General features: G+C 41.5%; 40 protein-coding genes and 1 pseudogene (2 of these 41 running past the window's edge). 19 read left to right on the forward strand and 22 right to left on the reverse strand.

All coding sequences use genetic code 11. From position 1 onward, the window contains the following. Both ACHUGF_RS10630 and ACHUGF_RS10635 read right to left on the reverse strand, forming a co-directional pair. Positions 1–780, reverse strand: partial view of a DUF3413 domain-containing protein gene (locus tag ACHUGF_RS10630; RefSeq protein ID WP_394131036.1) — the start only. Its footprint begins 1,014 nt before the window's first position; 780 of the gene's 1,794 nt are visible here — the first part of the coding sequence; the start codon lies at positions 778–780; its stop codon lies beyond the left edge, outside the window. Positions 781–827: 47 nt separating this feature from the next. Beyond that, a complete protein-coding gene (locus tag ACHUGF_RS10635; RefSeq protein ID WP_394131038.1) occupies positions 828–1,043 on the reverse strand; it encodes a YejL family protein in 216 nt (71 codons plus the stop codon). A gap of 168 nt (positions 1,044–1,211) precedes the next feature. Here ACHUGF_RS10635 and yejK point away from each other — a divergent pair, with 168 nt between their 5' ends. Further along, positions 1,212–2,240 carry a nucleoid-associated protein YejK gene (yejK, locus tag ACHUGF_RS10640; RefSeq protein WP_394131039.1) on the forward strand — a complete coding sequence of 343 codons (1,029 nt, stop codon included), beginning with the start codon at positions 1,212–1,214 and terminating at the stop codon, positions 2,238–2,240. A gap of 201 nt (positions 2,241–2,441) precedes the next feature. Beyond that, the gene (gene corA / locus ACHUGF_RS10645) at positions 2,442–3,389 is read left to right on the forward strand and encodes a magnesium/cobalt transporter CorA (RefSeq protein ID WP_394131040.1); all 948 of its coding nucleotides are present in this window, start codon (positions 2,442–2,444) and stop codon (positions 3,387–3,389) included. A gap of 54 nt (positions 3,390–3,443) precedes the next feature. On the opposite strand, the gene ACHUGF_RS10650 is transcribed toward corA, so the two are convergent. Beyond that, entirely contained in the window at positions 3,444–4,688 is a 1,245-nt protein-coding gene (locus tag ACHUGF_RS10650) for an HD-GYP domain-containing protein (protein ID WP_394131041.1), read from the reverse strand. A 96-nt stretch (positions 4,689–4,784) separates the two neighbouring features. Between ACHUGF_RS10650 and ACHUGF_RS10655 the strand changes: the two genes are divergently transcribed. Beyond that, entirely contained in the window at positions 4,785–5,480 is a 696-nt protein-coding gene (locus ACHUGF_RS10655) for a 2OG-Fe(II) oxygenase (protein WP_394131042.1), read from the forward strand. Positions 5,481–5,561: 81 nt separating this feature from the next. Here the strand turns inward: ACHUGF_RS10655 and ACHUGF_RS10660 are convergent, their stop codons facing one another. The 4 genes from ACHUGF_RS10660 to ACHUGF_RS10675 all read right to left on the reverse strand — a co-directional run bounded on the left by ACHUGF_RS10660 (position 5,562) and on the right by ACHUGF_RS10675 (position 9,795). Further along, positions 5,562–6,896, reverse strand: a complete 1,335-nt coding sequence (locus ACHUGF_RS10660; protein WP_394131043.1) for an ATP-binding protein — start codon at positions 6,894–6,896, stop codon at positions 5,562–5,564. 6 nt (positions 6,897–6,902) lie between these two features. Next, complete coding sequence (locus ACHUGF_RS10665) at positions 6,903–7,577, reverse strand: response regulator (protein ID WP_394131044.1); 675 nt, start codon at positions 7,575–7,577, stop codon at positions 6,903–6,905. Between the two features lie 82 nt (positions 7,578–7,659). Beyond that, the gene (locus ACHUGF_RS10670; protein ID WP_394131045.1) at positions 7,660–8,361 is read right to left on the reverse strand and encodes a LysE family translocator; all 702 of its coding nucleotides are present in this window, start codon (positions 8,359–8,361) and stop codon (positions 7,660–7,662) included. Between the two features lie 108 nt (positions 8,362–8,469). Then, the gene (locus ACHUGF_RS10675) at positions 8,470–9,795 is read right to left on the reverse strand and encodes a dicarboxylate/amino acid:cation symporter (RefSeq protein WP_394131047.1); all 1,326 of its coding nucleotides are present in this window, start codon (positions 9,793–9,795) and stop codon (positions 8,470–8,472) included. A 227-nt stretch (positions 9,796–10,022) separates the two neighbouring features. Between ACHUGF_RS10675 and ACHUGF_RS10680 the strand changes: the two genes are divergently transcribed. Then, a complete protein-coding gene (locus ACHUGF_RS10680; protein WP_394131048.1) occupies positions 10,023–12,491 on the forward strand; it encodes a hypothetical protein in 2,469 nt (822 codons plus the stop codon). 539 nt (positions 12,492–13,030) lie between these two features. On the opposite strand, the gene astB is transcribed toward ACHUGF_RS10680, so the two are convergent. Next, the gene (gene astB / locus ACHUGF_RS10685) at positions 13,031–14,365 is read right to left on the reverse strand and encodes an N-succinylarginine dihydrolase (RefSeq protein ID WP_394131050.1); all 1,335 of its coding nucleotides are present in this window, start codon (positions 14,363–14,365) and stop codon (positions 13,031–13,033) included. 439 nt (positions 14,366–14,804) lie between these two features. Between astB and topA the strand changes: the two genes are divergently transcribed. Further along, on the forward strand, positions 14,805–17,459 hold the full coding sequence (topA, locus tag ACHUGF_RS10690; RefSeq protein ID WP_394131052.1) for a type I DNA topoisomerase: 2,655 nt from the start codon (positions 14,805–14,807) through the stop codon (positions 17,457–17,459). Between the two features lie 207 nt (positions 17,460–17,666). Here topA and ACHUGF_RS10695 read toward each other — a convergent pair whose 3' ends face one another. From ACHUGF_RS10695 to ACHUGF_RS10705, 3 genes are all read right to left on the reverse strand, one after another. Continuing rightward, positions 17,667–19,358 carry a M28 family metallopeptidase gene (locus tag ACHUGF_RS10695; RefSeq protein WP_394131053.1) on the reverse strand — a complete coding sequence of 564 codons (1,692 nt, stop codon included), beginning with the start codon at positions 19,356–19,358 and terminating at the stop codon, positions 17,667–17,669. Positions 19,359–19,668: 310 nt separating this feature from the next. Further along, the gene (locus ACHUGF_RS10700; RefSeq protein WP_394131054.1) at positions 19,669–20,088 is read right to left on the reverse strand and encodes a TetR/AcrR family transcriptional regulator; all 420 of its coding nucleotides are present in this window, start codon (positions 20,086–20,088) and stop codon (positions 19,669–19,671) included. A gap of 217 nt (positions 20,089–20,305) precedes the next feature. Next, entirely contained in the window at positions 20,306–21,682 is a 1,377-nt protein-coding gene (locus tag ACHUGF_RS10705) for an L-serine ammonia-lyase (protein WP_394131056.1), read from the reverse strand. A 222-nt stretch (positions 21,683–21,904) separates the two neighbouring features. Here ACHUGF_RS10705 and nagZ point away from each other — a divergent pair, with 222 nt between their 5' ends. Continuing rightward, positions 21,905–22,921: a beta-N-acetylhexosaminidase gene (gene nagZ, locus ACHUGF_RS10710; protein WP_394131058.1), complete on the forward strand. Its 1,017-nt coding sequence runs from the start codon at positions 21,905–21,907 to the stop codon at positions 22,919–22,921. 227 nt (positions 22,922–23,148) lie between these two features. Here nagZ and ACHUGF_RS10715 read toward each other — a convergent pair whose 3' ends face one another. From ACHUGF_RS10715 to ACHUGF_RS10725, 3 genes are all read right to left on the reverse strand, one after another. Beyond that, positions 23,149–24,234 carry a peptidoglycan binding protein CsiV gene (locus ACHUGF_RS10715; RefSeq protein ID WP_394131060.1) on the reverse strand — a complete coding sequence of 362 codons (1,086 nt, stop codon included), beginning with the start codon at positions 24,232–24,234 and terminating at the stop codon, positions 23,149–23,151. Next, positions 24,234–27,755, reverse strand: coding sequence for a transcription-repair coupling factor (mfd, locus tag ACHUGF_RS10720; RefSeq protein ID WP_394131061.1), 3,522 nt, complete (start codon positions 27,753–27,755; stop codon positions 24,234–24,236). Before mfd ends, ACHUGF_RS10715 begins: the two co-directional genes overlap by 1 nt. Positions 27,756–27,860: 105 nt before the next feature. Beyond that, positions 27,861–28,439: a hypothetical protein gene (locus ACHUGF_RS10725; protein WP_394131063.1), complete on the reverse strand. Its 579-nt coding sequence runs from the start codon at positions 28,437–28,439 to the stop codon at positions 27,861–27,863. A 177-nt stretch (positions 28,440–28,616) separates the two neighbouring features. Between ACHUGF_RS10725 and ACHUGF_RS10730 the strand changes: the two genes are divergently transcribed. Genes ACHUGF_RS10730 through lolE form a run of 3 tightly spaced genes read left to right on the forward strand, consistent with a single transcriptional unit; the run spans position 28,617 to position 31,812 of the window. Continuing rightward, positions 28,617–29,858 (forward strand): lipoprotein-releasing ABC transporter permease subunit, encoded by a 1,242-nt coding sequence (locus ACHUGF_RS10730; RefSeq protein ID WP_394131064.1) that lies wholly within the window; start codon positions 28,617–28,619, stop codon positions 29,856–29,858. Further along, on the forward strand, positions 29,858–30,574 hold the full coding sequence (gene lolD, locus ACHUGF_RS10735) for a lipoprotein-releasing ABC transporter ATP-binding protein LolD (RefSeq protein WP_394131066.1): 717 nt from the start codon (positions 29,858–29,860) through the stop codon (positions 30,572–30,574). The genes ACHUGF_RS10730 and lolD overlap by 1 nt, the downstream gene beginning before the upstream one ends. Continuing rightward, positions 30,571–31,812, forward strand: a complete 1,242-nt coding sequence (gene lolE / locus ACHUGF_RS10740; RefSeq protein ID WP_394131068.1) for a lipoprotein-releasing ABC transporter permease subunit LolE — start codon at positions 30,571–30,573, stop codon at positions 31,810–31,812. Before lolD ends, lolE begins: the two co-directional genes overlap by 4 nt. A gap of 282 nt (positions 31,813–32,094) precedes the next feature. Here lolE and ACHUGF_RS10745 read toward each other — a convergent pair whose 3' ends face one another. After that, positions 32,095–32,601, reverse strand: a complete 507-nt coding sequence (locus ACHUGF_RS10745) for a DUF2062 domain-containing protein (protein ID WP_394131070.1) — start codon at positions 32,599–32,601, stop codon at positions 32,095–32,097. A gap of 31 nt (positions 32,602–32,632) precedes the next feature. On the opposite strand from ACHUGF_RS10745, the gene ACHUGF_RS10750 reads away from it, so the two are divergent. From ACHUGF_RS10750 to ACHUGF_RS10770, 5 genes are all read left to right on the forward strand, one after another. Further along, entirely contained in the window at positions 32,633–35,203 is a 2,571-nt protein-coding gene (locus ACHUGF_RS10750) for a DNA internalization-related competence protein ComEC/Rec2 (RefSeq protein WP_394131071.1), read from the forward strand. A 36-nt stretch (positions 35,204–35,239) separates the two neighbouring features. Next, positions 35,240–37,042 (forward strand): lipid A export permease/ATP-binding protein MsbA, encoded by a 1,803-nt coding sequence (gene msbA, locus ACHUGF_RS10755; RefSeq protein WP_394131073.1) that lies wholly within the window; start codon positions 35,240–35,242, stop codon positions 37,040–37,042. Then, the gene (lpxK, locus tag ACHUGF_RS10760; RefSeq protein ID WP_394131074.1) at positions 37,042–38,052 is read left to right on the forward strand and encodes a tetraacyldisaccharide 4'-kinase; all 1,011 of its coding nucleotides are present in this window, start codon (positions 37,042–37,044) and stop codon (positions 38,050–38,052) included. The genes msbA and lpxK overlap by 1 nt, the downstream gene beginning before the upstream one ends. Further along, entirely contained in the window at positions 38,053–38,232 is a 180-nt protein-coding gene (locus ACHUGF_RS10765; protein WP_394131076.1) for a Trm112 family protein, read from the forward strand. It begins immediately after the preceding gene. Between the two features lie 616 nt (positions 38,233–38,848). Next, positions 38,849–39,577, forward strand: a complete 729-nt coding sequence (locus tag ACHUGF_RS10770) for a BUD32 family EKC/KEOPS complex subunit (protein ID WP_394131077.1) — start codon at positions 38,849–38,851, stop codon at positions 39,575–39,577. Positions 39,578–39,676: 99 nt separating this feature from the next. Here ACHUGF_RS10770 and ACHUGF_RS10775 read toward each other — a convergent pair whose 3' ends face one another. From ACHUGF_RS10775 to ACHUGF_RS10790, 4 genes are all read right to left on the reverse strand, one after another. Beyond that, positions 39,677–40,627 (reverse strand): MBL fold metallo-hydrolase, encoded by a 951-nt coding sequence (locus tag ACHUGF_RS10775; RefSeq protein ID WP_394131079.1) that lies wholly within the window; start codon positions 40,625–40,627, stop codon positions 39,677–39,679. Positions 40,628–40,840: 213 nt separating this feature from the next. Next, positions 40,841–43,918: an efflux RND transporter permease subunit gene (locus ACHUGF_RS10780; protein WP_394131081.1), complete on the reverse strand. Its 3,078-nt coding sequence runs from the start codon at positions 43,916–43,918 to the stop codon at positions 40,841–40,843. Continuing rightward, positions 43,915–47,172: an efflux RND transporter permease subunit gene (locus tag ACHUGF_RS10785; RefSeq protein ID WP_394131082.1), complete on the reverse strand. Its 3,258-nt coding sequence runs from the start codon at positions 47,170–47,172 to the stop codon at positions 43,915–43,917. The genes ACHUGF_RS10780 and ACHUGF_RS10785 overlap by 4 nt, the downstream gene beginning before the upstream one ends. Before the next feature lie 12 nt (positions 47,173–47,184). Beyond that, the gene (locus ACHUGF_RS10790) at positions 47,185–48,315 is read right to left on the reverse strand and encodes an efflux RND transporter periplasmic adaptor subunit (protein ID WP_394131083.1); all 1,131 of its coding nucleotides are present in this window, start codon (positions 48,313–48,315) and stop codon (positions 47,185–47,187) included. A 1,320-nt stretch (positions 48,316–49,635) separates the two neighbouring features. Here ACHUGF_RS10790 and ACHUGF_RS10795 point away from each other — a divergent pair. Beyond that, positions 49,636–52,149, forward strand: coding sequence for a TonB-dependent receptor plug domain-containing protein (locus ACHUGF_RS10795; protein WP_394131085.1), 2,514 nt, complete (start codon positions 49,636–49,638; stop codon positions 52,147–52,149). 84 nt (positions 52,150–52,233) lie between these two features. On the opposite strand, the gene gloA is transcribed toward ACHUGF_RS10795, so the two are convergent. From gloA to ACHUGF_RS10810, 3 genes and pseudogenes are all read right to left on the reverse strand, one after another. Beyond that, positions 52,234–52,644, reverse strand: a complete 411-nt coding sequence (gene gloA / locus ACHUGF_RS10800) for a lactoylglutathione lyase (RefSeq protein WP_394131087.1) — start codon at positions 52,642–52,644, stop codon at positions 52,234–52,236. 334 nt (positions 52,645–52,978) lie between these two features. Then, positions 52,979–53,452 (reverse strand): Fur family transcriptional regulator, encoded by a 474-nt coding sequence (locus tag ACHUGF_RS10805; protein WP_394131088.1) that lies wholly within the window; start codon positions 53,450–53,452, stop codon positions 52,979–52,981. Positions 53,453–53,772: 320 nt separating this feature from the next. Further along, positions 53,773–54,021, reverse strand: a pseudogene (locus tag ACHUGF_RS10810) (endonuclease III); the annotation flags it as partial. Between the two features lie 414 nt (positions 54,022–54,435). Here ACHUGF_RS10810 and ACHUGF_RS10815 point away from each other — a divergent pair. The 4 genes from ACHUGF_RS10815 to ACHUGF_RS10830 form a co-directional block, all read left to right on the forward strand. Continuing rightward, on the forward strand, positions 54,436–55,098 hold the full coding sequence (locus ACHUGF_RS10815) for a CDP-alcohol phosphatidyltransferase family protein (protein WP_394131090.1): 663 nt from the start codon (positions 54,436–54,438) through the stop codon (positions 55,096–55,098). Positions 55,099–55,372: 274 nt separating this feature from the next. Next, positions 55,373–55,831 (forward strand): adenylyltransferase/cytidyltransferase family protein, encoded by a 459-nt coding sequence (locus tag ACHUGF_RS10820; RefSeq protein ID WP_394131092.1) that lies wholly within the window; start codon positions 55,373–55,375, stop codon positions 55,829–55,831. Positions 55,832–56,107: 276 nt separating this feature from the next. Then, the gene (locus tag ACHUGF_RS10825; protein ID WP_394131094.1) at positions 56,108–57,289 is read left to right on the forward strand and encodes an NAD/NADP octopine/nopaline dehydrogenase family protein; all 1,182 of its coding nucleotides are present in this window, start codon (positions 56,108–56,110) and stop codon (positions 57,287–57,289) included. Positions 57,290–57,314: 25 nt separating this feature from the next. After that, on the forward strand, positions 57,315–57,671 hold the 5' portion of the coding sequence (locus ACHUGF_RS10830; protein WP_394131095.1) for a 2OG-Fe(II) oxygenase. 282 nt of this gene lie beyond the right edge of the window; only the first 357 of its 639 coding nucleotides appear in the window; it begins with the start codon at positions 57,315–57,317; its stop codon lies off the right edge, out of view.

Here is a 57,671-nt window from a genome sequence, read left to right on the forward strand (position 1 = left end):
CACCACTAAAACGTTTGATTGGAAATCATTACTGCATTGCATTGGGCTTATTGGATAGTTTAAATGGCGACTCTTTTGTTGTAGGTAGCTTGGTCTTGCCTCATCATTGAAGTTTTCAATACCGCGATTAGCTATAAATGAACGTGCAGTCGCTGGATATGATAATGGATAAGCATCATCAAATCGTGTGATTTCAGTGTACTGAGTTGCATCAGCCCAAATATGAATTAAGTGGCCACTGACAAAGCAAGCGCCTACAAATAACACCACTTTATTGCCAGCTTGCTTCTTCTGTATTTTATCAATTCTTTTCCAAATGAAGTTAGCGGCAGTGAGCTCAAGTAATAAAATACCGATTGGAACTGAAATGTAGGAAGTATTACGTAAAATTGAGCTTAAGTCTTGCCATGCAAGGTCAAAGGCAAATGGACTTAAGTGAATACCATAATCGTCAAAAATAAGCGTGTCATAAAGAATGGCATACAAGGCAATGGAATAAATGGTTGCGGTATAACCACGTAAAATTTTGGAGTAGGGCAGTAATAGTGTGACTGGGAAAATAAAGACCAAATAAACCAAAAAGGCTAAAAAGGTAAAATGGCCAATGGTTGATAGTCCGATATAGCCCCATGAAAATAAAGAGTCAGGATATCCGGCACTGCTAAGGTAGCGAGTGCCTGCCAGCATGGCCAAAAAGCCATTAAAGAAGGCAAACCAATGCCCCCAATTAACTAAACGTGAGACTTTGTCTCTATTCATCTGCTTTTTGCGTTCAGCCATGCTTTAAAATTTTCCTAACTCTTAAATATAGGTATGTCAGCGAATGTTTATTTAGCCACGGTTTGGGCTAATACTTTAGCAAATTGTTCTGCAACCACTTTACGAGATTCAGCAGGAACTTTATTTTCCAATAAATGAGTCACGCAGTTGCCCAAAGCCATTAGACTTAGGTCAGTTGGAGCTTGATGCTTGGTTAATACGGCTAATAATTCAGTAATCAGTGCTTCAACTTGCTCATTAGTGTATTTAGATTGAATGGCCATAATCAAAAAAGTTCAAAAAAGAATGAATTAGCTATATATGATAACGGATTTCCAAGCAAGTCGCCTCATGTTTTGTGGTTTCTATTTCAAGGCTATACGATTTAGTGTCTCTGTCTGATATTATCCTTCTCAATACTGTCTCCCTTTTGATTTGGAAACAACATCGTTATGAGCATCACAACTGAACACGCCATTATTCATGAAATTTCACAAGATAGTCAGGGGCAACTTCGCTGCCGCCTTCGCCCACAGCCTTTACTAAACAGTCAAGCCGTTGATGCCATGTTAGAGGAGTTACACCAAACCTATACCAGCAAAGGTGGTAAAGGTTTTGGTTATTTTGGCGTTCCTGAAGAAGACGGAGAAGCCAATGAAGCTTTTGCCAATGCGTTAAATCAGTATCGCAGTGGTGATTTAGGTTTCGTTGAGTTTACCAGCCAGGCAAGTCAATTATTGCAAGAAGAGCTAGCCAAGTATGACTTTAGTCAGGGCGGTTTTTTATTGTTATCTAACTATACCGCGATGGCTAGCGACTATTTATTTGTTGCACTGCTTAATGCTAAATCCTCCATGACAGTGCTCGACGACATGGAGTTGAGTGAAAATAATCACTTAGATTTAACCAATATTCAATTGGCTGCGCGAATTGATTTAACTGAGTGGCAAGCTGATAAAGCGTCTAAGAAGTATATTTCGTTTATCCGTGGCCGTGCAGGACGCAAAGTCGCTGATTTTTTCCTCGATTTTATGGGGTGTGTAGAAGGCGTTAATACCAAGGCTCAAAATAAGTCGCTAATGCATGCCGTAGAAGATTTTGTTGGCGCGAGTGAGTTAACTAAAGATGAGCGTCAACAGTGCCGAGACCGTGTATTCGATTATTGTACTGAACGCGCAGATACTGGCAGTGATATTGAAGTCAAAGATCTTGCTGACGAGTTAGCAGAGCAAGGCATGGAATCGTTTTATGACTTCGCTTGTGGTGGTAATTATGAGCTTGATGAAGAGTTTCCTGCAGATAAAGCGAGTTTACGCACATTGAAGAAGTTTTCAGGTACTGGCGGTGGTGTGACATTAAGCTTTGATGGTGGTCATCTAGGTGAGCGAGTGATATACGACCCTATATCTGACACCATTTTGATTAAAGGTGTTCCTGCTAATTTGAAGGATCAATTAGACCGTCGTTTGAAAGGTGAATAAAACATCAGTTTTCAATTTAAGTGCCTATATAGGCACTTTTTTTTGAATTTTAGTTATCAATTTGAGCTGTAAGCTGTAAATTTCGTTATATATTGTCATTTCTTCAAATATTGATTTCTATTTATGCATATTTTAGTACACTAGCCGCAAAATTTTACCCAACCAATTTAGTTGCACCTTGTAACTTGATCAGGAGGAAGCATGATCACAGCCTATGTTTATGAAAACCGTCAATTAACCGTTCACGAATTGAACGTTGAAGATACGTTACCAGCAAAAACATTATGGCTTGATATGTTTAAACCCAGTGAGGAAGAACGAAGTTGGCTGAGTAGGTTTTCCGCTGAAGAAGTTCCCGACGAAGAAGATATCAATGAGATTGAAGCCTCTGCGCGTTTTTATCAAAGCAAAGATGGTTTACACATTAACTCGCTATTCCCACAACGAGTAGCCAGTGAAGTGAGATCGGTTAACGTGTTTTTTAACCTACGTTCTGATTTTTTACTGACCATTCGAGAAGATGATGTTGGATTACTAAGACTGTTGCGCAATTATTTACGCTTAGGTCGCTTAGACATTACCACACCGCAAGGCTTACTGCTTGAGCTACTGACGTTAAAAGTGGATTACCTATCTGATCTTGTCGAAGATGTGTACGCTGTTTTAGATAATGTTAGCGCGCAAGTGTTTGAAAATGAGCAGCTTGATGAAGTGTTCAAATTAATCACTCTACAAGAAGATTCAAACGGAAAAATTCGCTTAAGTTTGCTCGATACCCAACGCTCTTTACGTTATATGCAGCGTTATTATCGTGATCATCTCTCAGATGAAAATATTAAAGACCTACGTGAAATGCTCTCGGATATTGAGTCGTTGATGCCCCATAGCCAATTCATTTTTGATAAGCTGAACTTTCTAATGGATGCAGCCATGGGCTTTACTGGCTTGCAACAAAGTAAGATTATTAAAATCTTCTCAGTTGCAGCTGTGGTATTCCTGCCACCGACAGTGATTGCCAGCAGCTACGGTATGAACTTTGTTAATATGCCAGAACTAGATTGGCGATTTGGTTACCCAATGGCGATTGCCATGATGTTTGCTAGTGCCGCAGGTACCTATTTCTTCTTTAAGCGTAAAGGTTGGCTGTAACCACTCTTTGACATATGTAAAACCATAAAACAGTCATTGCGAGCAATGGCTGTTTTAATTTTTACCAAAAGAAAAACTCACAACCTCACGTGGACTTAAGTAATTGAATACTTTCTCGGGTAGAGCTGCGGGAGGTAAGCTGCGCACAATACTGATGCTTTCTTTTTCCAAATCAATGATAGGCGCTTGATCTTTGGGAACTTTAGGATCATAGACAATGACATTTGGCAGTAATATTTTTTGTAAATTGACTGACATAACCAGTGCGAATTGGCCATTAGACAGTTCAACCACGCTGCCAGGTGGATATACGCCTAGTTTTTTGATGAACTTACTCAGAAACTCTTTATTCAACTTCTTTTGAAAATTCTTATAAAGTAGACCTAATGCGACGCTTGGTGGTTTGCCTTTTTTACGCACGTTGCCGTTACATAAATTATCGTACTCATTGACAACACTAATTAATTGAGCCATTTCATCTATTTGATCGCCTTTGAGGCCTTTAGGAAAACCAGAGCCATCTAAAAACTCATGGTGATTGGCAATTAGTGGTTTTGCTTCTTCAGGAAAAGTGTCGGCCAATTTTAAAAAGTTCAAACTCATTAATGGATGCTGTTTGAGTAAGTTGAGTTCAACGTCGGTATGGGCTTCTCTTTTTTGCAATATGTTGGTTGGAATTTTCAATTTACCAACATCGTGAAACAGTGCCCCCATACCGATTAATTCAATTTTCTTGCGCTCCCAGCCCAACTCTTTCGCCATAAGCATACATAACATCGACACGTTTAATGAGTGATGGTATATCACATCATCTGGCTTGGCATCTCTCATTAGATGCAGTGCTAAATCATTGGTTTCTAACAACATGTCAGTTAGGTTGTTAATGAGCTCTTTTGCTTCATTGACAGCATTCAGTGGCCTTGAACCAATTTTCGTCACCAATGAGCGCATCATAGACAAAGAGCGGTCAAACTGCTTTTCTGTGCGTTTTAAATTTCGCAGTAGCTTTTTCCGTTCTTCAATTTGCGCGTTTTTTTGCTCATCCATTTCTTCTTTTAATGAAGTGATATCGCTTTTATCTATTTTAGATTCTTGCTGCTCTTGTTGTTTGGATACTTCACTTTTATCAACGTCTATCTCAACTTGTTTTAAATTGAGTTGTTTAAGAAGTTCAATCTGTGCTTGGTCTTTTAATTTGAAGCTGTTAAATAAAAACGGGTGGTCCTTCCATGCTAAAGGAAGATGGATGAACATACCTACTCTAAGCTTCTCTACGTTAACTAACTGGTTTTTCTTCATGTAGTCTTCACAAGGTCCATTTAAGGATTTACTTTACATAAACTCAACATTCATGGCAGCATCATACCACTTTTATATGAGGTAATTTGTCACGATATGGATTTTATTGAAGTATATCCCAATGCAATAAATAATGAGCTGTGCGAACAATTGATTACCAGTTTTAATCAACATCCCGATGTTTATCAAGGAAAAACAGGTCATGGTGTCGATTTAGATAAAAAAATCAGCAAAGACTTAATGCTGGATGCCCACCCAGAGCTCGCTTCTTTGAAACAACAGCTGTTAAGTATCACTTTTAAGCATGTAGTGGAGTATTTTAAAAAGTACCCGTTAGCGTTAATGGGGGCGGTTGCTGTGAATGTAAAAGATGAACAAGGAAAAGCCTGTACGCTTACCCCAGATAATTTTGAACGCCTTGGTTTACCGCGTATTGAAGGTATTGTGAAATACTTATTTAGAAGTGGTGCGATTAATATTCAACATTATCAGCAAGGGATTGGTGGTTATCCTCATTGGCATTCAGAGCAGTTTCCCCAAGCACCTCATAATGAAGCCTTACATCGTGTCGTATTATTTATGTTTTATTTAAATGATGTGAGCGAAGGGGGCGAGACAGAATTTTATTATCAGCAGCGCAAAGTACAGCCGAAAAAGGGCACCATGGTCATTGCGCCAGCGGGTTTCACTCATAGTCACCGAGGAAATATACCCAAAAGTCATGACAAGTACATTGCCACGTCTTGGATTATGTTTAACCGTGCTGAGCAGTTGTATGCCCAGCATAGTTAATATTTTAGGCTTGTAGAGCGTTAGTGGATAATTAAATGTTACTGGATAAATGGTAGCGAGTAGCTGATTTAAAGAGAGTAGTTAATTGAATGCTAATGGCAACTTAATAATGAATTTAGCGCCAAGTAAGTCACTTGTTTCAATGAGTAATTGACCATGATAACTGTCGACTAATTCTTGGCAGACAGCTAAGCCAATACCTTGTCCGGGGGTTTGAGTGTCAGCTCTCACGCCGCGCTGTATAATTTTCTCCTTAATGGCATCTTCAACTCCTGGACCATCATCTTCTACAATTAGTTGATAATATCCTTGTTGCTTACTTGCACTAAGTTTGACCTCACTGATACATAGGCGGTAGGCATTTTCCAGTAGATTACCTACCAATTCCATCACATCACCTTTGCTTAGTGGAAAGCTTAGATTAGACTCAATATTGGTAGAGAATTGAACTTGTTTGGCTTGATAAATTTTATCCATCATTTGGGCTATGTCAGCCACTGTGGCAGCAATGGGGGTTGTTTGCATCATTAACCCTTGTTTACCAATCATCGCTCGCTTAAGTTGATATTTAACCAGTTGATCCATATCATTTATTTGCTGCAATGTACGTTGTTTTGTTTGTTCTTGGCTTAAGCTTTTGTCATCAATAATTGCAATACTGGCTGCAAGACGTGTTTTGAGACTATGTGCTAGGTCATTCATCGCATTTTGATAGCGCGTTTGTCTTTGCTGATTTTGTTGTAATAACTCATTTAGAGAACCCGTTATCTCTTGCAACTCAATTGGATAGTTTTTACTCAGCGTTTGCTGTTGACCATTTTTGAGGTTATCAAGTTCCGATTTCAAGTGCCTCAACGGCATTAGTCCCCAATATGCGGCGCTGGTTAGAAGTACATACGCAATAGCTAATACTGCAGCGAGGCGAAGTAGCATAATGCGGTCAAATTCATTTAGCTGTTGAATGAGCTGAGCGGCATCTTTTAATATGATGAGATGATAATCTTTCTCATCAATCACCACACTCAACACATAACTAAAGTAGGTATTTTGAGGGCCGTACTCTAAATAAGCTGGTCCATAATTGCCCTTTATCTGTTGGTAGTTTTCGCAAATGTTGTCTATGGCTTGCTCTTTTGCTGCAGTTGAATGCCAAAGGCTGTGATATTGATCTGTGCATGTTGCCATTAGATATGTCGCATCAATATTGTCATTATCACTGGCTTGGGTAATAGGGACTAGGTAATGCTCTCTAAATTCTGCTGCAATGACGGGCAGTTCAGCGATGAGCTTAGTGGTTGTTTCATTATAGAGTTGTTGACCATAAAGTACGGTGATCATCCAAGCTAAACCACACACCACTAGAGTGATGATAATATAGGATGTAACCAGCACACGGGTGAGAAGACGTTTCTGCATTTTTGCTTACTCGCAAATCTGGTTAAATTTATAACCTTGCCCGCGAATGGTTAAAATAGAGTCTGCAAAACCAGCTTGAGTGAGCTTTTTACGTAATCGGCTTACCATGACTTCAATTGTATTCGGATCACCTTCTTTATCAGCATAAACTACATCTAACAATCTTTGTTTAGCCACGACTTCTTGGTAATGACGCATTAAATATTCCAGTATTAAATATTCAAATGCGGTGACGGTAATTGCCTCACCAGCCAAAGATACTTGTTTTGCAGCGAGATCTAACTCTAATTGGCCACTACGAATGATGGGTTTTACAAAGCCTGCACTACGTCGCACTAAGGCATCTAGTCTAGCTACCAGTTCTTCTTTTTGAAAAGGTTTTACTAAGTAATCATCAGCACCGGCATTTAGACCTTCAACCTTGTCTTGCCAGTTCACTCTTGCCGTTAAAATTAAGATAGGGAATTTACTGCCAAACTCTCTTATTGATTTGATTAAGCTGATGCCATCTTGATCGGGTAAGCCTAAATCAACAATTGCAATATCGATTGGGTAATTAGTGGCTTGATAAAAGCCTTCTTTAGCGGTGTCCGCAACTTGTACTTGATTACCAAGCTCTGATAATTGTGTGGCGAGATGATGAGATAAAATGGGGTCATCTTCTATAACTAAGACTCGCATGCAAAATCCTCTGTAGTTTATATGCCAAGTTAACTCATATAGGTGCAGATAATATAGCCTATGTTAGCTTAACCAATACTGACTAATTAAAAACATCCAGTATAAGATTAATTAAAATAGTTATGGCAACACCCACAAAAATCACACCCACTAATATATCGATATAACAACTTGAGTTCATGAGTTTTCGTTGGATATGTGATTGTGATAATACGATGGAAAGAAAGCCAAACCATAGAAGTGATAAACCAAATAACATAATGGCAGAAGCTATTTTTGTCGCGTTATCCACTGAGGGGGTGACTAGTACAGTAAACAGGGTGATGAAAAACACCAATGCTTTTGGGTTGAGTAAGTTAGTGAGTAAACCTATTTTAAAGCCTTGTATAGGGCTAACCGTTGATGATGTAGCCTGGTGAGTGGCGTTTCCTGCTACTAATTGGGCTGACAAATCATTTGAGTGTGCCCCTGAACCTTGATGGTTGCTTCGGTATTGTTGAACCCCACCTCGAAATGCACCTATTCCCATCCAGCCAAGATAACTTATCCCAACAAATTGCACTATGGAATAGGCAATGGGCGATTGCTGGATCATCAAACTGATGCCAAGCAAAGATAAAAGAGTGTGCAGCAAAATAGCCAAGGCAATGCCTGCGGCACAATACAGCGCACAAGTACGGGTCTGTTGGGTAGCCATTTTGACAATAATGGCAAAGTCAGGGCCGGGGCTCATCAATGCGATCGTGTGGATCACGGCTAAACTAGCCAGTAAGGTATAGTCCATTAAAATTAGTGAAGAAGTGAGTTAATTGTGTTGATGATGACATAGAAAATAGCAACTTGGGAAATAAAAAAGGTGCCATTAAGGCACCTTTTTAGCGTCAATTACTGATTAAGCGTTTGGCACATTTGGGTGCTTGACTTGATCTTCAAAGCTCTCAGCCACTTTCCCCGCGTCTGCATCTGCGAAGGTTTCGTTATTGAATTCACCTTCAGATTTGGCGATAACCACAGTCGCAACAGTATCACCTGTCACGTTAACAGCCGTACGAACCATATCTAATAAACGATCAACACCAATAATCAATGCAATACCTTCAACAGGCAAGCCAACTTGGTTTAATACCATGGCAAGCATGATAAGACCTACCCCTGGAACACCTGCAGTACCCACTGACGCTAATGTAGCCGTGACAACAACCATGAGGTAGTCAGTGAAGGTTAAGTCGATACCAAAGACTTGAGCAATAAATACGGTTGCAACACCTTGCATAATAGCTGTGCCATCCATATTGATGGTCGCGCCTAAAGGCAGTGTAAATGAGGCAACTTTGTTATCTACGCCCATTCGGTGTTCGGCTGTTTCCATTGTTACAGGCAGTGTTGCATTCGAACTTGCTGTACTAAAGGCAAATAATTGAACATCGCGAATTTTGCGTAAGAACATAATAGGGCTTAAGCCCGAGAATATTTTTAATAGGCTAGGGTAAACAATTAGTGCATGAATAATTAACACTGCTAAAACAAGGAAGAAGTACTTTATTACGCTACCGAATGTTTCCATGCCTAGGGTTAAACTTAGTTTAGCCATTAGGGCGAAAACACCATATGGTGCGAGCTGCATGATTAAGGTTACAACACGCATGATGACTTCATTCAAGTCATTGAAAAGTGCTGCAACACGCTTACCACGCTCTCCAATATGTGAAATGGCAAAGCCAAAAATTACCGCAAATAAGATGATTTGCAGCATATTGCCTTCAGTCATAGCCTGAATAGGGTTGGTCGGTACTATGTTGATAATCACATCTGCTAAGCTAGGCGCTTCTTTAGCATTAAATTCCATTGCACTTGTTGCTAGGCTTGCATTGCCAGGTTGAACCAAAATGGCAAACGAAATAGCAACTGTCAGCGCAATCGCTGTCGTGAACAAGTAAAACGCAATGGTTTTACCGCCTAAACGGCCTAATTTTGAAGGGTCACTCAGTGAACATGTTCCGCACACCAACGAGATAAATACCAGAGGTACAACCAACATTTGTAAACTTGAAATGAAGATTGTGCCGATGACTTCAAAAAGCCCTTCGGTTAGATAGTCGTTGATGAAGGCATTTTCAGGGAATAGGTTGCGAAGAAGAAGGCCTAGTAAAATACCTCCTCCCATACCGATTAAGATTTTGCTCGTTAAACCGAGCTTTTTTGATTCACTCACAGTCATTTCTTCCATCAATTATTAGTTTTGTAATTTTATATATCACTTTTTAAGGACTAAAGGTTAGCAGGAAAACCGAAGTTGTGAAATGGTATGGAAGTTAAAGTTTGGCGGGAATTGTTCAATAAAAGGCGGTATAGTTATACAATGGTTGTGATAAAATTGTTTATTGTTTATCAATAAGTAACTATATTAAATAATAAGTTTGTTTACATGTAACAGGGAGTCTGGCAATGCAGTCAGCATATAAGTTTTTTTTGACGCTTTTATGTACATTTATGCTCGTCGCGTGTGGTGGTGGTGGAAGTATTTCGAGTGATGATGACGGTGGCGGTGGAACGGACCCAGATCCGGTCACTATTTCTATTGCTTTGGAGGTTTCAAACTCACAAATTTCAGTAGCAGAACCTGCCACGATAACTGCCACAGTGGTTGACTCTGACGGAGCGCCTGTGGATACCTTGGTGACGTTTGCACTTAACAACGCACTGTACGGTACTTTTACGCCTGGCACAGGTGAAGTTGCAACTGATGATTTTGGTGTCGCGACAGTGGTACTTAATACCGCTGAAATAAATACTGGTGCGTCAGTTACTGCAACCACGTCAACAGGTGAGACGAGTACTATTAATGTCACCATGGTGGGTGATGGTGGTGAAGCGGGGGGAGGAGCTCAAGTTTCATTAGTGCTAACTGATGCCGCTGGTACGCCTATCCAGTCGATTACGACATTATCACCAGGTAAATTAACAGCAACTGTTACCGGTATTACTAAGCCAACGATTGTTTCTTTTGATAGCACAATTGGTGATTTACCAATTAAAACGGCTGTGACAGATGGTGAAGGTAAAGCCACGGTGGATATCTATGCTGGCAGTTCTTTGGGGGCAGGTGAAGTCACAGCAACGTTACCCACAAACGAAGTTGGTCAAACGATAGTTGTCGTCGGTGCGACAGATGTTGTGATGGGCAGCGGTGACCCGTTTGTTGAAGGTGCTGCTGAAATCAGTACAACGGATTTATCCGCTGGCGGAACAGCGACTATCACAGTGCAAATCCAAGATGAAAATGGCTCGCCATTCACACAACCCGTTGATGTGAACTTTTCTTCTACTTGTGCGACTGCAGGCTCTGCCGAAATTAGTAGCCCAGTGTCTTCAAGTAACGGTATTGCGACAACAACATATTTAGCACAAGGTTGTGTGGGTGAAGATCAAATTAACGTTACTGCAAATGCTGGTGGCATTAGTTTGTCGGCAACTGGCACCATTAATGTGCTTCGAGCTGATGTAGGCAGTATCGTATTCGTATCTGCTGTACCTGAAAATATCAGTATATTAGGCACGGGTGGCGATGAGTCTTCAACGGTTAAATTCCGGGTGTTGGATCAAAATGGTAACAATGTCATTAACCAAGATGTCTCATTTGAGCTAAATACTAACATTGGCGGTGTGGGCCTAACGCCAGCGTTAGCGACCACTAATGGTGAAGGTATTGTACAAACTGTCGTGACATCAGGTACGGTTGCGACTTCTTTACGTGTCACTGCAACCGTTGAAAATGGTGCGGTTCCAGCCATTTCAAGTCAGTCTAAACAGTTAATCGTCTCTACTGGTATCCCAGATCAAGACAGTTTCTCTCTGTCTGCTGAAGTATTAAATGCTGAAGGTTGGGATGTTGATGGTACGGAAGTGGTAGTAACCGCGCGCATGGCTGATGCATTCAATAACCCAGTACCAGATGGTACAACGGTGTCTTTCACCACTGAAGGTGGTTCGATAGAAGATGCGTGTCAAACGATTAAAGGTGTTTGTTCGGTTACTTGGACTTCACAGTTACCACGTCCAGAAGGTAATACTTTATTGGCGGGTAATGGTGCTCAAGTTAACAATCCTGAGTCCGGTTTGACTTATGATGCAGCTCTTGATGTCTACGGTAACTTTTACGGTCAGAAATACGGTGGCCGTGCAACAATCACAGCCACTGCGATTGGTGAAGAAACATTCCCAGATCTCAATGGTAATGGTCGATTTGATGCCAGCGAAATGAATGAGTTCATTAATGGCACAGACGTCACCGGTCAAGCTTTTGATCTTGATGATGCATTTAATGATTACAACGAAGACACCGTGTTTAATCCACAACCTGCGAATCAGCCAACTGGGCAAGCCGGCGGTGAACTTGAAGAGTTGATTGACTTTAACGCTAACGGCGTCTTTGATCAGAAAGATGGACTATATAATGGTGTGCTTTGTTCAGATCCTGTGCACGCAGGCTGTGCAGATGGTGTGAATGATTCTAAGTCTATCTTCGTGCGTCGCAGTTTAGTGATGGTGATGTCAGGTAGTACTGCTTTTGCGACTGATATCGCAGATATCGTAATAGATGATGCACGCGGTGTTGGTAATCACCAAAGTATCCAAATTATAGGCAAAGGTGCAGCTTCAGCTTATTTCACTATTTCTGATTTACATAATCAGCAAATGCCAGCAGGTTCTATCGTTAGATTTACAACGAGTGCGGGGTCGGTTGTGAGCTCAAGTGAAATTGTATGGCCTAGCACTAACTATAATGGTGGCCGTGACTTTGGCGTTACGGTTAAAGGTGAAGATGAGCCAAACTCTGGTGTGTTATTGGTCGAAGTTGAAACGCCAAATGGTGTCAAAACTCAAGTTGTATCGATTGGTATTACTATTCTTTAATGTGTCTAAATACTCCAAGGTAGTCGTTTTCAATCGACGCAATGCGATAATTTAGTCATCCTAGTAAAAAAGGTGCTTCGGCACCTTTTTTAATGGTTAAAGAAAATGAATGATTTACGCTAGTTTCTTACTCGATTGCAGGCTGTTAAATTAACTTGAAATACTTTCAACCAGAGTTGATTTGATAACAATGTTTTTAAAGAGTGACAACGACAAAGAATAACTATTTTTAATTGGTGATTTAATCCTCTCAATAACTTTTTAGGGTGTTGACCACGAGAGTTGGATGTTTAGCTGGGGACATAGTTGCTTTGGAAAGGTGTTGTGCTTTATTAATGACTATAAAGGCATTGTTTAAGATAAAAAACTAAGCTTGTATCTCTTGATTGAAAACATAGCACATCACATAGTTGCAAATTATTGTTTGAATTTTAAGCAGTCTAATCAGCTAATAATCTATGTTGATTGAAGAGTTTCTATTAGGTAATAAAAAGCCACACTCATTGGTGTGGCTTCTCATTGTTTAAATTCAAAAGATATTATTTTTGAAATTGATAAACACTGCCAAGTTTTAATATTTGAGTCAGTTCATCTAGCGCTGTGCGTGATTCAATAATCAATTGCGGATCAGCTAAGTCCGCGGCTGATAATTGGTCGCGATAATGTTTGTCTACCCATGTATTTAATCGAGTAAACAGCTGTTCATTCATTAATGTGTGCTGGTTAACTGCTGCCACCTCTTGCTCATTCATCGCTACACGTAAACGTAAACAAGCAGGGCCGCCACCATTTTGCATACTTTGTTTTACATCAAAGTATTTTACTTGCTTAATAGGCGTGCCCAAAGTGACTAATTCTGTTAGATACTGATGCACCGCTGGGTTCTCTTGGCAATCGGTTGGCGCGATAATAGCCATTTCACCATTAGGCAGAGTAATCACTTGTGTGTTGAATAAATAGCTTCTGACAGCATCATCAATGGATACTTGTGAGGTCGCCACTTTAATAAAGTGTACTTCACTGTTCATTTTCTGGCGTATTTCAGCAAATTTGGCTTCAGTGTCTAAAAATGCTTGCTCGTGATAGAACAATACATTTTGATTGCCTACTGAAATGACATCATTGTGAAATACACCTTGGTCAATAACGTCTGGATTTTGCTGCATGAAAACACAGCTTTCATCATCAAGTTGATGCAGTCTCGCAACCGCTTGTGAAGCCTCTAGGGTTTGTCTAGCTGGAAACTTAGTCGGTTTAGGCATTTGTGGGTTAGTAGCCGATTGTCCATAAACAAACAACTCGATACCAGAGTGTCCATAGTCATTACACAAGCGAGTATGGTTCGCTGCGCCCTCATCACCAAATGAAGCATGTTCTGGTAAATGTTGATGATGGTGAAAGTGACGTTCATTGTTAAATGTCGCTTTTAAAATATTGCCAGTGGTAACAGGTTCAATACTACGATGTAATTTGTCGACTAAATTCGCGGGTGTGAAATGAACTCTGCCATCACGGGTGTCTGCTGACGGAGATACCGTTGCTGCATTTGCAGTCCACATGCTAGAAGCACTGCAACATGCATTGAGTAGCTGAGGCGCTTGCTGAGAAGCTTTATGAAGAACTTCAGTGTCTGACCCAGTAAAACCAATTCTACGCAATGTATATAGGTCTGGTCGCTCTTGAGGTGCTAATACTCCTTGCACCATACCTAAATCTGCAAGTGCTTTTGCTTTTTGAAGCCCTTGCTTCGCAGCGGCTTTTGGATTTGATGTCATTGCAGCGTTATTAAATGAGGCTACATTACCAAATGATAAGCCCGCATAATTATGGGTCGGGCCAACTAAGCCATCAAAATTTGCTTCGAAGTGCTTCATGTTTTTTCCTTGAAGTCAGAGTGCTTATAATTATTTTTAATCGGATTACTAAAAGCCGTGTTTTCTCTGTGAATGCATCGCTAACAACAAAACGGCGGTAGAAAACATCAAATCATAAGTTGAGTAAATACTCGAGTTAGTCCCAGTTATATGGGGGAAATTCACGCCAGTATACTGATGATAAATCGCTAAACAAGTCGTATTTTTTTTGAACAAAGCTGTAAAAGTGACTAAAAATGCATAATAGTTCTTGCTAGAAGACTAAATATGAAATATTACTTTTTATTAACGCAATAATATTTTTTACATTTTTTTATTTTGTTTAAAAAGTGACTCGCTGGACACATAAATTAGGGATTAACTTGAAACTATCGTCTCAACACTCTATATATGTAACCAATTTTCTATCCTTTTGAGACTATTTGGCGCTAAAAAATTTATGGGTAAATCGCTAGTTATTGTCGAATCACCGGCCAAAGCCAAGACTATTAATAAATATCTTGGAAAAGAGTTCATCGTTAAATCGAGTGTAGGTCACATCCGTGATTTGCCTACATCATCGTCTTCAGATGGCACTAAAAGTGGTAAAACTGCTGCTGAAGTTCGCAAAATGTCACCTGAGGAAAAAGCCAAATATAAAAAGGCTCGTGATGAAAAAGCTTTAATTACACGTATGGGGGTTAACCCTAAAAAAGGCTGGGCAGCAAAATATCAGGTATTACCTGGTAAAGAAAAAGTGGTCAAAGAATTAAAGACCCTTGCTGAGTCTGCAGACCAAATCTATCTCGCAACGGATTTGGACCGTGAAGGAGAAGCTATCGCATGGCACTTACAAGAGATCATCGGTGGTGATGCTTCACGGTATCAACGTGTTGTATTTAACGAAATCACAAAATCCGCTATTCAAGATGCATTTAGCCAACCGTCAGCATTAGATACCAATATGGTTAATGCACAGCAGGCTAGACGCTTCCTAGACCGCGTGGTTGGTTTTATGGTCTCACCATTGCTGTGGAAAAAAGTCGCGCGTGGTTTATCTGCTGGCCGTGTTCAATCTGTCGCCGTGCGTCTTGTGGTTGAGCGTGAAGGTGAGATTAAAGCATTTGTACCGGAAGAGTTTTGGGATATCCATGCTCAACTCAATACTAGCAAGGCTGATATCTTAAAAATGCAGGTCAGCAAGTATCAAGCTGCTGCATTTAATCCAATAAACGAAGCGCAAGCTCAAGTGGCTGTTGATGCCTTAAAAGGGGCTTCATTTAAGGTTACTGCACGTGATGATAAAGCGACATCCAGTCGCCCATCTGCACCTTATATCACCTCCACATTGCAACAAGCGGCGAGTACACGTCTAGGCTTCGGTGTAAAGAAGACCATGATGATGGCCCAAAGGCTTTATGAAGCTGGTCACATTACCTATATGCGTACAGACTCGACCAACTTAAGCCAAGAAGCATTAGATAATGTACGTGAGTTAATCGGCAATGAGTTTGGCAATAAATACCTGCCAGACAATCCTATTCGCTACGGTAGCAAAGAAGGTGCGCAAGAGGCTCATGAAGCCATTCGTCCATCGAATGTAAAAGTCCAGTCAGCGTCTTTGTCTGATATGGAGCGTGATGCACAGCGTTTATATGAGCTTATCTGGCGTCAATTTGTGTCATGTCAGATGACACCTGCAAAATATGATGCTACCCGCTTAACGGTTACAGCCGGAGAATATGAGCTTAAAGCGAGTGGTCGTACATTACGTTTTGATGGTTGGACTCGAGTTCAGCCACCAATGAGCAAGAAGAACGAAGAAGATAAGACATTACCTGTTGTTGAAGTGGGTGATAGTTTATCTTTGAGAGATTTATTACCTAAGCAGCATTTCACTAAGCCGCCTGCACGTTACAGTGAAGCATCTTTGGTTAAAGAACTTGAAAAACGCGGTATTGGTCGTCCATCAACTTATGCGACTATTATTTCAACCATTCAAGATCGCGGTTACGTAAAGGTTGATAACCGCCGCTTTTTTGCTGAAAAAATGGGTGAAATTGTTAGTGAGCGTCTAACGGAAAGCTTCAAAGAGCTGATGAGCTATGACTTTACCGCCAGTATGGAGCAAACCTTGGATGATGTTGCCCAAGGTAAACTTGACTGGAAAAAGGTACTCGATGGCTTCTACGGTGATTTCACTAAACAATTATTGCTTGCTGAATTAGACCCAACTGAAGGCGGTATGCGCCCGAACGAGATGGTGCTCACAGACATTAAGTGTCCAACATGTGAACGACCTATGGGTATTCGTACTGGCTCAACAGGTGTCTTCTTAGGTTGCTCTGGTTATTCATTGCCGCCAAAAGAACGTTGTAAGACGACTATGAACCTGACTCCAGGTGAAGAAGCCGTAAGCGATAATGAAGATGCCGAAACTGATGCACTGCGTGCCAAACACCGTTGTCAAATCTGTGGTACCGCCATGGATAGCTACTTGATTGATGAAGGGCGGAAACTACATGTATGTGGTAATAACCCAACATGTGAAGGCTACGAAGTTGAATCAGGCCAATTTAAAATTAAAGGTTATGAAGGGCCAATCATTGAGTGTGATAAATGCGGCAATGATATGGAACTGAAAAACGGTCGATTTGGTAAGTACTTCGGTTGTACCAGTGAAACCTGTAAAAATACTCGTAAGTTGTTGAAGAGCGGAGAAGCTGCGCCACCAAAAGAAGATCCTATTTTCTTGCCAGAACTAAAATGTACTAAGTCAGATGCACACTTTGTACTTCGAGACGGCGCGGCAGGTATTTTCTTAGCGGCTAGCACATTCCCTAAGTCTCGTGAAACACGCGCCCCATTAGTGGAAGAGTTGGTTAAATATCGAGATTTACTGTGGCCTAAGTATCAGTTCTTAGCCGACGCGCCAATTGAAGATGATGATGGTAACAAAGCCTTAGTCAAATTCAGTCGCAAAACCAAAGAACAATACGTTGCCAGTGAAAAAGATGGTAAAGCCACGGGATGGTCCGCTAAGTTTGTCGGTAGCAAATGGATAGCTGAGCAACCAAAGAAAAAAGCCACTAAAGCGAAAGCAAAGGCTAAATAACGTAATCAGGGTTGTTAACCTTGTTTGATAATAACGCTACCCTCGGGTAGCGTTATTTCTTTGCAGACTCAAAGCCACCTTCTTCAGAAGGTGGCTTGTTTACTTGCAGCAACGACTAATCTGATTGCACTTGGTTGATAGTCACTTTTCTCACATAAAAAATCCACCCGAGGGTGGATTCTAAGTGTTCACGAAAGTTGAAAGATATTACTTATCTTCTGTCTTGTACTCAGTAGAAGCCGGTCTTAGCGTGTGGAACTCACTGCCTGAGTAATATCCAGGCCAATCTTTACTGTTAGCTAATGCGCGAGAAGCATTAAAGTAAACTTGTAAGTCTTCTATGGCACCTGACAAGTCCCAATCTTCACGGTATTCGTCGCATACATTGTGGTAGCAACCTTTCATGATTTCACGCATCTTCGCTTTGTATTGGGCGACCGCATCATCAATAGGCTCACTGCCACCGCCTGCAAATACGGCAGGTACGCCTTTCTTTGCAAAGCTAAAGTGATCAGAGCGGAAAAATCCGCCTGATTCAGGGCGAGACTCTCTTCTTGCTTTACGTTGACTTGGTTCTAAGGCCGTTAATAGGTAGTTTTCTAGCTCTGACTGGCCTTTACCAACAATCGTGTAGTCTAAGGTTCTGCCATAGATATTGGTGCTGTCTACGTTAAATACTGCCACGGTCTTATCAAGCGGAAATAATGGATGTTCGGCATAAAAGCGTGAGCCTAACAAACCTTGTTCCTCTCCAGTAGTCGCGATAAATGTGACAGAGCGACTGACGCCTTGGTCAGATTTTGCATATTGGGCATACATGCGGGCAATTTCTAGAATACCTGCAGTACCTGATGCATTATCCAATGCGCCATTATAGATTTGATCGCCTGTTTTAGTTTCATCTTTGCCAATGTGGTCCCAATGTGCAGTAAATAAAATATGTTCGTCAGCGGCTTGAGTACCAGGTAGTGTCGCAACTACGTTATAGCTATTGGCATACTCAATTTTGTTGGTAAATGAGATAGAGGCGGTTTGGTTAAGAGGAATGTTGAGTGGGCCGCTGGCAGCGCGGTCAGAAACGTTCTCAAGTGAAAGTCCGGCTTGCTCAAACAGGGCTTTCGCTTTTTCTAAGGTTACCCAGCCTTCGACTTGCACCCGATTATTGGGCTGGTTTTCAAGTACCAAATCCTGTTGAGCTCCTGTCCAGCTATTTTCTACAACAGACCAAGGATATGAAGCTGGTTTGGTGTCATGAATAATAATTGCTCCAAGTGCACCTTGGCGGCTTGCTTCTTCATATTTGTAGCTCCAACGGCCGTAGTAAGTCATGGCACGGCCATTGAACTTACTGCCTTCTGGGTGTGCAAAACCTGGATCATTGACTAAGACAACTGCAATTTTGCCTGTCATGTCAATATCTTGGTAGTCATTCCATTGGTATTCTGGAGCATTGATACCGTAACCGACGAAGACAAGTGGGGCATCTTTTATGCTAATTGCTTCTTGGGCTGTGCGACTACCGAGTACTACATCCTTGCGGTGTTGTAGTGTGCTGTCGCCTAGACGGATTTGTTGTTCATCACTAGCAGTGTAAGAAATCATGGGAACGGCTTGTACATAGCTGCCATCGTTCGCCCCTTGAAGTCCCATTTCTGTGAAGGCATTAGTGAGGTATTCAATTGTTAGCTGTTCGCCCTTAGTGGTTGGAGCACGGCCTTCAAATTCATCTGATGCTAGGACTTTGATGTCCTGTCTAAAGCGTGTTTCATTAAATGCAACCTTAGCACTTGTATTCGCAGCAGTGACTTCATTTGCTACTGACTTGTCCGAAGTTGGAGCCTGCTCGCTGCCACATGCACTGAGAAGCGCGATGGCACAAATTGGAAACCAAGGTTTCATATTATTCCTTTATTATTATTGATTTTTAGCATGCAACATCATGGCGTAATAAACGGGTTAAAGACAAGTTGAAAACCGCCAAATAATGTTACCTAATGTAAACTCAGTGAATAATAGTTCACATATTTCGTTAATGATAATTCCAATGAAAAGTGTGATCAAGTTCAAGTGATGAGGAGCCGCCTGACAAGTCATAGGGATAAAGAGAAAAACTTATCTAGCCTTGTGTTTACTTTAAAAATTGCTTTTTTTATTCAACAAAAAACACCAACGATTGGCTGGTGTTTTTTGGGTATCAAATTATGCCAGATTAAACGATGTTCATTTTACCTTGGTTACGTTCATTTTTGAGCGTGTTAAAACCTTGCTTCATGAATGAGAAGTTCGGGTCATCAGGCAGTGCGTCTAGACAAGATAGAAATTCTTCAAATGCATGATCTATGGCGAGTTGGTCGCGATCTTTTAAATGATTATAAATAAGCGGCCTTAGCACCATCGAAAATACGCCTGAGACTTGGTGATACTGTTCGCTTTTCACGGCTTTAATGTTTGCCAATAATTCATTGGTACATAATGCGGCTAACACTTCATTTTTATCACGAAAGTGTTGATAACAAGATGCACGGGATAAACCACACGCTCTTGGTATATCAGCCATCGAAAAGTTAATTAACCCTTGGTTTTTAATCAGCGTTTGTGCAGCATCAAGTAGTTTTTCTTCAGTGGTCATGGTGTTTTCTTGTAGTGTAGACTTTCACTTTACTATACAGCTGTAGGGCGGTGAATCAAAGTGATGACAAATAGTTTTGGGAGTCGCTTAGCATTTTGATTTATTGTTTGCTGGTCAGGAGTTTATGTATTTAATATAAATGGCGCCTATTTGAGGCGCCATTTATCATTTGTGAAGGAGAGCTAAATCTCAGAAATGAGGATCGCAGAAACGTAAATTAACACTCAACAATGTTGACAGCTAAGCCACCTTTAGCCGTTTCTTTGTACTTGCTACGCATATCTTTACCAGTGTCCATCATGGTTTTAATGACTTTGTCTAAAGATACTTTATGGTTGCCATCGCCTCTTAACGCCATTCTCGAAGCATTAATGGCTTTTACCGCGCCCATAGCATTGCGTTCAATACAAGGAACTTGCACTAAGCCACCAACAGGATCGCAAGTTAACCCTAAATTATGCTCCATGCCTATTTCAGCGGCATTTTCAACATGTTCAACTGTGCCACCCATTATTTCAGTTAATGCGGCAGCAGCCATAGAGCAGGCTACACCCACTTCACCTTGACAACCCACTTCAGCACCTGAAATAGACGCATTTTTCTTATACAAAATTCCCACGGCCGCAGCAGTCAATAAGTAGCGTACACACACATCCATATCGACTTCTTGAACAAATCGGTCGTAGTAACATAATACCGCAGGAATAATCCCCGCGGCACCATTGGTTGGCGCAGTGACAACGCGATCGCCAGCAGCATTTTGCTCATTGACAGATAAGGCAAATAAATCCACCCAATCCATAGCCGTTAACGGGTCAACACTGTTGCGACCTTCAGCTTTCAAGCGGCGATATAACGCAGGTGCACGGCGACGTAGTTTTAAACCACCTGGCAGCATGCCTTCTTTTTGATAGCCGCGCTCAACACAATTCTTCATCGTTTGCCAAATTTGCCACAAACCTTGTTTAACAGCTTGCTCATCAGCAATGCTCAGTTCATTGGCCATCATGAGTGAAGAAATACTTAGACCATTTTCACAACACAGTTCCATTAACTCTGTCGCAGTCTCAAAGTTATAAGGCACTTGGTTAAATTGGGTCGCTGGTGAAGCATCTTGATTGGCAATCTCATCTTCATCAAGAATAAAGCCGCCGCCCACGGAGAAGTAGGTGCGTTGATAAATTCGTTCACCATTACTTAATGCGTATAACGTCATTGCATTAGCATGTTCAGGCAACGACTTGCGGCGATGATAAGTAATGCCATTTTCACGGGTAAATTTAACTTCACTGCCATTTGCCATGATGAGTGTTCGCTGTTCAGATACTTGAGTCAGAATGCCATCAATTTTATCTGTATCCACAGTTTCAGGATCTTCACCCATCAAGCCTAAAATTACCGCTTTGCCTGTGCCATGGCCTTTACCCGTTTGTCCTAACGAGCCAAATAACTCTGCTTGTAATTCATCAACTTGTGTGATTAATCCGTTATCAGCCACAGCCTGCATGAAGATTTTGCCTGCTTTCATCGGACCGACAGTATGCGAGCTTGACGGCCCAATGCCGATTTTGAACATGTCAAAAACACTAATCATGTTAATCACCTTTTAAGTCGTCTATTGTTCTATTTATTAGTAGTATAATCACCGAGAAAAAATCAGGTGAGAATACAAATTATTGTGGGAGTATCCCATACTTTTAACAAAAATATGCATTAGTTTTTCTTATATGTAATTTTCACATTAATGCACCTAATTAGCTGTTGCTGTTAACAACGCAGCTGTCAGCATTTAAATAATATAACGTAGGGATCTGATTTGAGCTATTTAATGATGGACTTGGCCGGTCAAACTGTTTCAGACCTAGAAGCCGCGCAATTACAGCATCCACAAGTGGGTGGTATTATTCTGTTTACCCGTAATTACTCATCTCGAGAGCAATTAATCGAGCTAATAAAACAAGTTAGAGCGGTGCGAAAAGATTTACTTATTGCGGTTGATCATGAAGGTGGTCGCGTTCAGCGTTTCAAACAAGGTTTTAGTACCATTCCAGCTATGGGTGACATTTTACCAGCCGCTGGACATGATATTGAAAAAGCAAAACGCTGGTCACATGCGTTAGGTTTTTTGATGGCAACTGAGCTACTTGCCTGTGACATTGATTTGAGCTTTGCGCCTGTATTGGATGTCAATGGCATCAGTGAGGTCATTGGTACAAGAAGTTTCAGTAGCCGCCCTGAAGAAGTGAGCCTGCTTGCCGAGCAGTTCATTGGTGGTATGCAAAGTGCGGGAATGGCTGCAGTCGGTAAGCATTTCCCTGGCCATGGCAGTGTACAGGCAGACTCACATATAGCGATGCCTGTTGATGATAGAGCAGAGCAGAAAATCTTTGAGCAAGATATGCAGCCTTTTCGTGATTTAATGGCGAAAGAGTGTCTTAATGGTATTATGCCCGCGCATGTGGTGTATTCTCAATTAGATCCTAACCCAGCCGGTTTTTCTTCTTTTTGGTTGCAAGATATCCTCAGAAAAAAACTCAACTTCAATGGTGTCATTTTCTCAGATGATTTAGGTATGAAAGGTGCAAGTTTTGCTGGTGACTACCTTGGGCGTGCTACTGCGGCGCTTGAAGCAGGCTGTAATATGATTTTAGTGTGCAATGACCCTGAAGGTGTCAAAACATTATTGACGGACTTTAACTGGCCTGAAGCAGCGCCTTTACATGATGCGCTCAGTTTGAAACCAGATTCAAGTCGAGTGCTATTAGCACTACAAGATGAAGCGCGCTGGCTAAAGGCGAGGGCGATTGCTGATGAGATTAATCACGCCAGTTAGATACTCATAGTGGCTATTTAACACCTATTTATTGCATGGGTTAGGTTGGTATAGCCGCAAACTGTGTTTAGTTTTAGTGTGCTTTGATATTTTCAGCGTAATAAAAAAGCCACTTGATGAAGTGGCTTTTTTATTCTTGTGGCTCGGCAGATCAGCGCTTGTTCACTTAGCCTGACAATAACGTCTACTAAATAAGACAACTAACTAAATCTACAAATTAGTCCTGATTAGTTTGTTGCTGCTGTATTATCTTGTAACTCAACTTGGCTTTTTGGCAACGCGTTTATATCTGCTTCATTTGGCGTTAAGTCGATAGGCCTTGCTGTTTCAGGTTGTTCCATGCGGCGTATTTGCATCACTATTCCCATATTGGGGTGGTCAAAGTAGTGTACCTGTCCACTGCGCACTCGACGGTTTTGTTTAAGCGGAATTGCTTGTAAAAAAGGTTCGCTAATAAGAGCTAACTGAGCCGTTGTTGTCGAACTTGTATCTGTTTGATAGCGGTTATAGCCGGCGATAGCGCTGACTGTCCCTTTATCGGTTGCAGTCACTTCTTTTTGAGTGACTTTACGTAAGAATAAGTCATGCTCAATAAATAAATAGTGATTTAAATAGATATTAATCATGCCATCAAGCTGCCAAACCGGGCTGACGGTTTCTGTACCAATCATAAAATCAAAGTTACTGAAGTCGTTTAGATACAAAGGTGTTTCAGGCTCCTGCGATTGAGTATCTGTTTGGCTGACCGGGCTACCTTGAAAATGAAACTGTTCTGAATAGTCTTTACCGGCATAAATGCGTACAGGTGTCGCTTGACGTCTTGGTTGCATGTCTTGCTGCCAAGTTAAATGCAGTAACGGTTTTACATTGCGCTCTTTACTGATGCTATCAATGATGTCGGTAAATTGGCTTTGACTTTGAGCTAATAGCACTGGAGCATCCCCTAGATAAGCTTGTTGCTCTGTTTCTGCGGCAATGGACATAGGCACTTGGCTAGGGTGGGTTTGTGCTTGTTGTTTTGCCAATGGGTCGCAGTTCGTTTGCTCATCTGAGTTAGATAACCAATCTGTAGAAATACAGCCAGATAAGCCTAAAGCCACACCGGTTATATCAGTAGTGATTATCGGCGAAATTAAATCAATGTGATTAGCTGATATCGCTTGTGGCGGTGTGTTTTGCCACTGTTCAGTGTTAGTTTGGCCTTCACGTTCAAACACAAATACTTCAACTTCAAACCAAGATTTGGCTTGTGCATAAAAGGGTTGGCAAAGGCAGGCTACTGCTGCCAGTGACATAGCAATTTTACGTTGCACTATTTGTCTCCACTTGTATGTTTAGCAAATTGTTCGAGTAAGGTTTCAACCAGCTTGAGGCGGTCTTTACTTGATTCTACTGGAATGTTGAACTTTAACTTATTTGGCCCATCCATTCGATATATTTGTGGTTGGTTTTGTAATAAACCAATAATAAATGTGGGATCTACCTTATTGGACTCGCCAAATTCAACGCTGCCACCCTTGGCGTGCATTTCAATTTTACTGATGCCAAGCTCAGTCGCTTGATGCTTAAAAATAGTTAAAGACATCAAGTTTTTAGTTGGTTCAGGTAATAAGCCAAATCGGTCAATAAATTCTACTTTTAGCTCATCAATCATGGCTTCGGTTTCGCAATTGGCAATCCGCTTATACAATGAAAGGCGCATATTGACATCACTGACATAATCTTCTGGTAAAAGCGCGGCTATACGCAGGTCAATATCACATTGTGATTTCAACATGTGTGCAAGGGACGGTTCTTTACCTTGTTTAAGTGATTTAACTGCTGACTCGAGCATCTCCATGTAAAGGCTAAAGCCAATTTTGGAAATATGACCGCTTTGTTCATCACCGAGTAACTCACCGGCTCCACGGATTTCAAGATCTTGTGTCGCCAGCATAAAGCCAGCACCAAGATCTTCTAATGCATCAATCGCTTCTAAACGCTTTCTTGCATCAGAGGTCATTCGTTTCGGGTGTGGTGTCATTAAATATGCATAGGCCTGATGATGTGAGCGACCCACACGGCCACGCAGTTGGTGCAATTGGGCTAAACCAAACTTGTCAGCACGATCAATAATGATGGTGTTGGCAGTAGGAACATCAATCCCAGTCTCAATAATAGTGGTACATACTAATACATTGAATCGTTGGTGATAAAAGTCAGACATGACTTTTTCTAAGTCACGCTCGCGCATCTGACCATGGGCGGTGACCACTCTCGCTTCGGGTAGCAATTCAATAATATCATTAGCCGTTTTCTCAATGGTTTCGACATTATTGTGTAAAAAGTAAACCTGACCCCCCCTGAGAATTTCACGTAATATGGCTTCACGAATAGTAGCAATATCATACTCTCTCACGAAGGTTTTTACTGCTAATCGCTTGGCGGGAGGCGTGGCGATAATCGATAAGTCGCGCATGCCTGACATAGCCATATTTAACGTACGCGGAATTGGTGTTGCAGTGAGTGTTAAGATATCAACATTGGCACGAAGGGCTTTAATTTTCTCCTTCTGGCGCACACCGAAACGGTGTTCTTCATCGATGATTAATAAGCCTAAGTTGTCGAAGTTAGCCTCTGCAGACAGTAACTTATGCGTGCCTATTACAATATCTACCTTACCTTCACTTAACTGTGAAATGACATTATTTTGCTCTTTTGTGGTTCTAAAGCGAGACATCACTTCTATCACGACAGGCCAATCGGCAAACCTGTCTTTGAAGTTTTCATAATGCTGCTGAGCAAGCAGTGTTGTAGGGACCAACACCACCACTTGTTTGCCTGCATTGACTGCCACAAAGGCAGCACGCATCGCCACTTCCGTTTTACCAAAGCCAACATCGCCACACACTAAACGGTCCATGGCCATTGGTGCTTGTAAATCATCCAAAACCGCCTCGATAGCAGTTTCTTGATCAACGGTTTCTTCAAACGGAAAGCCTTGGCTGAATAAAGCATATTCTTCTTCGTCTAACTTTAACGCATCACCAGGACGGGCTTGACGACGAGCATAGACATCCAATAATTCTGCAGCCACATCACGTATACGCTCAATGGCCTTTTTCTTAGCTTTTGCCCAAGTTTCATTACCCAGTTTATTGAGTTGTGTTGCCTCTTCATTGCCCACACTATAGCGGCTGATCAAGTGTAAAGATGACACTGGTACATACAGTTTGTCGCCGCCGGCATATTCAAGCTTCAAGTACTCAGCAACTAGACCGCCCGTGTCTAGGGTTTCTAGGCCTTGATAAAGCGCAACACCGTGCTCAAGGTGCACAATTGGCTGACCCACTTTTAGTTCTGCTAAATTCTTTACCAGTAAATCTGAGCTGACTTGTTTTTGTTTTTCACGGCGACGTTGCTGTGAAATCCTGTGGCCAAACAGTTCGGTCTCGCAAACGATGCTCACATCACCTTTTGGAGAGTCACTGATGATTCCACCGTGTGATAGAGGTGAAACGATTAAACCGATAGGCTCGTCAGCAGCAAAATAATCATCAAGATGCTTAAACAGTGTTGGCTTAATGTCGATTTTGGCAAACAGCTCGAACAATGCTTCTCGTCTGCCTTCTGATTCAGCACAAAAAAGCAGTTTCTGATTATTTTCGGCGTATTGTTGCAGCGCGATTAATGGTTGCTTGAGCTTGTGGTTAGCATTGATATCAGGCAGTAATGATGCACTTGCTAGCTGACAATGTTTAGGTAATTGCTCAATGAGGCTTTGGTTGTTTTCTCCGCCTTGGGCAATTTGATGGCTGAGCAGCATTTGGGTACGCTGATACTGTTTGAATGCTCCAAAGAGCTCATCAATCATTAAATACAAAACTTTGGGGGGCAATAATGGTCTTAATGGATCGATACGACGATCTTCATAGCGGCTGTGCACTTCTTCTAGATGATGACGACTGGCACTTTCAATATCGCCAACGGTGACTAATTGAGTTTCGCCGGGCAAATAGTCGAATAAGGTGGCTGTTTCATCAAAGAATAGCGGCAGGTAATTCTCAATCCCTGCTGGCATCAGATTGCGGCTGACTAATTGATAAATCGACTCAGGTTCTTTGGATATCACCTCAAAATGACGGCGATAACGTTGTCTAAAGCCTTCAATGGATTGGCTATCAGTGGCAAACTCTTTGGCTGGCAGCATTCTGATTGAATCTATCGCCATGCCTGAACGTTGGGTTTCCACATCAAAAAAGCGTAACGATTCTACCTCGTCATCAAATAGCTCAATACGCAGAGGTTGCTTTGCCCCTGTAGGGAATATATCAACAATTGAGCCTCGAATGGCAAACTCGCCGTGCTCATATACTTGGTCAACGAGATGGTACCCTGTGTCCGTTAGATGTTGTCTGACTTTGGTTAAACCATAGTTATCACCCTTTTTAAGCAATAATACGTTGCCACTTAAAAAAGCTTGATTAGGCAGACGCACCATTAATGTACTCACTGGGACAATAATGACTTGTGACTGACCTTGAGTGATTTGCGCTAAGGTTTCTAAACGCTGCGAAATCAAGTCTTGATGCGGTGAAAAACTGTCATAAGGCAGAGTTTCGCGATCTGGAAATAGGTAAACATCAACGGCTTTATTTTGCAGTAAATAGTTAAGCTCAACCTCTAAGCTTAATGCGGTGGGCGTGTCATGGGTGACCACCATCGTTGTGCCTGAGTGTTGCTGCGCCAGTTGGGCTAACACCAATGCTTGTGTGACACCACCATGAGTGGCTAGAATTTGTTGTTGCTGATTTTTGCTAACCCCTGGTGGGGTAAATACACTAAATTGCTTCATTGATTTCTTTAATCGATTTGCTGGTGTGCGCTTTGGCACTCACTTGCCATTTATCCCCGTATGCTTTTTTGCCATTAGCATTGAAACAGTTTGGGGGACTGGGCACTAATTTGATGTTTTCTGTTTTCGCTGTTTAAGTAGCTTTTGCTGGACATTTAGGCTCGCTTTAACCAGCTGTTCTACATCATCATCGAGGATCTGTACAAAATCGAGATCGCACTGCCACGAAGAGGGAGCAGACCCTATTGCTTGGCATTGTTTGATTTGTGCAATACACATCACCGCCACTAATTCACCGCGAATATAAATTTGTGTTTGATAATAATCACCGACATTCAGTGGCTGTGTGCTTATGACTTGTATACCACTACCACCAAATTGTAGGCCTTGTGCTTTATCGCCATTATGGGATTCGCTCTCGATGATATGTTGTAATACCAAGTCAATTTTACGAGACTGAAGTTTCAAAAAATCAACCACAGCTTTCGCTTCATTATCAATTTGGCGTAACTGCAGTAAACAACTGGCTTCCAGTCCTTTGACATCAGTGAGCAACTTTAGGCCAACAGACTGTAAATCGCGTAGCTGATCTTCAGAAGGTAATGGGAGGGATTTGTCCCAAGGACTAAGGTACACACTAAATTGATGAGGCACACTAAAATAGGAATTACTGTCAGTTAACAAGGCTTGCCTCTTTATTTATCAAACTATTCCCCCTATTATCGTGCCCAACATGTTAATTTAGCAAGTCATACACAGACCGAGTTTCATTTAAATACAGAAATTTAGTGCAAAATAACGTCAGCATTAGATGAATCCGGCACATTACGTCTTGATCAAGGTTTAGGATCAGCAAAACACATGAACTTAGGTTTCTCCTTTTACATAGGTTATCGCTATTGGCGTGCGCGCAAAGCAAATGCGTTTGCATCCTTCATTACCTTATTTTCTGTCTCAGGTATTTTTCTTGGTGTCGCCGCGCTCATTATTGTCAGTTCAGTGATGAACGGATTAGAAGCGCAGTTGAAAAATCGTATTTTAGGGGCCGTGCCGCAACTGACATTAGTCAGTGAATCCGGCTTTGAAGATTGGCAACAGGTTCAGCAAACTATTGCAAAACAGTCACCTTTCTCGCCACTGATTCATGGTGTGGTGCCTAGCGCTACAACCCAAGCCATGGTGCAATCAGTCAGCAATATTCAAGCCGTGCAAACGCTGGGTATTTACCCTGAATTAGAGTCAACTGTTTCTGATGTGATGGCGCATAGTTATTCAGGGGCTTTTTCTGAATTGGTAGTCGGTGAGTATAATGTCGTGCTTGGCCGAGAATTAGCGCGAAGCTTAGGTGTTGTTGCCGGAGACAAAGTCAGATTATTAAGTGGTGATGGCGTAGTTTATTCGCCTTTTGGTCCTGTGCCCAGTCAGCGTAAATTCACAGTGGCAGGCACATTTGAAATGGGCTCACAAGTTGATGCTTCTGTTGCGTATGTACATTATCAAGATTTACGCCGTTTAATGAGAAAAGACAGTCAGCAGGTGGATGAGCTGAGAGTATATTTGCAGGACCCTTTTGCAGCCCCGGAGTTAGCACCGCAAATCGCTGCCTACCTTTCTGATTCACAAACCATCTCCACACGTGATTGGCGTGAGGATTTTGGCCATTTATTTGCTGCCGTGAAAATGGAAAAAAACATGATGGCACTGATGCTCAGTTTAATTGTTGCAGTCGCGGCATTTAATATTGTGTCGGCGTTAGTCATGATGGTTGTTGATAAAACCACGGATGTGGCGGTGCTGAAAACCCAAGGGTTAACTACAGCAACTGTGATGGGTATATTTATTGTTCAGGGCTCGCTAAATGCATTGCTAGGCTTATTTTTAGGCACAACAGTTGGCGTGATTCTTACCCTGAATTTAAATACGATTTTAAGCACACTTGGCATTTCTATTTTAGGTGTAGGGCAAGTGTTGCCAGTTGCGTTTTCAACCACGCAACTGGTGGTAATTATCTGCTCCACTATGATCATAACCTTACTCGCGACACTTTATCCGGCACTTACCGCAGCAAGAGTGCAGCCTGCAACCGCATTGAGATACGAATAATGACGAAATCATCAACCCCTTTATTGCAAGTTTGCAATGTCAGTAAACACTATCTTGAAGGTGATATTGCCACTGAGGTATTAACCAATGTGGATCTAGTGGTCAATGCGAGTGAGCAACTTGCCATCGTCGGGACATCGGGTTCAGGTAAAAGCACCTTACTCCATTTAATGGGTACGCTTGATACGCCAAGTGCAGGCAAAATCTTACTTGATGGGGAAGATCTTCATCAACTCAGTGCAACAAGGCAAGCGCAGATCCGCAATCAAGATTTAGGCTTTATTTACCAGTTCCATCACTTGTTGCCAGAGTTTAGTGCTCTTGAAAATGTGTCTATGCCGGGACTTATCCAAGGGCTAGATAAAAAACAGGTGCATCAACAGGCGCGTGATTTATTAGAACGTGTTGGCTTAGGTCATCGTATCGAACATACGCCAGCGCAATTATCAGGTGGTGAACGTCAACGTGTTGCTATTGCACGGGCTTTGATTAACCAGCCTAAATTGGTGTTAGCCGATGAGCCTACAGGTAATTTAGACGCAAGCAGCGGTGATGCGGTTTATGGCTTAATTCGAGAGCTGTCACAGCAATTAGGCACGGCATTTGTTGTGGTGACCCATGACTATAAATTAGCAGCAAGAATGGATCGCCAATTAACCATGAAGGATGGCAAATTGCAGCAAGCCGAAGACAACGTGATGGAAATTGTGTCATGAGTAAACGTTTGCCACTGTTGATTGGCTGGCGTTTCTATCGTGCACGCCAAGCCAATGGCTTTATTAACTTTATTTCGTTTGCATCTACCGCGGGTATTGCCTTAGGTGTTGCAGTACTCATCATTGTGCTGTCGGCTATGAATGGCTTTGAACGCGAGCTACAGCAGCGTTTGTTGGGGGTCATTTCCCATGGTGAGTTAGTGGGCGTTAATGCACCCATACAAGATTGGCAGGCTATTACTGAGTCAGCGACCAATCATCCTGAAATTGCTGGTATTGCGCCTTTTACACGCTTGCAGGGCTTAGTGCAGCGTCAAGGAGGCTTTCAAGGTCTGGTGCTCAATGGCATTGATGTGGAGCTTGAACCTTCGGTGTCCAGTATTGCTCAATTTATGGATGAATCAACTTGGGCATCACTGGCCACGTCTGAAAATAATATCGTGTTAGGCCAAAGCCTGTTAGACAAACTAGGGCTTGAAGTGGGTGACAGTATAGCCATGTACACGCCAGAGCCTAACAGTACTCGATTAACTCAGGCGAAGAGTCATCGTTTTGTGGTTTCAGGTGTCTATCAGCTCGGTGGTGAGATTGAGTCCACTCAAGCCTATGTGTCGATGGCATATTTGAATCAGTTATTGAATATGAATGGCACAGTCACAGGGGTGCGCATTAAAGTTGATAATGTGTTTAATGCTCAAAGAGTCACACGAGATTTAGGCTATGCACAAAGTGAATATGTGTATATGAATGATTGGACTCGAACCCAAGGCCATTTATATCAAGATATTCAACTGGTGCGCATGGTGATGTATTTGGTGTTGGCGCTAGTGATTGCCGTAGCTTGTTTTAACATCGTGTCGACCTTAGTGATGGCGGTACGAGACAAGGCCTCTGAAGTCGCTATTTTGATGACCATGGGGCTAAAGCGCATGGCTGTGATGTCTATATTCATCATGCAAGGTGCGTTAAATGGTGTAATGGGCTGTACGTTAGGTGGCGTTATTGGCGTATTAGTCGCACAGAACTTGAGTGTTATAGCGGCTACTATTGAACAAACCCTGGGTATTCAGCTTCTGGCATCTGACATATATTTTATCGACTTTTTGCCTTCAGAGCTAAGACAGCAAGATGTGATGCTAGTGATAAGTATGGGGCTGGTTATGAGCCTGTTAGCCACCTTATATCCCGCATGGAAGGCAACTCAAATCGCGCCAGCCACAGCATTAGCAGGGCGTTAAGCAATCTATTTTCCAAGATAGTTAAAGTAGTAATTAAAAGGCTCACATGCATGTGAGCCTTTTTTAATAGTTACTTCCCCGTGAGGAATGTTTCTAGCGAGATAGTTTTGGGTAGTTCAAGGCGAAGCTGCGCGTCAATAGTGAGTCTATTGCAAGTAGCTTCAATGAATCTTTTAGCTAAGAGCTAGACAAAAATAGCCGTTAGAAACCCATTTATCACCCCAAGCTCAGGTTGTTTATTATTAGCTAGAATGCTTAATGAAACCTTCAAGCGTTAACGGATTATTTAACGCGCTTTTTCCATTTAAATAGCACTGAATATTTCCACAAATTGACTATCGTAAAGTAACCAATAATCGCACTTATTATCCCTAGAACACCGCAACCTAACAGGAATGGTGGGCCGATTGTCGTGAGCGAGGATTCAATCCATGCCCAGCTTGCTTCAAATTGGAAGTCTTGTGGTGGATTGCCAAGTAGCTTACTGCCAACCCAATAAGCGCCATAAAACATAAATGGCATAGTGACTGGGTTAGTCAACCATACCAAGGCTACTGAAATGGGCAGATTTACATTGAAAAAAATTGCCATCGCGGCAGCCAATATCATTTGAAATGGGATTGGCATCCAAGCCGAAAATAAGCCAATGGCGAATGCTCCCGGGGCAGATTTGCGATTTAATGTCCATAAATTGGGTTTATGTAAAAGCTCGCCAAAAATACGTAAGTGTTTATGCTTACGCAGCTTTTCAGGGTTTGGCATGTACTTTTCAATTATTTTTTTTGGCATCTTGCTCAATTACTGTCTTTACTGAACCACTATGAACCGATTTATTTACGGCTATTGTTTGTGCTGTTTATCCGCGCTGATCTGGCCAAACATACCTCATATTTCATGGGTAATACCTTGCTTAATCATCGCTGCATGCCTGTTAAAGCGTGCTGCGTTTATTAGTGGTTTGTTGATTGCAATGTGCTGGATAAGCACAGTGTTTTATGGTCTTTATCCTGCTCAAAAGAGCGACCATTTATCATTACAAGCTGCTGAAAAACCTCAGCAACTGGAATTTAGGGCAGAGATAGTATCACTAGTCAGTCAAAACCGCGACTATATCAGTATAGATGTTAAACCTTTGGTTCAAGCAAACGACAGCACGCTTAGTTATATTTTACCTCAATATTACCGCTTATCTTGGCGAAATCCTGAAGAAGTAAGGGTTGGAGAACAGTGGGTTTTCACGGCAAGGTTAAAAAGCATCAGTAACATAGGTAATGTCGGCGGGTTTAATCAGCAGAAGTATTTTATCAGTCAACATATCGTTGCGCGGGGCAATATTAAGCAGGGTAAACGATTAACACAATCACACACATTCAAAAGCACATTGTCGCACTTTTTAACGGTCAGGCTACACAATCTTGCTAATGGTGACATTTTGCAGGCAATTTTATTGGGTGATAAATATGCGATTTCAACTGAACGATGGCAGCAGTTAAGGCAAACAGGCAGTGGCCACTTGATAGCGATTTCAGGATTGCATTTATCTGTGGTGTTCGGTTTGTTTTACTTTATTTTCAACCTCATATTCAAACAAGTTTTTATCACCAAAGCTGCGAAAGGGTTGACTCAACACCGTCAAGTGATAGTGATGATGTTAGCGCTCAGCATTACGTTATTTTATGCGTATTTAGCTGGGTTTGCAGTTGCCACACAACGTGCTGCAGTGATGTTGTCTTTAGTGGTGCTATTAACTGCCTTTAGGCAGTACACCACGTCATGGGACCGTTTATTATACGCGTTGTTTGCTGTGTTATTGATAGACCCTTTTGCGGTTCTTAGTGCAGGTTTTTTCTTATCTTTTGGTGCACTGGCTGTGATTTTGTTTACTGTATCTAGTCAACATAACAAGCAAGAAATCCCTTGGGGTCAGGCTGATGCAATAAATAGTGATAATCGGCAAGTATTTGCTGATGACAAAGGTTCATATAGGCCCAAGCTATTTAGCTGGTTGTTATCATACTGGCAAACATTATGGGCGATACAGTGGCGTATTGCGTTAATGCTTGGCCTGTTACAAGCCATACTATTTGCCAGTGTTAGCCCACATAGTATTTGGCTTAATTTATTATTTGTTCCATGGTTTAGTGTGGTGGTTATACCGCTGGCCATATTATCAATGTTGCTGATGATTGCGGCTTGGTTGCTGTCACATGCTATTTTACTAGTGGGCTTCGATGTGTTTGATTCCCTCACTTGGCACACCTTAGATAACTTCACCTTTTATTTTGCTGATTTGTCCTTACACCCTTATTCAACGATTTTGGCACTGAGCGACCATTTACCTCAGGCTCAAATTGCCTTGTCACAGCAAGCGACGGCCATCATGCTTACCGCTGTGATAATGCTCGTCATGCTTTACTTGTATCCATGGTTGAATCAACGCTTTAAACTTTATTGGCAAGCATTAATAGGCTTTTTGGGCTTGCCGTTAGTGTGGTTTACCTTAACGAATCAAGAGTCTCCAGAGACCTTTTCTGAAGCAGTAACTGCGCAGTTTAATCGTGATTGGCAAATGCACACTTTAGATGTGGGGCAGGGAAGTGCGATTGTGTTTCAGCGTGGTAATCGCGCCTTACTCTATGACACGGGGGCACGCTATGGCAGCAGCTTTAGTTATGCTGAACGAGTTATTTTGCCGTTTTTGAATGCAAGAGGTATTACCCATATTGACTATATTATTGTCAGTCATGATGACAATGACCATGTCGGTGGCTTAACGCGTTTATTAGCACATGCACCCAATGCAATCATAATCGCTGATGCGAAGATTCAAGCTCAGTATTTGAGTCACGACCTTAGCAAAACTCACAGAATGAGTGCTCAAGCAGCAGATTGTTATCAACTAAAGCTAGAATGGCAAGGGATTAAGTTTACAGGGGTTAATCCTAATATTGGCTTCTTTACGACTGACAATAATCGCTCTTGTGTGGTGAATGTTAGTGATGGTAAACATCAAGTGTTATTAACTGGCGATATTGAACAGGCTCGTGAGCAGAATTTACTACAATTTGCTGTGCCATCGATAGATGCGGACATTATGTTCGTGCCGCATCATGGTTCTCGCAGCTCATCTTCTGCGGCGTTAATTGAAGCCATTAGTCCGCAAATTGCGATTGTGACAGCAGGTTTTGCTAATCAGTTTGGCTTCCCTAAAAATGATATTTTACAAGTATACTCTGAGCAACAAGTGCCGGTTTTACGAACAGGTGAGTTAGGGCAAATCAGTATTAATTTCACTCAGAGTGGCTATCAAGTAAGCAGTTACCGGCAAAATATGTCGCCTTTTTGGTATAACCGCTTGTTTAAATTTGGTGAAGGAGTCAAAGCAGAGTAGAATGCCGACTAATATTTGCAAGGAAATAAGCCATCAATGTCAGCGAATCAAAATAATGAAATGTGGGTCGTATTTAAACGGTTAATGACCTATGTGTTGCCGATGAAGTCGATGTTCATCTTTGCTGTGTTGGGGTTATTAACCTATGGCGCTGTGGATGCAACATTCATTGCCTTCATTAAACCTTTCATCGACCAAGGTTTTGCCCAGTCTGCGTCAAGTGTTGCCGGTGTCGATGTGCCCACACACACAGGGTTTAGCGCAAATAATGACATTATGGTAATCGCGCCATTCGTTGTGATTTTTATGTTTACCCTCCGAGGCATTGCCAATTTTGTGTCGACGTATTGTGTGTCGTATATGAGTGCCAAACTGATAATGGACATGCGTCAGCAGGTGTTTGAACATTACCTACGTTTACCCGTCAGTTACATTGACCGTGAAAATAGCGGTAATCTTATTTCTCGTGTGACTTTTGATACTGAGCAAATTGCCCGAGCGTCTGGTAGTGCGTTGATTTCAATTGTACGTGACAGTATTACCGTGGTCGGTATGTTAGCCATTATGTTCTATTACTCTTGGAAACTGTCACTGTGTATTATTGTAGTTGGCCCGTTAATGGGCATTGTTATCAGCGTAGTGAGTAAGCGTTTTCGAAAAGTGTCTAAGCAAATTCAGTCAGCGATGGGCGGCGTAACGGCCACCACTGAACAAATGATTAAAGGTCATAAAAACGTGCTGGCATTTGGTGGACAAGAAACAGAAGTGAAACGTTTTTTCCAAGTTAATGATAAGAATCGCTATCAAAATATGAAGCTGGCCGTGGCACAAGCTATCAGCCAACCACTAATCATGGTGATAGGCTCTTTCGCCCTTGCGTTTGTATTGTATGCCGCTAGCTGGGAAAGCATGAGTTCCGAGTTGACTGCGGGTACTTTTGCGGCCATTTTAGGTGCAATGTTGGCTATGTTGCAGCCTATTAAAAACTTAACCCGCGTTAATGCTGAGTTCCAACGTGGTATCGCTGCATGTACCACGGTATTTGAATTGTTAGACACCGAGCCAGAAGAAGATACAGGCAAGCACAGTATTGAAAGAGTTAACGGGCACTTGGCTTTTAATAATGTAACATTCGCTTATCCAGAACAAGAAGGCACTGCGCTTAATGGTATCAACTTCTCTGTTGAACCGGGCAAAACTGTTGCATTAGTTGGTCGTTCAGGCTCGGGTAAATCTACTATAGCGAGCTTAGTCACACGCTTTTATGGTGGCTTGAGTGAAGGCGATATTACCATTGATGGCACCAGTATCTACGATTATCAATTGAAATCGCTGCGTAACCAAGTGGCATTAGTATCTCAGCAAGTCACGCTATTTAACGACACCATTGCCAACAATATTGCTTATGCCTACCCGGGTGAAGTTACCCGTGAGCAAATTGAAAAGGCCGCTACTTTAGCTCATGCCATGGAGTTCATTGAAACCTTACCTGAAGGTTTAGATACCCAAGTTGGTGAGAATGGCGTGTTGTTATCAGGTGGTCAACGTCAACGTATTGCCATCGCACGAGCCATGCTACGTGATGCGCCTATCCTTATTTTAGATGAAGCCACATCAGCGTTGGATACCGAGTCTGAAAAGGCGATTCAACAGGGGTTAGATAACTTAAGGCACAACCGAACTTCCATCGTTATTGCCCACAGATTATCTACCATTGAAAGTGCTGATGAAATCTTAGTCATAAACCAAGGTGAAATTACCGAACGTGGTAATCATACTCAGTTGCTTGAGCAAAATGGCACTTACGCAAACTTATACCAAATGCAGTTTGGTGAATAATGCAAAGCTGGGTTAATCGAATTTGGTATCAAGGTCACTGGCTTAAGTGGCTATTACTCCCTTTATCAGGTTTGTTTTGGCTGATTAGCACTATTCGTCGTGGATTATTTAATTTCGGTGTAAAACAGCAAACACAGTTACCAGTACCTGTCATCATAGTGGGTAATATTACCGCTGGTGGCAGCGGTAAAACCCCAACCGTCATCTATTTAATTGAACTGTTAAGAGCGCATGGTTATCAACCTGGTGTGGTGAGCCGCGGTTATGGTGGCAATATTAATGGTACTGCGGTAGTACACACATCCAGTTTAGCCAGCGAGGTCGGTGATGAGCCTAGCCTTATTGTTAATCGAACGCAGGTGCCTATGGTTGTGGGGGCAAAACGTGTTGATGCAGCAAACAGGCTATTATCTGAGTTCGATGTTAACGTTATTATCAGTGATGACGGTTTGCAGCACTATGCTCTTGGGCGTGATATTGAAATTGCACTTGTCGACGGTGAACGCCGCTATGGCAATCAGTGTTTAATACCAGCAGGACCATTACGTGAAAGTATTTCACGTTTGCAAACCATCGATTTTGTCATTAATAACGGCGCAAAAGCACAAGGTGATGAAGTGCCAATGATACTTGAGCCTTGTCCGCCATTGCCTGTATCACCGTCAGTGTCCCGTGAAGATATCCCTGCAGATTTTGACAATAATCAGCCACTGGTGGCAATGGCTGGCATTGGTAATCCGCAGCGATTTTTTGATAGCCTGACGTCTCAAGGCTTTAACCTTGCATCTACTCAGGCCTTTGAAGACCATCAGGCCTATAGTGAAGCCAGTTTGATTGCGGTAGCTGGTGGTCATGGTTTAATCATGACTGAAAAAGATGCGGTTAAATGTCGCGGTTTTGCTCACAAAAACTGGTGGTATTTACCAGTAAATGCAAAACTTACACAAGAATTTGATCAAACACTGTTGCGCCGCTTAGCGCAGGTGGCGCAATTTAAAAAGGAAACATAAATGGCTTTTGATAGAAAACTGTTAGAAATCGTAGCTTGCCCAGTATGCAAAGGTAAGCTGGAATATGATAAGCAAGCAGATCGATTGATTTGTAAAGCAGATAAATTAGCCTATCCCATCACAGAAGGGATCCCAGTGTTATTAGAAAATCGTGCTGAAACGGTTGAGGCTGAAGCGTAATATTGTTGGCAATTGGGGCTTAACGTTGGTGATATTTAACGTTTAGTATGCCTAACATTTGATCCGCTCTATCGCTCTAAAAACGAATGGAGGCTTATGCCTCCATTACTGTTTCTGAATCATATTTGCTGATATTGTCTTTCAGCTAATATCACTCGTAACCGTTATTCCCTTGGAAGCTTTACCATCTACATCGACTGATCTCAGCGAAACCTTCGGCTCAAAATCTTCTCCAAAGTTACCATCTACGTGATATAGCCGCTCAAAACCTAGCTCTAACCCAATGTCGCTATGGTTAAGGCTCCTATAATGAATAACATAGCGGCTAATTTGATAAAAACTGATGGTTAGTTACTGAACAACTTTGCTTGCTATTTCCCCTCAAACTATGTGATTGAGATGCCCATTCAATATTGTGTTTAGCATCTACAGGCTGCGAGAATGGCTTCGTGTCAAGCTTAAGCTAATCAAGTTAACCAAATTGAAATAAATGTAAATGGATTTTAAATTGGTGTAACAAGCTATAGGTCTAGTAAATTGGAATAACTGTTATTCCTATTCTTTGATTTGTTCAACTGGATAATTGTTGGTTCGATTCAGTTAGGCAGACGTGATTATGTACTCGTATCCAACAGGCTTAGAACCTCTTAGTTTTCAACAGTTAGTGCAACATACTTTGATGTTGAATCAGAATAATCGTATTTGTAGTTTTGAGTTCAATGGTCAACGCTATTGGATAAAGCAAGCTGAGCGATTAACGGGTGCAATGCGTTTGCTTAAACAAAACTCTAGTGCAGCATTGGTGAAAGAAACCAATGTACTGCTCAAATTAAATGAACTTGGCGCACCTGTCCCTAAAGTTGCACAAGTGGGCGATAACTATTTAGTGATTGAAGATGCAGGCTGCACTATTAATCAATTACAGCATCAAGTTGAACCTGAACATTTTCAGCAAATAATTAATGATGCCAGTATGGCACTGGCGAAGCTTCACGACATGGATTTAGCCCATGGCAGACCTGCATTGCGGGATATTAGCTGGCAACAGGGACAAGTGAGGTTTTTCGATTTTGAAGCTCATCAACAAGGTGAGCAACTGACTCAACACAAGATCCGAGATTTACTGGTGTTTATTCATAGCTTATATCGTTATATGGGTCCACAATGCCAGATGATTGATAGTGCCATTAAACAATATCGTCATGCCGGTGGTGAACATATCTGGCAAATGACCAAGCAATATATCACTCGCTGGCAGTGGCTAAGTTACCCATTAGCGCCTTTGATGCCCATTGCAGGCAAGGATTTAAAACCTGTTTACTGGGTGTTGAAGCACTTTAAATAGGGCTCGGAAAACGCCCCCAAATAGGAATAAAAAAAGATGAGTAACAGGTTATTCATCTTTTGGTATTACTTACCTTTATAGCCTTAAGCGTTAAAAAAGTTACTTCGCTTGGCTCAGGTCTTGATAGAGTGTGTCTATCCACTTCTTTTCCGTAATAAATCGCCAGCCCCAGTCTTTGTATTTTTCAGGCATGCCAGCTGCTTGGATGGTTTCAATACTCTTCTCTTCACGAATGTGCTCGTTCATCCAATTGATACTGTCATCAAGCATGTGCTTGAATTTTCTTAGGTCAGATTTTGTGGCCAAGTCCCCGTGACCCGGAATAATTTGAATATCATCTGGCAGCACTCTTAATACTTCCGCAATATTATCGCGATAGCCAATAACTGAACCACCGCCTTTTAAATCCACATAAGGGAAACGGTCTTTAAAGTATAAATCTCCCATATGAATAACATTGCTGTTTTGCCAGTGAACCACACTGTCACCGTCAGTATGCCCTGGGCCTAGGTGAATAACTTTTAGCGTGTCGTTGTTGAAGTGAATGTGGATCCCTTCATCATAAGTGACCACTGGTAAAGCTGATTTTGACAATTTGTCATTACTGCTTAAGCGCTTCAACACGTTATGATGTGCCAAAATGGTGCCGCGTTGGCCAAAATGTGCATTACCACCAGTGTGGTCACCGTGATAGTGAGTATTAACAATGTATTTGGGCTGACTACTGGAAGGGTGTTTATGTATTGAAGCAAGCTGGGCTGATATTTTATCTGCCAGCGGGGCAAATTGGTCATCAATAATCAATACGCCATCTTCACCCGATGACACGCCAATATTACCGCCTGAGCCTGTAAATAGATAAACAGTCTCTGTGAGTTTAGTTGAGCTGATTTTCACATCTTTAAATCTATCATCATCCGCTTGGACAGGGCAGTTCATTGCACACAATAGCAGGCCAGTTAGCGCTAACGCCTTAGCCGGTATGCGTTGTAATTTACTTGGCAGGTAAGTTGTTAGGTGTTTAGGAACTGATGAAGTGGTAAAAATCATTGTTACTCCTGTAATCAAGGTTCAACTTGTTATGTGTATTGATATATAAGCTCAAGGTTGTGAGCTTGCCTAATTACGGCTGCTGTTAACCTTAACGTAACAGATTAGTTGTTACGCGACCAATTGCAAATGCGATCACTGTTGCCAGTGATCGCATTTGAATGTATTGCTATAGGTACTGTTTCTATCGATACTTTTACGACACAGAACTGATTAGTTAACCCAAGGCAATAACCTTTTTGCCACGCTATCAGCGACACCAAGCTTAATCGCACTTTTGTGGCGCATGACATACAAACCTTGATAGCACAGCGGCACTAAATACAAGCTGGTTACTGTTGAAAAGGTTAAGCCACCAATAATCGCTATCGCCATTGGGCTATATGGCGGTCCACCACCACCGATTTGAGTGTCACCCATTGCCAGCGGCACAAGCCCTAATACTGTTGTCGCTACCGTCATCAATACTGGACGTAAACGGGTTTGGCATACCTGATTAATCGTGTCGCTTATGTCGGCTAAATCCGGTGTCATCTGATTAATTTGATCAACCAGTACAATACCATTGTTAACCACGATACCCATGAGGATTAAAATACCTATCATTGCCATAACAGACATCGGTGTCATGGTGATCCACAGTGCCCAGAATACTCCAGTAATTGAAAACAATATTGACGTAATAATGGCTGTAGGCAGCACCAAAGATTCAAATAGCGCCGCCATAACAATGTAAATCATGGCTAAGGCCAGCAGCATGTTCACCGCCATAATCGCTTGGTCTTCGTCTTGGCGTTGGAAACCACCGCGCAGTGAGTAATCATAGCCGTAAGGGAAGTTCACCGTATCCATTACTTTAGTGATCTGCTTTTGCGCTTCTTCAGTGGTCATATCATCAAGATTGGCACCTATAGATAGAGCCGTCTGGCGATTATAGTGTCTAATATTATTAAACCTTGGCACTATGTTGATGCTGGCTAAGCTATCTAAGGTGTATACACGGTCATTTTGTTTGATGATGGGCAATTGCTTGAGTTTCTCAAGCGAGCGTTGCCATGATTTATCAAAACTTAGTTCAATACGTAATTCACCGCTTGGGTCATGCCTAAATGAACGTAAAGGTGTACCACGCAGTGCCACAGAGATGCTTGATGCTATCTCTGTCAATGACACATCCAAACGGGCGGCCATGTCTCTATCAATCACGACTATCACTTCTTGTTGAGCACTGTTCACTTCTGAACGCACGTCAACTAAGCCATCAATGCTGCTCAGTAATGGTAATACTTGTTCGCTGATCTTGATTAGCTCAGAGGTAGAGCGGCCTGTTAAGGTTACGCGCACGCCATTATTGTCGCCGCCCCATCCAAACTGGGGTTTAGCGATAGAGTATTTAGGGAAACCCTCACGGATACGTTTTTTTAAATCCTTCATGTCAAACTCAATATCTTTTTGGAGCAAGATAGTGGTTTGCACATCATAGGGAGAATAAAAGCTATATACAGAGTCGATGTAAAAGGCTTCTTTATTGGCGTAGAGGTAATCTTCCATCAGATTAATGATAGATTCAGTTACCTTCATGTTGTGACGACCTTCAAGCTGATAATTGATAAACAATCTATCGCCGTTTTCACCGTCACTTTGATCTTGCTGCACCATAGACAGTGGTAAAGCCGTTGAGGCTAGAATAGCGACGGCGGCCACACCAGAGCGGATAGGTCGAGCTAATATCCAAGCAAGCGAGCGTTGATAAAAGCGTGCCAGTTTGCCATCTTTTTCTGCTGGCTTGATATCAAACTCGAACACATTCAACATCAACGGAATAAGGGTTTTCGCCACTAATAAAGAGGCCGCCAATGAAATACAAATGGCAATAGCCACATGTTCTAAAAAGATAGTTAACTCAACTTTGACACCAAAAATGTTAGGTAAAAACACAATCGCAGTGGTTAATGTACCCGCTAATACTGCCAGAGATACTTTATCAACACCTAAAAGCAGTGCGTTTCTAGCTGCTTTACTGGGTGTCTCATTAGTCGGAGTTGGTGAGTTTGCTTGGCGCTGCTTTTCTTGCAGGACACTTTCAGTCACCACAACAGCATTATCAATTAACATACCCACAGCAAGTAGTAAGCCCATCATAGATAGAATATTTAGCGAGTAACCAAGAAAGTACATTCCGGCCAACGTCATCGACAGTGAAATCGGTACCGAAGATACAACTACTAAGGTCATTTTTAGGTTACGCAGGAATAGATACAGCACCCCAAATGACAGCAGCGCACCTAATAAACCTGATAACAGCAAATCTTTAAGCGATGATTTAACCCCGTAAGCTTGATCTTCCATGACATAAAGCTTGATGCCATTGAACTGTTTATCTTGCTTAACTTGTTCAATGACTTTTGAGACGCGGTTAGACACGTTAACTAAATTTGCCCCGGACTCTTTAAATACATCTAATCCAACCGCATAATTTTGATCTAAATGACGGCCTTCTTGCTTCTCTGGTAGTGCAAATTGCACATTAGCCACATCTTCAAGGCGCACGCCAGGCTTTAATATGAGCAGTTTAATGTCATCAAGGCTGGTAAATTCACCTTTGGGTGATACTTGAAAAACACTGTTATTAACGCGCATATTGCCTGCGCTTAAGACAAAGTTTTCACCCATTAACCTTTGTTGCAACTGGCTGCTATTAATACCTGATGCTGCCAATCTGTCTGCATCAATTCGGATTTCAATTTGCTTTTGTTCCACACCATACAAGGTCACTTTAGATACGCCGTCAACACGTTCTAGTGGTTTCCTTAATTGCTTTTCTAACAAATCATATGCGTTAGATAATTCGCGCTCGCTTGAGATACGGATCGTGAGAATGGGCATATCTGATGTGGAGAATTGTTGAATAAGCACACGCTCAACATCTCTTGGCAATAGGTGACGTACGGAATCAATTTTTTCACGCGCCTCTAAGCTCTTGGTAGCGACTTCTTCACCCCACTTCATATTCAAGCGAATAAATGCACCGTCTTGTGTCGAATCACTGCGCATTTCTTCAATGCCACTCATGGTCGCTAAGGCTTCTTCGAGTACCGTGGTAATTTCCCGTTCAACTTCAGCAGGAGAAGAGCCCTTATATGGCACCTGTACCATTATTTGCGGAATATCGATACCCGGGAACATTTCCAGTGGTAATAAACGACTGGCTGCCATGCCAAATAACACAATGGCTAAAAAGAACATGCTGGTGGTAACAGGGCGTTTTAATGCCAGTTTGGTGATACTCATGCGTTGCCCTCCACAAGCTGTGGCGTGTCATTTTGTTGCTGAACTTCATAAGACTTACGATCAAATAAGCCGTAAAGTGCAGGAATAACCAACAAGGTCAACATGGTGGAAAAGGCCAAACCAAATATCACGGTAATTGCCATTGGCGCACGTACTTCACTGCCATCACCCACACCAATAGCCATTGGCAGTAAGCCTAATGTTGTGGTCATGGTGGTCATTAATATTGGACGTAAACGCGACTGAGCAGCTTGCGAAATCGCCTCGAGCTTTTGTATGCCTTGGCGGCGCAATTGATTAATACGGTCAACGAGTACAATTGCATTATTGACCACAATCCCTGCCAACATAATTAACCCGATAAATACCACCACACTGATATGTGTGCCGGTGATAAATAAGCCGACAATACTGCCGCCAACCGCCATAGGCACAGCAATTAAGATAAGTAGCGGGTGTAGCAACGACTCGAATTGACTCGCCATAACCAGGTAAACCAGAAACACAGCTAACACTAAGGCAATTTTTAATGAGTTAAATGAATCGTTCATTTCTTCATTTTGCCCACCAAAGTTAACTTGCACTGAGCTAGGTAATTGCATTTTGTCCAAGATTGACTGCGCTTCCAGTACGGCTTGAGACAAATCACCATAAGCAATATTTGATGACACAATGGCAACGCGTTGTTGACTGATCCGGTTTATCGCAGAAGGGCCCGTTTGCAGAGACACAGTAGCGACCGCATCTAATGGAATAGCTTGAGCACTATTAGGGTTAATGATCATCGATGCGATATCACTGATTTGGTTACGCTCTTCGAGTTCACTGCGCACCAAAATATCCACTTTACGGTCTCTAACCGTATATTGACTGGCAACCGTTCCACCTACACGTTGTGCAACTCGATTCGCCACCGTTGGCGCATCCATCCCTAGTGCAGCAAGACGTTGGTGATCAAACTTGATGCTGATTTCCGGCTGGCCATCTCGTAAGCTGGTATTGATGTCAATATAACGATTCGAAGTTGCCAGCGCTTTGACCAGCGCATCAGCGGTCATTTTAAGTTGGCCTAAATCATAACCTGCCAATTCAATTTCAAGCGGTGTTTTAAAGCTAAATAGCTCTGGGTGATCTATTTTAGCTTCTAGTTCAGGCATCCTTAATGCCGTTTTACGAAGCTGTGCTTTTACTACGGCATAAGCGTTGGCATCATTGAGCACCACTTGCAAACGCCCCCAGTTTTCACCGCCTCTTGCGGTATCAGAGGTCATTAAGCCGCCACTGCCTGCTTGACTGTATGCATGTTTTACCTGTGGCATATCTTTAATTGACCAAGCTAATTGTTGCAATGCATTGTCAGTCTGGGTCACTGCCGTGCCGGGAGGTAATAACACTTCTACATAAAACTCACCTTGATTCATCGGCGGGATAAGCTCCATACCGAGTCGAGGTAATAGGCTTGAAGCACCTGCTGTCATTAGCAGTGCAAAAATAACAGTCAGTAACTGGTGTGAAAGCGCTTGTTTTAATAACTTGTGGTATAGCTTTTCTATCAGGCCATATAGCCAATTAAACCCAGCAACAATTGGCTTGAAAACCATACCAAGTGCCCAACTGATTAAGCGGGATAACACTAAACTGGCCGTGAGTAATCCAGACGGTAGGTAGCTAAATAGCAGCTTAAATGGAAAACCAATGACTTTGATAAAATAGAATTTAAATTTCTGCCATTTACCTTCCAGCACAACAGTATCTGCTTGCTGAACAGGCAGTGGCAGTGTGTTAAAGCCTTTGCGCGATGCCAGCATTGGAATGGCTGTTAATGCAACAAACAGTGAAGCAAGTAGGGCAAAGGTCACCGTCATGGCTTGGTCTGAGAATAATGCTCCTGCAATACCATCAACAAACACCAATGGAATAAATACTGCTAAGGTTGTCAACGTTGAAGCAATAATTGCCCCTGATACTTCACTACAGCCTTTTACCGCAGCATCTAACTTACTCATCCCTTGCGTTTTGTAACGGTCAATATTTTCCAGCACCACAATGGCATTATCAACCAGCAAGCCAATGGCTAAGGCAATACCGCCTAACGACATGATATTGAGACTAATGTCTGCAAAGTACATCATGTTAAAGGTGGCAATAACTGAGAAGGGGATTGAAATAGAGATGATTAGTGTTGCAATAATATCTTTTAAAAATAGATAGATGACAAACATCGCCAGTAAGCTACCTAGCATTGCAGCGGCGGTCACTTCGTTTACAGCACTTTCAATAAATTCTGATTGGTCATAAATCACGTTAAGCTGATTGTCACTATCAAGCTGGTTGATTGCATTGAGTTCGTTATGTAGCTTTTTAGCAACCGCAACTGTGTTTGCATCACCTTCTTTATAAATGGCGAGTTCAATGGATTCATGCTCACCAATGCGGGTGATATCACTGCGTTCTTTATAAGCATCTTCAATGGTGGCCACTTCTGATAAGCGCACCAGCCTTTGACCATCACGAAATACAATGACTTGTCCAAGTTCGTCTAACGAGTGAAATTGATTCAATGTTCTCACCAGATACTCTTTATCTGATTGAATCACTTTACCGGCTGATAAGTTGATATTTTCTTGATTGATGCGTTGTTTAATATCATCAGCATTTAAATTCAGCTGTGACAGTTTTTGCTGGTTAAGCAAGATATGGACTTCTTGCTCCAAACCACCTGACAATCGCACTGCAGCCACGCCTGAAAGGGCTTCTAAACGGCGTTTCAACTCTTCTTCAGCAAAGGTACGTTGCTGTTTGAGCTGCTCAGGGCTTGCATTGGGCAATGAGAATGCCAAGCGCATAATCGGATCTAGATTAGGATTAAAGCGAAGCAATAACGGTTTGTTGATATCCAGTGGCAGCTCGATAGTGTCGAGTTTTTCACGCACCTCAAGACTAGCCATATCCATATTGATGCCCCATTCAAACTCAAGCACAACATCACTCATGCCAGAGCGCGAAATAGAGCTGATTTTACGTAACCCTTTTACAACGCCCACTGCTTCTTCAATAGGTTTAGAAATTAACTGTTCGACTTCGACAGGGGCAGCGCCATCATAAGCTGTGCGTATGGTGACGCTTGGATAACTTAAATCAGGCAATAGTTTTACCGCTAATCGCGTGAAGCCAACTAACCCAAATAACATGATGGCTAGCATGAACATCCACACGGTAACTGGACGCTTTACCGAGGTTTTGATGATTGACATAACTCGCTCCCGTTATTTAGCTGCAATTTGAGTGTCAGTGGCTTCAGCATTGGCTTGAGCTGTTTGACTTTGCTGCTCGTTCAGTTTGACGATTTCTGTTAACGGGGTGACGATTTCAACCAGTGACTGATCTTTCAAATTCTGTTGGCCGCGAATAACAATGTGCTCGTTCAGTTCAACACCTGAGGTAATTTCAACGGTATTGTTTTCACGGTAACCTAAAGTTACTTCGCGTCTTTCAGCAATGGTATCTTTAATGACATAGACCGCCTGCACGTTGTCTTGATTGATTAGTGCGTTATACGGCACGGTTAACACATCCTGATGTGTGTCATATTCCAGCTCCACACGAGTAAACATACCGGCTTTTAACTTAGCGTCTTGATTAGGGATAGACAATGTCACTTTAAAAGTGCCACTTTGCGCATCAACAATCGGGCTGATACGTAACACTTTTGCTGGTGTTGCCATATCGGAGTGCTTATTGGCATAAATACTGGCTTGTTGACCCAGTTGTAAACTCGATAATTGTTGCTCTGGTAGATGCACAATGCCATGCAGCTCATCTTGATTGACAATATAGAACAACTCTTGGAACTCTTTTGCCATGTTGCCTACTTTGACATGGCGCATTGCAATCACACCATCAATAGGGGAGGTAATATAGCTTTCTTTGACCTTCAATTTAGCAAGGTCGCGTTGGGCAATGGCTGCTTGTAGATTGAACTCGAGTTTTGCCATCGTATCCTGGCTGATGAACTCTTTGTTCTTCATTTGCTTTAATCGATTTAACTCTTGTTCAATGATTTTAACTTCAGCTTGAGAGCGGTTGTAATCGTATTCTTGACGCTTTGCATCAACCACAGCTAGCACTTGACCTTTAGTAACACGATCGCCTTCTTCGACATTGATGGATTCAATGAGTCCTGCCAATCTGCTCATCACGTGTGCTTCGAGAGGGGCTTCCAACGTTGCAGTTGTACTGTAAAAAGAAGAGACATCAGCATGCACTACTGTTGTCGTCTCTACTGGAATTGCATACTGTTCTTCTTCATTAGTTTCAGCAGGTGCTTGCTCGCAGCCACTCAGTGCCATTAGACCAACCAAAGGAAGAACTAGAGATAATTGTTTGAACCTTTCCATAGGAATACCCGCCCCAAAACATAGTCAATTTTATTAATAATGAGCAAGATTAGGAGATCTTGCTGTAATGCTTTGGGTATAGCACTTATCATGCCAGATTGTTAACTTATTTAATATCAATACGTTATGTGTATTAGTTTGATTTTGTACGAGATACTAATAATTAATAAACACACAATGTGGTGAAAATGTTAATCAATTGGCGAGAATGATTATGCGTATGTGATGTTAAATCAGCAATGGTGTAAAAGTTGTTCGTTAACTAAACTTGGTTGTATACAGGTATATAGTGGTGAGTGTGCCTTGCTATCAATTGGTGGTGGGTAACTACAGCTTGAACAATGCCATTCATTACATGGTAGGCGAAAGGCACCCTGACAAGTTTACTGAGGTATATGATGAATCGCTAACAGCACATTTCTTTACTACAGCAGTGTTTGTTTCACTTGCATAGTTTAACTTTCAAAAATTAGGCTTAACTTCCTTTAGTCGTCAACATGCTGTGCTAAGTCAGTACGCATTAACAAATTAGTATTCTCTCAGCGCGTGTTGATGTAACACGTAGCATCGCTACATATTGTCACAAGCAAAATTCACAACTGCTGCATATTCATTCACTTTTGATGTTAATGAAATTTTAACATTTCTATTAGGTCATAGATTAAGTGTGATGCAAGTTTAATTGTTTAATTTGTGTGCATAAGTTACAGCTTTGATAGCTATTTGGTTAATTTGTGAATGGCTTATTGTGTGGGCTAATAAGATACCGCTTATTCGTACCAATTTCTCATTGCTTTACACCGCGAGCTAACAAGGCTGTCTCAAGTAGTTATGAATATTAAACGTGCATAAAATAATCAATCTAACAATGTTTTGCCGTAAGTTACTAAAAATAAATAGTAAAAACTCTATCTTGTTTATTTAGTTCTGCGGTCGCCTGTAATGCCGTTAATTTATGTTATCTATAATAAGTTCAGAAATATAATGTGATCTGTGTCACGTTTTTCTTAATTCTGCTGTTTTCATTGTGTTAACTTGCCCTTGGTTTATTTAACTGCTTTTTTGGGTGAATGCGGGCTTTTCAACTAGCGATGCGTTGTGGTTCTGGTTTTCTATAAGAGGCTTGTCAAAACTGTTAACTTCAGCTTGCATAAATATTTAACAAAAGTGCGTGGGGTTGTTAATGGTTTGGGGTTTGACGAAACAACTCTGGTTCTACAGTATCGGCTGCAACGTCGAGTCAAATAATTATTTAGATGACGTCAATAGCGGCAGTAAAACGCTGAAAAAAAATAGTAAAGCTAGGGAGCTGAGTCTGTTATGAACCAAAAGTCTATATTAGCAACGAGCATCAAGAGCGCATTAGTCGCCTCGATCGCTGCTACATCAACAATTTCAATCAACGCAATTGCAGCCGAAGAGTCTGCTAACGTAGAACGTATTCAAGTCACGGGCTCACGTATTCAACGTCAAGATATGGAAACAGCATCACCTGTTACTGTAATTGACGCATCTTCAATCCGTGCTGAAGGTTATAACTCGGTTGATGAAATTTTACAGGCACAACCAGCAATGGCTGGTATGGCTATGGGCTCAACTACCAACAATGGTGCACGGGGTGTTGCACAAGTTGATTTACGTGGTATGGGTGCAAACAGAACATTAGTGTTATTGAATGGCCGTCGTATGGTTAATTCAGGTTCAGGTGCAGACAGTGCAGTTGACTTAAACACAATCCCTGTTGCCATGATTGCTCGTGTTGAAATCCTAAAAGATGGTGCTTCTGCCGTATATGGTTCTGATGCCATTGCAGGTGTTGTTAACATCATCACCAAAAAAGATTTTGAAGGCTTCCAGTTAGATGTAACCGGTGGCGCTACGTCAGAAAGTGACGGTGAGAACATTGAGCTAAGTGGTCTATATGGCTTCAACACTGACAGAGGTAACTATACATTTGGTATGGCTTACTCTGAGCGTAAAGGTGTGATGCAAGGCGACCGTAGCTGGGTTGAGCAAGGTGCAAGTTCTTTCATTCCTGAAGGCACATTAGGTGGTAAGCAGTTTGATCCTGAAACAGGTGAGTGGGGCGACCGTGAATATGGTTACGACTACACGCAAGATAGCTGGTTAGAAACACCAAACAAGCGCTATAGCTTCTTTGCTAACGCTGTACATGAGTTTTCAAATGATGTCACATTTACTGGTGACTTCTTATACACCAAGCGTAAGTCTGAGCAAATGATGGCTGCACAGCCAGCAAACCTAGACTTAAAAGTGTGTGAAAACAACATCAAACAAGATGATTGTATTACCCTAGATGATGCGATGATTGCGGGTGGAGTTCAGGCTGATGAAGACGGCATGATTAACTACCGTAAGCGTATGGGTGACGTGGGGAACCGTGTTTATGAGCAAGATACTGATACGTTCCGTATCTCTGCTGGTTTAGCGGGTTACATTGATGTAAGCAACGGTCTAGATTGGGATGTCGCTTATACTTACGGTAAGAACAAAGCGAAAACTTGGGTTCACAACTCAATTCACCAAGGCAACATGGAAAAGTCAATCTATGCTAACCAAGATGCTTGGTTTGGTGGTGACCCAATGACTCAAGAGATGATTGATGCCGTTAGCTATACCGAAGCAACAACGGGTGGTAACGAGCAGCATATCATTTCTGGTGTGATCAGTGGTGAAGCTTTCGATTTAGAAGCGGGTGCAGTTGCGTTTGCAATCGGTGCTGAATACCGTCATGAAAGTGGCTACTTTAATCCAGACCCAGTGATTGTTGCTGGTGAAGGTACAGCCGCTCAGCAAGACCCAACAGATGGTAGCTTTGATGTATTCTCTGTATACCAAGAAGTGAGTGTACCATTCACTGAAAAGCTAACAGGTGAATTTGCATTACGTTTCGATGATTACTCTACATTTGGTAATGCAGCGACTTGGAAAGTGGGTTTAACCTATGAAGCCACAAGTGACTTAATGCTTCGTACCGTAGCGGCTACAGGTTTCCGTGCACCTTCAGTTAGTGAGCTATACGGCGGTAACTCTGGTTCATATGATTACCTAGATGACCCATGGGAAAATGAACTTGACCCACAAATCTTGGTTAACTATACCTCTGATGAAAACCTAGATGCTGAAAAGTCAGAGTCTTTCACTGCTGGTTTAGTTTACTCACCTAGTTATATTGACGGATTATCTCTGACTTTAGACTGGTGGAGATTTAAGATTGAAGACGCAATTTCGCGTTTAGATGTTCAAGCTGGTCTAAATGCTTGTCATGCTGGTGATACGAGTGCGTGTGAAACCTTCAACATCACGCCAGATGGTGACTTGTCTAACTTAAGCAACCCATTAACTAACGTGGGTTACCAAGACACAAGCGGTATCGACTTTAACTTAGCTTATACGTTTGAAGCGTTAGGTTTAGATTGGAAATTGAACAACGATCTAACACACCTACTTAACTTTGAGCAAGATGGTATTGATTACACAGGTACTATCGGTGGCATGTATGGTGGATATGCTGAATACAAAAATAACTTCAACATCTCTGCTAGCCAAGGTGACTGGAGTGTAATGTACTCAAACCGTTATATCGGTGAAATGAATGACGTAAACACTGGTGAGAAAGTGTCATCAGTGCTATATCACAACATTTCAGGTCTGTACCACTTTACTGACAACTTATCAGCTAACTTCGGTGTGAAGAACTTAACTGATGAAGAGCCAGTAATGGTTACAAGCGGCAATGAAGCCGGTACTGTACCAGAGGTTTATGACACCATCGGTCGTCAATTCTATGCAGGTGTTTCAATGAAGTTCTAATCGAACTGAAACCCATAAAAAAGCCAGCGTAAGCTGGCTTTTTTGTTGGCTAAAACATACTTCTAAAAGCGACTGATACACGGTTTAACCTAGGGCTGCAGTAGCTGATTTTTTCTGAATAAGTTCAATTTTATAACCGTCTGGATCTTCTACAAAAGCGATTTCTGTTGTGCCACCTGCAACAGGCCCTGGAGCTCGAGTCACTTTACCGCCAGCTTTAGTAATTGCTTCGCAGCGGGCATATATATCTTCTTCACCGATAGCAATATGACCAAAGGCATTACCTAAGTCATACTCTTCAACGCCCCAATTATAAGTTAATTCAATTACTGCTTGGCCTGAGGTTTCTTCACCAAAGCCAACAAAGGCAAGGGTATATTTGTACTCAGCGTTCTCAGACTGACGTAATAACTTCATGCCCATTATTTGGGTGTAAAACTCAATGCTTTTTTCTAGGTTACCAACGCGTAACATGGTGTGGAGTAGTTGCGACATAGTTGATTTCTGCTTGTGAATAGAGATGACAGAATATCAATGTTAATCAGTAGATAAAAGCTAAAAAATTAACATGTATGACTTCACAATTATCAGTATTAGCAGTGGGAATATTCGCTAATCACGTTATTATTTACACATAATAACTCGGAGGCAAAAGATGAGCACAGAACTTAGAATGGCCCTAGGAACAACGGTTGTAATTGCAATTTGCTTTAGTGCATTTTTCGTAGCAATGTTCTAATTATTCGCAATAGCGAACAAAAAAAGCCGCATTAAGCTGATGACTTAAAATGCGGCTTTTTTGTGTCTACCTTTTTAAAACAAAGGCTATTTATTTCTTTGCCACATTCTGAGCACAATCCTTACATAAGCACTGCAGTTCAATTTGAGAATTGATTAACTGGAAGTCTGCTTGCTCTATGCTGTCTTTTAAGGCGGTAATAACATTTGACTGAATCCCGCGCTCTGCTACTTTCCCGCAGCACTTACAGATGAGAAATTGCGGTGTTTCATGCGCGTGATCACATGTGATGTGAGAGCAAACTAAATACTTATTTTCTGAAGAAAGTTTATGCACCAAGGGCAGAGAACATAGTGTGTCGAGCATGCGGTATACAGACATCGGCGCTAATGCTACTTGATGTGTTGCGCGATAGATATCGACAATTTCATAAGCTGACAGTGGTTTGTTGGCATCAATTAATACTGTTAGCACATTCTTTCTTTTGTCAGTTAGCTTCACCCCGTTATTTGCACATATTTGTGCCGCTTTAGATAAAATGGCGGCTTGAAGGTTATTGGGCATGTTTGAGCTCTGGATCAGTTGAATGAGCGCTATTATTTAGTCTCAAGTGCAAATTGTAAATATGTAAATTTCAATAGTGGTTTTTGATTCACACAAGTCGACAAGAAAGGGAACAAGCTACATACCGCAAAAGTCAGCTTTGCGCGGAGAGTGATGTTTTAACCTAAGCTGTTTTTAACCGTGCATCATAAGCATTAATTATTACAACTTACCTAGCGTTGATGCCTTTTGCGATGAAGCTGAATATTATTGCAGGGCAACAAAACCAAGCATTTGAGTACAGTGCAATAGGGGGTGACATCAACTATACTGTTTGAAGCTTATTCCGTTTTCTCTTTAAACTCACATAAGTCTTCAATAATACATGAGCCACAACGTGGTTTGCGGGCAACACAGGTGTACCTGCCGTGCAAAATAAACCAGTGGTGTACATCGACTTTAAATTCAGCAGGGGTGACTTTTAGCATTTTTTCTTCGACTTGGTCGACATTCTTACCCATAGCAAATTTTGTGCGGTTTGCCATACGATAGATATGCGTATCTACTGCGATAGTTGGCCAGCCAAAAGATAATTATGGTAGATGTAAATGAACTTCTGAATTGTGCTGTGGAAGTTACTGCTCATCTATAAAAATTCAGTAATATTTCATGGTGTAAAATTTTTATTATGAGAATACCTATATAAGGAATAATTATCACCAACAAGTATTCTTTAAGTGCTGTGGTACATATACCGTTACGAGACTATTTATCGGTATATTGAAGTAAATGAGATTGACTAGCGCTATTGTGTTATATTAGCCCCAAGATATTATCTATTAGCAACAAACGCTCATCCGAGTAAGTTACTTGATGTTATAAATACTACCTGTTAGAAAATTTACAGCATTAAACGAGCTAATACTGATAACAATACCCACAAATTGTTCTCTCTTTAGATTAAATTCCCGTAATTATACAATCAATTTCAATGAGAGTAGTTCATGCCACCAGCAAAAACACAGAGCAATAGTTTAGCACCTCCCTCGATTCTCTCGATGGCTTATGATTTACCTAATATCTGTTCTTTGTTTGGTCTGCTTTGTGCATTAATCGCCCTATACTTTGCCCTAACTGGTAATTATCCTGCCGCGATGATCGGCTTAATTTGGGCGGTATTTTTTGATTGGAATGATGGAAAAATAGCGCGAAAAATGAAAGGACGAACGCCCGAGCAAGCTCAAGTGGGCGGGCAAGTTGATTCACTTATCGATATTGTCAGTTTTGGCGTTTGTCCTGCGGTTATTTTGTTGAGCTACGGTAGTTATAGTCCATGGTTATTCCCTGGTGCTTTCTTAATAGTCGCTGCAGGCGTTTTACGATTAAGTTATTTTAATGTGTTTGGTTTAGATGGTAAAACGACTTATCAAGGCCTTGCCTATGACAACAACGCGATAATTCTTGTTTTTGTTTTTTTATTAGAAAGCTTTGTTACTACCTCAGCTTTCACCATTGTTCTTTATATCACCCTTATAGCTTTATCAGCTTTAAACGTAGCTCCCATAAGAACGCCTAAGCTCAATGGGGGCATTTGGTACTACGTACTTGCTATATACACGCTAGCGATAACATTAATCTATTGTTGGCTGTTATTTTCCAATTCATGACGTAAATAACGTCTTTTGTTACTACATATCAAAGCTCTAGTAATAATGGAGAGTGGTTGAATTAAATACCACGTTCCATCGTAATTATCACAGAACAACGTGCTTTCCTTTGGCTGACTTAGTAGAAGTAAAGCCTAGCACTATGCTGCATTTTAAAAAATAACATTCACTTAAAAGAGAATGTGTTGCCGGCAAATGGACTTCTGACGAAAAGATTTAATAGAACAGGTGATGAAGATTTTTTCACTGCCTGTTCTGTGATAGGAGCAATAAAATGAAAAAAGTATATACCAGTGGGGTATTTGATTTATTTCACGTAGGGCATGTATCAGTTCTAAACAAAGCTAAAGAATTTGGTGATTATTTGATCGTTGGCGTACATTCAGATGAAGACGTTGAGTCTTATAAACGAACACCTGTTATTCCTTGCGAACAACGGTGCGAAATTATTAGAAATATGAAATGCGTTGATGAGGTTATTGTTGCACCACTGACCCCTAATATCGATGCGAGTTTTTACGAATTAAATGAAATTGATATTCATGTTGCTGGAGATAATATGCAGCACATGTATGAATTACCTAATGAGATGGGAATAATGCGCTATGTTTCAAGAAGTGCTTTGACAAATTCAACAGCAATTCTAAACAAACTTAATACAGTCAATAAAGTCAATAAAGTCAATACAGTCGATAAAATACGCGCTCCAAAGATGTTTAATTTTTGGTCATAGCTTTAAAACGTTGAGTCTATAAATGATTTTGTGTAACTACCTTTCAATCAATATCTATGAGGGTTAATGGAAGGTAGAGCATAAATTAAAAAGAACTAGAAGCATACACATAACACTCCTTAGAACTACATAAGTTCTAATTTGCTTTAGGCTTAATTTACATATTTTTAAATTTCCATATCTCAACATTTCAACATTTTAAATTTCCACCGTTCACACGCTCAAGGGAGAGGTTTCCCTCCCCTTGATTATATTTCTTAATTATTGAGATAAAAAATGAGAATCGCCATCATAGGAGCTGGTAATGCCGGCTCTGCTTGTGCGTTTATGGCTGCCGAAGCAGGACATAAAGTTAGATTATTGAAAACATCAAATCATATTACTCATGACGAGCATTTTGAAAAGATGGTTGAAAATAAGGGCATTTATTGCATCGACAATACCCAAACAGGTCATTTTACCGACAGTAGCGATAATGTCGAAAAAAATTTTCAACCATTAGAAGTGATCACCAGAGACCCTAAGGAAGCTATTGAAGGGGCAAATGTAGTGATGATTTTTATTCAAACCACATATCACCCAGCATTAGCTGAAAAAGTCGCAAAGTATTTTCAGGACGATCAATTAGTCATATTAATTCCGGGGTATGCAGGTAGCATTTATTATAGTAAGCATTGCGACAACAACCCAATATTTGCAGAAGGGGAATCAACACCTAACGATGCAAGAGTGGTTGAACCTGGCACAGTAAAAGTGTTATTTAAAAATGCCAGAAATTCATTGTCTTTTTTTCCTGCTGTAAAAACTGCGCGCGGCATGGCAATTGCGGCCAATTTATTTCCTGCCTACAACATCAATAAAAAAAGTGTTCGAAAACATATCTTCGAATCGGCACTACATAATCCCAATATTATAGTTCATACCGTTGGGTTATATGTCATGTATCCAATGCTTGAATATTGTGCAAAACATCACCCTGACGAAGTGCCGTATATGTATAGGGATGCGCTTTCAACTGACATGGCATGGCTCATGATAGAAAAGCTAGATGCAGAAAAAATGGCAGTGTTAAGTGCTCTTGATTGTGAGCCAACGCCTTACCTAGATGCCTGCCTATTTAGAAATGAAGAAGATTTAACACAAGACCCTAAAGAAGTTTTTGAAAGCTATAAAATATCATCACCGCCCGGTCCTTATAGCTTTGACAATAGGTACGTAACCGAAGATGTCCCGATGGGACTGGTATTACTTTCTTCGTTAGGTGAAAAATTCGGTATTAACACGCCGGAATGTGACCGTTTGATCGAGATGTGCGGTGGACTTTTAGCAAGAGATTTCTTTAAAGAAGGAAGAACACTCACGTCGTTAGGGTTAGGTGACTTAACAAAGAAAGAGCTATTACATTTTGTAGAAGAAGGCAGCACCATTGTAAAGTCGATTTCTGTTGAACCTACCTGATATGGGTCTTTCAAAGGGCGACTCGATGCTGTTTGATTCAATCACAAATGACATCATTGATAAGGGATATAGTATTAGCCACTATGCTTTACCTGACGAGTTAACCACCTTGTTATTACAACATATTACAACGTTACCAAAAGGAAACTATAAACGAGCGGGTATTGGCAGAGCTAAAGAACATGCAATTAGTGACGTTATTCGCACCGATGAAATCTCTTGGATAACAAATAACAGTATAGCTACTTGTGCGTGGATAAAATGGACAAGGTCACTGCAAAATTACCTGAACAGACGCTTATTCCTTGGTTTGTTTTCTTTTGAGAGCCATTTTTCACTTTACACTAAAGGTGATTTTTATAAGAAGCACAAAGACGCCTTT

This window comes from Shewanella maritima (assembly GCF_043643735.1).
In the GTDB taxonomy this organism is placed as follows: domain Bacteria; phylum Pseudomonadota; class Gammaproteobacteria; order Enterobacterales; family Shewanellaceae; genus Shewanella; species Shewanella maritima_A.

Bases quoted from the DNA above. Each gene is read 5' to 3' on its own strand.
- ACHUGF_RS10635 (WP_394131038.1), bottom strand. From the start codon at position 1,043: ATGGCCATTCAATCTAAATACACTAATGAGCAAGTTGAAGCACTGATT.
- yejK (WP_394131039.1), top strand. From the start codon at position 1,212: ATGAGCATCACAACTGAACACGCCATTATTCATGAAATTTCACAAGAT.
- corA (WP_394131040.1), top strand. From the start codon at position 2,442: ATGATCACAGCCTATGTTTATGAAAACCGTCAATTAACCGTTCACGAA.
- ACHUGF_RS10650 (WP_394131041.1), bottom strand. From the start codon at position 4,688: ATGAAGAAAAACCAGTTAGTTAACGTAGAGAAGCTTAGAGTAGGTATG.
- ACHUGF_RS10655 (WP_394131042.1), top strand. From the start codon at position 4,785: ATGGATTTTATTGAAGTATATCCCAATGCAATAAATAATGAGCTGTGC.
- ACHUGF_RS10660 (WP_394131043.1), bottom strand. From the start codon at position 6,896: ATGCAGAAACGTCTTCTCACCCGTGTGCTGGTTACATCCTATATTATC.
- ACHUGF_RS10665 (WP_394131044.1), bottom strand. From the start codon at position 7,577: ATGCGAGTCTTAGTTATAGAAGATGACCCCATTTTATCTCATCATCTC.
- ACHUGF_RS10670 (WP_394131045.1), bottom strand. From the start codon at position 8,361: ATGGACTATACCTTACTGGCTAGTTTAGCCGTGATCCACACGATCGCA.
- ACHUGF_RS10675 (WP_394131047.1), bottom strand. From the start codon at position 9,795: ATGACTGTGAGTGAATCAAAAAAGCTCGGTTTAACGAGCAAAATCTTA.
- ACHUGF_RS10680 (WP_394131048.1), top strand. From the start codon at position 10,023: ATGCAGTCAGCATATAAGTTTTTTTTGACGCTTTTATGTACATTTATG.
- astB (WP_394131050.1), bottom strand. From the start codon at position 14,365: ATGAAGCACTTCGAAGCAAATTTTGATGGCTTAGTTGGCCCGACCCAT.
- topA (WP_394131052.1), top strand. From the start codon at position 14,805: ATGGGTAAATCGCTAGTTATTGTCGAATCACCGGCCAAAGCCAAGACT.
- ACHUGF_RS10695 (WP_394131053.1), bottom strand. From the start codon at position 19,358: ATGAAACCTTGGTTTCCAATTTGTGCCATCGCGCTTCTCAGTGCATGT.
- ACHUGF_RS10700 (WP_394131054.1), bottom strand. From the start codon at position 20,088: ATGACCACTGAAGAAAAACTACTTGATGCTGCACAAACGCTGATTAAA.
- ACHUGF_RS10705 (WP_394131056.1), bottom strand. From the start codon at position 21,682: ATGATTAGTGTTTTTGACATGTTCAAAATCGGCATTGGGCCGTCAAGC.
- mfd (WP_394131061.1), bottom strand. From the start codon at position 27,755: ATGAAGCAATTTAGTGTATTTACCCCACCAGGGGTTAGCAAAAATCAG.
- ACHUGF_RS10730 (WP_394131064.1), top strand. From the start codon at position 28,617: ATGAACTTAGGTTTCTCCTTTTACATAGGTTATCGCTATTGGCGTGCG.
- lolD (WP_394131066.1), top strand. From the start codon at position 29,858: ATGACGAAATCATCAACCCCTTTATTGCAAGTTTGCAATGTCAGTAAA.
- lolE (WP_394131068.1), top strand. From the start codon at position 30,571: ATGAGTAAACGTTTGCCACTGTTGATTGGCTGGCGTTTCTATCGTGCA.
- ACHUGF_RS10745 (WP_394131070.1), bottom strand. From the start codon at position 32,601: ATGCCAAAAAAAATAATTGAAAAGTACATGCCAAACCCTGAAAAGCTG.
- ACHUGF_RS10750 (WP_394131071.1), top strand. From the start codon at position 32,633: ATGAACCGATTTATTTACGGCTATTGTTTGTGCTGTTTATCCGCGCTG.
- msbA (WP_394131073.1), top strand. From the start codon at position 35,240: ATGTCAGCGAATCAAAATAATGAAATGTGGGTCGTATTTAAACGGTTA.
- lpxK (WP_394131074.1), top strand. From the start codon at position 37,042: ATGCAAAGCTGGGTTAATCGAATTTGGTATCAAGGTCACTGGCTTAAG.
- ACHUGF_RS10765 (WP_394131076.1), top strand. From the start codon at position 38,053: ATGGCTTTTGATAGAAAACTGTTAGAAATCGTAGCTTGCCCAGTATGC.
- ACHUGF_RS10770 (WP_394131077.1), top strand. From the start codon at position 38,849: ATGTACTCGTATCCAACAGGCTTAGAACCTCTTAGTTTTCAACAGTTA.
- ACHUGF_RS10775 (WP_394131079.1), bottom strand. From the start codon at position 40,627: ATGATTTTTACCACTTCATCAGTTCCTAAACACCTAACAACTTACCTG.
- ACHUGF_RS10780 (WP_394131081.1), bottom strand. From the start codon at position 43,918: ATGAGTATCACCAAACTGGCATTAAAACGCCCTGTTACCACCAGCATG.
- ACHUGF_RS10785 (WP_394131082.1), bottom strand. From the start codon at position 47,172: ATGTCAATCATCAAAACCTCGGTAAAGCGTCCAGTTACCGTGTGGATG.
- ACHUGF_RS10790 (WP_394131083.1), bottom strand. From the start codon at position 48,315: ATGGAAAGGTTCAAACAATTATCTCTAGTTCTTCCTTTGGTTGGTCTA.
- ACHUGF_RS10795 (WP_394131085.1), top strand. From the start codon at position 49,636: ATGAACCAAAAGTCTATATTAGCAACGAGCATCAAGAGCGCATTAGTC.
- gloA (WP_394131087.1), bottom strand. From the start codon at position 52,644: ATGTCGCAACTACTCCACACCATGTTACGCGTTGGTAACCTAGAAAAA.
- ACHUGF_RS10805 (WP_394131088.1), bottom strand. From the start codon at position 53,452: ATGCCCAATAACCTTCAAGCCGCCATTTTATCTAAAGCGGCACAAATA.
- ACHUGF_RS10815 (WP_394131090.1), top strand. From the start codon at position 54,436: ATGCCACCAGCAAAAACACAGAGCAATAGTTTAGCACCTCCCTCGATT.
- ACHUGF_RS10820 (WP_394131092.1), top strand. From the start codon at position 55,373: ATGAAAAAAGTATATACCAGTGGGGTATTTGATTTATTTCACGTAGGG.
- ACHUGF_RS10825 (WP_394131094.1), top strand. From the start codon at position 56,108: ATGAGAATCGCCATCATAGGAGCTGGTAATGCCGGCTCTGCTTGTGCG.